47 protein-coding genes, 2 pseudogenes and 1 other annotated feature (1 of these 50 running past the window's edge) are annotated in these 57671 nt (G+C 34.3%); of the genes and pseudogenes, 11 read left to right on the forward strand and 38 right to left on the reverse strand.

Going from position 1 to position 57671, the window contains the following annotated elements; translation table 11 throughout:
- Window positions 1-430, reverse strand: a sequence feature (16S ribosomal RNA rRNA prediction is too short).
- Between the two features lie 353 nt (window positions 431-783).
- Window positions 784-1425, forward strand: coding sequence for a dihydroxyacetone kinase subunit L (locus HMPREF0391_RS00005; RefSeq protein ID WP_002834698.1), 642 nt, complete (start codon window positions 784-786; stop codon window positions 1423-1425).
- A gap of 40 nt (window positions 1426-1465) precedes the next feature.
- Here HMPREF0391_RS00005 and HMPREF0391_RS00010 read toward each other — a convergent pair whose 3' ends face one another.
- On the reverse strand, window positions 1466-2173 hold the full coding sequence (locus tag HMPREF0391_RS00010; RefSeq protein WP_002834699.1) for a pseudouridine synthase: 708 nt from the start codon (window positions 2171-2173) through the stop codon (window positions 1466-1468).
- A 36-nt stretch (window positions 2174-2209) separates the two neighbouring features.
- Here HMPREF0391_RS00010 and HMPREF0391_RS09250 point away from each other — a divergent pair, with 36 nt between their 5' ends.
- On the forward strand, window positions 2210-2482 hold the full coding sequence (locus HMPREF0391_RS09250; RefSeq protein ID WP_080545243.1) for a DUF1294 domain-containing protein: 273 nt from the start codon (window positions 2210-2212) through the stop codon (window positions 2480-2482).
- On the opposite strand, the gene HMPREF0391_RS00015 is transcribed toward HMPREF0391_RS09250, so the two are convergent.
- The 5 genes from HMPREF0391_RS00015 to HMPREF0391_RS00035 are packed head-to-tail and all read right to left on the reverse strand — an operon-like array spanning window position 2454 to window position 6270.
- On the reverse strand, window positions 2454-3779 hold the full coding sequence (locus tag HMPREF0391_RS00015) for an aldehyde dehydrogenase family protein (protein WP_002834701.1): 1326 nt from the start codon (window positions 3777-3779) through the stop codon (window positions 2454-2456). The genes HMPREF0391_RS09250 and HMPREF0391_RS00015 overlap by 29 nt on opposite strands.
- A gap of 59 nt (window positions 3780-3838) precedes the next feature.
- A complete protein-coding gene (locus HMPREF0391_RS00020) occupies window positions 3839-4438 on the reverse strand; it encodes a CpsD/CapB family tyrosine-protein kinase (RefSeq protein ID WP_002834702.1) in 600 nt (199 codons plus the stop codon).
- Entirely contained in the window at window positions 4428-5066 is a 639-nt protein-coding gene (locus HMPREF0391_RS00025) for a YveK family protein (protein WP_035108982.1), read from the reverse strand. Before HMPREF0391_RS00025 ends, HMPREF0391_RS00020 begins: the two co-directional genes overlap by 11 nt.
- A gap of 1 nt (window position 5067) precedes the next feature.
- Window positions 5068-5847, reverse strand: a complete 780-nt coding sequence (locus HMPREF0391_RS00030) for a tyrosine-protein phosphatase (RefSeq protein WP_002834704.1) — start codon at window positions 5845-5847, stop codon at window positions 5068-5070.
- A complete protein-coding gene (locus tag HMPREF0391_RS00035) occupies window positions 5848-6270 on the reverse strand; it encodes an SH3 domain-containing protein (RefSeq protein WP_002834705.1) in 423 nt (140 codons plus the stop codon).
- 180 nt (window positions 6271-6450) lie between these two features.
- On the opposite strand from HMPREF0391_RS00035, the gene HMPREF0391_RS00040 reads away from it, so the two are divergent.
- Window positions 6451-6975: a DNA topology modulation protein gene (locus HMPREF0391_RS00040; protein WP_002834707.1), complete on the forward strand. Its 525-nt coding sequence runs from the start codon at window positions 6451-6453 to the stop codon at window positions 6973-6975.
- A 134-nt stretch (window positions 6976-7109) separates the two neighbouring features.
- Complete coding sequence (locus HMPREF0391_RS00045) at window positions 7110-8279, forward strand: IS256 family transposase (protein WP_196218489.1); 1170 nt, start codon at window positions 7110-7112, stop codon at window positions 8277-8279.
- A gap of 390 nt (window positions 8280-8669) precedes the next feature.
- Here the strand turns inward: HMPREF0391_RS00045 and HMPREF0391_RS09230 are convergent, their stop codons facing one another.
- The 11 genes and pseudogenes from HMPREF0391_RS09230 to HMPREF0391_RS00100 all read right to left on the reverse strand — a co-directional run bounded on the left by HMPREF0391_RS09230 (window position 8670) and on the right by HMPREF0391_RS00100 (window position 38210).
- On the reverse strand, window positions 8670-16790 hold the full coding sequence (locus tag HMPREF0391_RS09230) for a YSIRK signal domain/LPXTG anchor domain surface protein (RefSeq protein WP_002834711.1): 8121 nt from the start codon (window positions 16788-16790) through the stop codon (window positions 8670-8672).
- An 828-nt stretch (window positions 16791-17618) separates the two neighbouring features.
- Window positions 17619-19244: a putative Ig domain-containing protein gene (locus HMPREF0391_RS09635; RefSeq protein WP_002834712.1), complete on the reverse strand. Its 1626-nt coding sequence runs from the start codon at window positions 19242-19244 to the stop codon at window positions 17619-17621.
- 126 nt (window positions 19245-19370) lie between these two features.
- Window positions 19371-20360, reverse strand: a pseudogene (locus HMPREF0391_RS09680) (G5 domain-containing protein); the annotation flags it as partial.
- Window positions 20361-20374: 14 nt separating this feature from the next.
- A complete protein-coding gene (locus HMPREF0391_RS00065; protein WP_035108986.1) occupies window positions 20375-23008 on the reverse strand; it encodes a G5 domain-containing protein in 2634 nt (877 codons plus the stop codon).
- 200 nt (window positions 23009-23208) lie between these two features.
- Entirely contained in the window at window positions 23209-27069 is a 3861-nt protein-coding gene (locus tag HMPREF0391_RS00070) for a hypothetical protein (RefSeq protein ID WP_002834717.1), read from the reverse strand.
- 1686 nt (window positions 27070-28755) lie between these two features.
- On the reverse strand, window positions 28756-30633 hold the full coding sequence (faf, locus tag HMPREF0391_RS00075; protein WP_035108989.1) for an adhesion factor FAF: 1878 nt from the start codon (window positions 30631-30633) through the stop codon (window positions 28756-28758).
- Window positions 30634-31338: 705 nt separating this feature from the next.
- On the reverse strand, window positions 31339-31773 hold the full coding sequence (locus HMPREF0391_RS00080; protein ID WP_002834722.1) for a GNAT family N-acetyltransferase: 435 nt from the start codon (window positions 31771-31773) through the stop codon (window positions 31339-31341).
- Window positions 31774-31795: 22 nt separating this feature from the next.
- Window positions 31796-32494, reverse strand: a complete 699-nt coding sequence (locus HMPREF0391_RS00085) for a YwaF family protein (RefSeq protein ID WP_002834723.1) — start codon at window positions 32492-32494, stop codon at window positions 31796-31798.
- Window positions 32494-33213, reverse strand: coding sequence for a Type 1 glutamine amidotransferase-like domain-containing protein (locus HMPREF0391_RS00090; protein WP_002834724.1), 720 nt, complete (start codon window positions 33211-33213; stop codon window positions 32494-32496). Before HMPREF0391_RS00090 ends, HMPREF0391_RS00085 begins: the two co-directional genes overlap by 1 nt.
- A 940-nt stretch (window positions 33214-34153) precedes the next feature.
- Window positions 34154-37507 carry an ABC transporter permease gene (locus HMPREF0391_RS00095; RefSeq protein WP_002834725.1) on the reverse strand — a complete coding sequence of 1118 codons (3354 nt, stop codon included), beginning with the start codon at window positions 37505-37507 and terminating at the stop codon, window positions 34154-34156.
- A 1-nt stretch (window position 37508) separates the two neighbouring features.
- Window positions 37509-38210, reverse strand: coding sequence for an ABC transporter ATP-binding protein (locus HMPREF0391_RS00100; protein ID WP_002834727.1), 702 nt, complete (start codon window positions 38208-38210; stop codon window positions 37509-37511).
- 111 nt (window positions 38211-38321) lie between these two features.
- On the opposite strand from HMPREF0391_RS00100, the gene HMPREF0391_RS00105 reads away from it, so the two are divergent.
- Window positions 38322-38867, forward strand: coding sequence for a TetR/AcrR family transcriptional regulator (locus HMPREF0391_RS00105; RefSeq protein WP_002834728.1), 546 nt, complete (start codon window positions 38322-38324; stop codon window positions 38865-38867).
- A gap of 41 nt (window positions 38868-38908) precedes the next feature.
- On the opposite strand, the gene HMPREF0391_RS00110 is transcribed toward HMPREF0391_RS00105, so the two are convergent.
- The 10 genes from HMPREF0391_RS00110 to HMPREF0391_RS00155 form a co-directional block, all read right to left on the reverse strand.
- On the reverse strand, window positions 38909-39703 hold the full coding sequence (locus tag HMPREF0391_RS00110; RefSeq protein ID WP_002834729.1) for an IS3 family transposase: 795 nt from the start codon (window positions 39701-39703) through the stop codon (window positions 38909-38911).
- A 43-nt stretch (window positions 39704-39746) separates the two neighbouring features.
- Window positions 39747-40094, reverse strand: a complete 348-nt coding sequence (locus tag HMPREF0391_RS09505; RefSeq protein ID WP_002834730.1) for a helix-turn-helix domain-containing protein — start codon at window positions 40092-40094, stop codon at window positions 39747-39749.
- Between the two features lie 266 nt (window positions 40095-40360).
- Complete coding sequence (locus HMPREF0391_RS00120; protein ID WP_002834731.1) at window positions 40361-40903, reverse strand: flavin reductase family protein; 543 nt, start codon at window positions 40901-40903, stop codon at window positions 40361-40363.
- Entirely contained in the window at window positions 40903-41445 is a 543-nt protein-coding gene (locus HMPREF0391_RS00125; RefSeq protein WP_002834732.1) for a GNAT family N-acetyltransferase, read from the reverse strand. Before HMPREF0391_RS00125 ends, HMPREF0391_RS00120 begins: the two co-directional genes overlap by 1 nt.
- A gap of 23 nt (window positions 41446-41468) precedes the next feature.
- Window positions 41469-41981: a nitroreductase family protein gene (locus HMPREF0391_RS00130; RefSeq protein WP_002834733.1), complete on the reverse strand. Its 513-nt coding sequence runs from the start codon at window positions 41979-41981 to the stop codon at window positions 41469-41471.
- A 114-nt stretch (window positions 41982-42095) separates the two neighbouring features.
- On the reverse strand, window positions 42096-42323 hold the full coding sequence (locus HMPREF0391_RS00135; RefSeq protein WP_002834734.1) for a hypothetical protein: 228 nt from the start codon (window positions 42321-42323) through the stop codon (window positions 42096-42098).
- A gap of 99 nt (window positions 42324-42422) precedes the next feature.
- Window positions 42423-42623 (reverse strand): cold-shock protein, encoded by a 201-nt coding sequence (locus HMPREF0391_RS00140; RefSeq protein WP_035108999.1) that lies wholly within the window; start codon window positions 42621-42623, stop codon window positions 42423-42425.
- A 197-nt stretch (window positions 42624-42820) separates the two neighbouring features.
- Window positions 42821-43300, reverse strand: a complete 480-nt coding sequence (locus tag HMPREF0391_RS00145; RefSeq protein WP_002834738.1) for a pyridoxamine 5'-phosphate oxidase family protein — start codon at window positions 43298-43300, stop codon at window positions 42821-42823.
- A gap of 1 nt (window position 43301) precedes the next feature.
- Window positions 43302-43979 (reverse strand): DNA alkylation repair protein, encoded by a 678-nt coding sequence (locus HMPREF0391_RS00150; protein ID WP_002834739.1) that lies wholly within the window; start codon window positions 43977-43979, stop codon window positions 43302-43304.
- On the reverse strand, window positions 43966-44271 hold the full coding sequence (locus HMPREF0391_RS00155) for a hypothetical protein (RefSeq protein ID WP_002834740.1): 306 nt from the start codon (window positions 44269-44271) through the stop codon (window positions 43966-43968). The genes HMPREF0391_RS00150 and HMPREF0391_RS00155 overlap by 14 nt, the downstream gene beginning before the upstream one ends.
- A gap of 70 nt (window positions 44272-44341) precedes the next feature.
- On the opposite strand from HMPREF0391_RS00155, the gene HMPREF0391_RS00160 reads away from it, so the two are divergent.
- From HMPREF0391_RS00160 to HMPREF0391_RS00175, 4 genes are all read left to right on the forward strand, one after another.
- Window positions 44342-45250, forward strand: coding sequence for a diacylglycerol/lipid kinase family protein (locus HMPREF0391_RS00160; protein ID WP_002834741.1), 909 nt, complete (start codon window positions 44342-44344; stop codon window positions 45248-45250).
- Window positions 45251-45331: 81 nt separating this feature from the next.
- Window positions 45332-45943 carry a DUF6088 family protein gene (locus HMPREF0391_RS00165; RefSeq protein WP_002834742.1) on the forward strand — a complete coding sequence of 204 codons (612 nt, stop codon included), beginning with the start codon at window positions 45332-45334 and terminating at the stop codon, window positions 45941-45943.
- Window positions 45936-46919 carry a nucleotidyl transferase AbiEii/AbiGii toxin family protein gene (locus tag HMPREF0391_RS00170; protein WP_002834743.1) on the forward strand — a complete coding sequence of 328 codons (984 nt, stop codon included), beginning with the start codon at window positions 45936-45938 and terminating at the stop codon, window positions 46917-46919. The genes HMPREF0391_RS00165 and HMPREF0391_RS00170 overlap by 8 nt, the downstream gene beginning before the upstream one ends.
- 23 nt (window positions 46920-46942) lie before the next feature.
- Window positions 46943-47479 carry an isochorismatase family cysteine hydrolase gene (locus HMPREF0391_RS00175; protein ID WP_002834744.1) on the forward strand — a complete coding sequence of 179 codons (537 nt, stop codon included), beginning with the start codon at window positions 46943-46945 and terminating at the stop codon, window positions 47477-47479.
- Between the two features lie 215 nt (window positions 47480-47694).
- Here HMPREF0391_RS00175 and HMPREF0391_RS00180 read toward each other — a convergent pair.
- From HMPREF0391_RS00180 to aac(6'), 5 genes and pseudogenes are all read right to left on the reverse strand, one after another.
- Window positions 47695-47892: pseudogene (locus tag HMPREF0391_RS00180) on the reverse strand (cell wall-binding repeat-containing protein); the annotation flags it as partial.
- Window positions 47893-48123: 231 nt separating this feature from the next.
- Window positions 48124-48702, reverse strand: a complete 579-nt coding sequence (locus HMPREF0391_RS00185; RefSeq protein WP_002834746.1) for a LemA family protein — start codon at window positions 48700-48702, stop codon at window positions 48124-48126.
- Window positions 48703-48711: 9 nt separating this feature from the next.
- Complete coding sequence (locus HMPREF0391_RS00190; protein WP_035109002.1) at window positions 48712-49662, reverse strand: DUF3137 domain-containing protein; 951 nt, start codon at window positions 49660-49662, stop codon at window positions 48712-48714.
- Window positions 49663-49840: 178 nt separating this feature from the next.
- Complete coding sequence (locus HMPREF0391_RS00195; RefSeq protein WP_035109004.1) at window positions 49841-50083, reverse strand: hypothetical protein; 243 nt, start codon at window positions 50081-50083, stop codon at window positions 49841-49843.
- Between the two features lie 11 nt (window positions 50084-50094).
- Entirely contained in the window at window positions 50095-50532 is a 438-nt protein-coding gene (aac(6'), locus tag HMPREF0391_RS00200) for an aminoglycoside 6'-N-acetyltransferase (protein WP_002834752.1), read from the reverse strand.
- Window positions 50533-50790: 258 nt separating this feature from the next.
- Between aac(6') and tnpA the strand changes: the two genes are divergently transcribed.
- Window positions 50791-51246, forward strand: a complete 456-nt coding sequence (gene tnpA / locus HMPREF0391_RS00205) for an IS200/IS605 family transposase (protein ID WP_002834753.1) — start codon at window positions 50791-50793, stop codon at window positions 51244-51246.
- A 148-nt stretch (window positions 51247-51394) separates the two neighbouring features.
- Here tnpA and HMPREF0391_RS00210 read toward each other — a convergent pair whose 3' ends face one another.
- The 6 genes from HMPREF0391_RS00210 to HMPREF0391_RS00235 all read right to left on the reverse strand — a co-directional run bounded on the left by HMPREF0391_RS00210 (window position 51395) and on the right by HMPREF0391_RS00235 (window position 56552).
- Window positions 51395-52054, reverse strand: coding sequence for an ABC transporter ATP-binding protein (locus HMPREF0391_RS00210; protein ID WP_002834754.1), 660 nt, complete (start codon window positions 52052-52054; stop codon window positions 51395-51397).
- Entirely contained in the window at window positions 52055-53242 is a 1188-nt protein-coding gene (locus HMPREF0391_RS00215; RefSeq protein ID WP_002834755.1) for an ABC transporter permease, read from the reverse strand. It lies immediately after the preceding gene.
- Window positions 53232-53633, reverse strand: a complete 402-nt coding sequence (locus HMPREF0391_RS00220) for a DUF4418 family protein (RefSeq protein ID WP_002834756.1) — start codon at window positions 53631-53633, stop codon at window positions 53232-53234. The genes HMPREF0391_RS00215 and HMPREF0391_RS00220 overlap by 11 nt, the downstream gene beginning before the upstream one ends.
- Window positions 53634-53641: 8 nt before the next feature.
- A complete protein-coding gene (locus HMPREF0391_RS00225) occupies window positions 53642-54403 on the reverse strand; it encodes an ABC transporter ATP-binding protein (RefSeq protein ID WP_002834757.1) in 762 nt (253 codons plus the stop codon).
- Window positions 54382-55404, reverse strand: a complete 1023-nt coding sequence (locus HMPREF0391_RS00230) for an ABC transporter permease (protein WP_230454526.1) — start codon at window positions 55402-55404, stop codon at window positions 54382-54384. Before HMPREF0391_RS00230 ends, HMPREF0391_RS00225 begins: the two co-directional genes overlap by 22 nt.
- Window positions 55405-55487: 83 nt before the next feature.
- The gene (locus HMPREF0391_RS00235) at window positions 55488-56552 is read right to left on the reverse strand and encodes an ABC transporter substrate-binding protein (RefSeq protein ID WP_002834759.1); all 1065 of its coding nucleotides are present in this window, start codon (window positions 56550-56552) and stop codon (window positions 55488-55490) included.
- Between the two features lie 347 nt (window positions 56553-56899).
- On the opposite strand from HMPREF0391_RS00235, the gene HMPREF0391_RS00240 reads away from it, so the two are divergent.
- A protein-coding gene (locus tag HMPREF0391_RS00240; protein WP_002834761.1) for a selenium metabolism-associated LysR family transcriptional regulator crosses the window boundary here: on the forward strand, window positions 56900-57671 show its 5' portion. 128 nt of this gene lie beyond the right edge of the window; only the first 772 of its 900 coding nucleotides appear in the window; its start codon is at window positions 56900-56902; its stop codon lies beyond the right edge, outside the window.

Here is a 57671-nt window from a genome sequence, read left to right on the forward strand (position 1 = left end):
CCTTCTTCGTTCACGCGGCGTCGCTGCATCAGGGTTTCCCCCATTGTGCAATATTCCCCACTGCTGCCTCCCGTAGGAGTTTGGACCGTGTCTCAGTTCCAATGTGGCCGTTCATCCTCTCAGACCGGCTACTGATCGTCGCCTTGGTGGGCTGTTATCTCACCAACTAGCTAATCAGACGCGAGCCCATCTATGACCGATAAATCTTTGACCGTTAAAACATGTGTTTCTACGATTTTATGCGGTATTAATCCCGGTTTCCCGAGGCTATCCCACTGTCATAGGCAGGTTGCTCACGCGTTACTCACCCGTTCGCCACTCTCATTAGTAATCTTCCACCGAAGCTTCTGTTTACTAAATCCCGTTCGACTTGCATGTGTTAAGCACGCCGCCAGCGTTCGTCCTGAGCCAGGATCAAACTCTCAATTTAATGTTTGTTTGAAGCTAGCTTTTCAGCTGACTTTTGCTTTTTATATTCTCACCGAATTATTGTTTGGTTTGTACTTCTCTCAAAGTATTTACTTTATTTAATTTATTAAGGTTCTTTGTTAAATTATTTCGTTGCCTCAAGTGACAACTATTAAAGTATACTATACTTTTTTTAGCTTGTCAAGACTTTTTTAAAACTTTTTTAAATTCTTGTAAACTTAATCAAGTTTTTGTTACGTCTCTCTCAGACAACTATTACAGTATACGCTCCTAAATCATACTTGTCAAGTGTTTTTTGAAATTTTTTAAAATTTTCTGTAATCATGTATAATATTAAGTAAGAAAGGGGTGCTTATGGGATTTACAAATTACGATATTTACAAAGTTTTCGAGATGTATCAGGAATGTTTGATGATTAATTGCTCCTTATTAAATAAATTGGATGAGAATTTGAGTAACAGAGATCACGGTAGCAATCTCAATAATGGTTTCAGCGAACTTTTCATACAATTTCCCGATTTTAAAGATGAAGATATTTCCACTCAGTTCAAAAATCTATCATTTCTATTTACATACAAAGTAAAAGGTTCCACTGCACCTATCTACTCATATGTTTTTGATAAGATTTCTGTATACACAAAAGATAAGGATAACTTAGACCATGAAATGTTCGGAGAGATTTTGAAAATCACGACCGAATCTGTGAAACTTGTTGGAAACTGTAAGTTAAATGACAAGACAATTCTAGATTGCATTCACGCTGCAACAGAAAGCTTTGAAAAAAACAAAAATGAAAATACAATTAAATTAATGAAAAAAATAAGTGTAGATTGCAAGATGGCTTGCGAACAAACTTCAGAAATGACAGCCAAGAAAGGCAAAGCACGTCACAACGCGATTTACTCCATTGGAGTGATAGACCCTGGTGCTTATTCGTTGTTTTTGTTTTTCGACACATTATACAAATATGTCCTCAAAAAAAGACGCACAAAATAAAATCTCAATTCAACTTTTAAGTTAAATTGAGATTTTTTCTTTATTCTTCTTCCAATCCAAGGATTTTAAGTTCTTCATCAGTAAGTTCTCTGAAATCTCCTTCTTCCAAGTCCTCTGGCAACTTAAAGCTTCCTATTTGAACTCTTTGAAGTTCAACAACTTCATTGCCAACTTTTTCGAACATTCTTTTAACTTGGTGGTATTTACCTTCCTTTATAGTAAGGTAGCAATTATAATCGTCGATAATTTCCATCGTAGCAGGTTTCGTTATGATATCTTCTGGCATCAACTTTATACCTTTTTCGAATGTGTCGTTGTATTTCTCATCAACCTTATATCTCAAAGTAACCTTGTACTTCTTGGACACGTCTTTCTTTGGAGATATCAAATTGTGTGCAAATTTTCCATCATTCGTGATAATCAAAAGCCCTGTCGTATCCAAATCTAACCTTCCTACAGGATTCAAATCAAACACACAAAGTTCTCCCATATCGTCAATCACTGTCCTGTGCATAGGGTCTTTCGAATGACTTGTCACACCTTTTCTCTTGTTCATCACGAAATACAAATACTTTCTGTACTCAATAACCTCGTCGTAGATTTTCACCACGTCTTTGTTTTCATCTATATGCTCAGAAGACTTCTTCACAGTCACATCATTCACCGTGATAATCCCCTTTTTCACCATTTGTTTTATTTCTTTTCTCGTTGCAATCTTCATCTCGCTAAGCATTCTATCTAATCTCATATCTCTCCTTATGGTACAATAATTTTGGGTGATGTAATGTTTAGTATATATTTTTTAACAATAAATTTAATAACTTTCCTAGCCTTCCTTATAGATAAAAGGAAAGCCATTCACAACAAATACCGAATTTCTGAAAATGTTCTGATACTCTTGTGCATACTCGCAGGCTTCATCGGAGCAATGAGCTCCATGATAATCTTCAAACACAAACTATACAAGAAGAAATTCACAATCTCAATCCCATTGATTTCATTGGTTTATCTTGTAGTATTCGTCTTAATTAGCCAAGGAATTTTTTCATTAAATTAAGCTTTTTGTTCGTAAATGGTTTGAATCTAAATGGATTGTCGACTTTTCTGGAAACATAGATTGATTGTTTGTGTGAAAAAGTGTCAAATCCCCATTTGCCATGATAATAACCAAGTCCACTATTGCCAAATCCACCAAAAGGCGCCTTGTTGCTGGAAATGTGCATCATACAATCGTTGATGCATCCTCCACCAAAGCCCACAGAATTCGTAATATAATCGCACAATTTCTTGTCCTTAGTGAATACATAAAACGCCAACGGATTGTCCATTCTTCTGATGTGCATCAACATCGCATCGATATCAGTGTACGAAATCACCGGCAACAACGGTCCAAATATCTCATCTTTCATTATCTCATCATTGAAAGTCGCATCAGTGAACACGCACGGCTCAATAATCATCTCATCATCGTGGTATTTCCCACCGATTCTGTCCGTTCTATCCCTCATAATTTTCCTGAACTCATCATATTTAGCCTTAGTTTTTATCCTAGACATCTCTGAAATATCAGAATAATTTTCGTCGATTTCCTTCAGTATATAATGCAGCAGCCTATCCTTGATGCTTTCATCAACCACCAAATAATCCACAGCCACACACGTTTGTCCGGAGTTTGTGAACTTCGCCCAGCAAATCTTCTTCGCCGTATCTTTCAAATCGACATCTTTGTCCACGATACAAGGACTTTTTCCTCCTAGCTCCAAGACACATGGCTTCAAATTCTCAGCCGCTTTCTTATACACAGCCTGTCCTCTGTTTTTGCTACCAGTGAAGAAATAAAAATCAAACTTTTCTTCCAACACCTCATCATAACTTTTGTCATTTTCAAGATGAACGACATCCTCCACAGGCTTCAAAACTTCTTTCATAAGTTCCCTAATTTTTGGATTCTTCCTGCTCATCATCAAATACACGCTATTTCCAGCGGCAATCGCATCAATCACAGGAATCATACTCAAATTAAACGGATAATTCCACGGACTAATAATCAAACATACACCGAACGCTCTGTTTCTGATTTCCGTTTTGTTCGGAAAAGTCAACAAATCAAAAGAAGTATTCTTGACTTGCGCAAGTTTTACAGTGTTATTGATGAAGAAATTCAACTCCTGCATCACAGTTGCATACTCTGTCATAAAAGCTTCGTATTCGCTTTTTCCGATATCTTCCTTCAAAGCCGAGATTATCTCTTCTCTATGATTTTTCACAGAATCTCGTAGTTTTCTCAGATACAGTACCCTAATAGAAGGCTTCAACAACACCGTTTGAGACCTTTCGCGTAATTTTTCAATCATAATTTCCCTTTCTATAAAAAATAAGCCAACTGATTTGCCTAAAATCAGTCAGCCTATAATTACTTTTCATTAATACGTACAAGTCCTATCAAATTGCCGTTGACATTTCTAATTGAATCGATAGATTTTTCGATGTCGCTCTTCTTAGTTTCTCCAACCTTGTACACCAACAAAGTCGCATCGCAAATCGCTGATAACGCAACAGCATCGGAATAAGCTTCGATTGGTGGAGTGTCGATAATCACATAATCGTAGTTATCTTCCAAAATACGAATAAAATTCTTCATAGAATCGCTTGAAATAAGTTCGTTCGCATTTGGAGGAATAGCTCCAGCGTGGATAATATCCAAATCCCATATCGATTCATCGTGACTTATAGCAAGATTGTAGTCCATCTTGTTCACAACAACATTTGTAACGCCGATTTCAGTGTCGATATCGTAGAAATTTCTCAAACTTGGTCTTCTCAAATCCATATCCACAATAACAACCTTGTGATTGGACAAAGCGAAGCTTTTCGCCAAGTTAGCAGCCACAGAAGTCTTACCTTCTCCGAAATATCCCGAAGTAACCACGATAGATTTTATATTTGCTCCTGCGAACTTCACATTAGTTCTAAGATATTTGTATTGTTCATTAAACAAAGTCTTATCCTTCATCTATCATCGCACCCCTTTCATCAACATAAGGAATATCCCCAATAATACTTACTCCCAAATCTTCAACATTAGTGCCCACTCTCATGACATCATCGTGAGATTCCCTCACCATAAAAGCTATCAATGCAATAAAAAATCCCACAGCATATGCCAACAAAGTGTCCTTAACCAAATTTGGAGACACAGCTTGTAGTGGCGCAGAAGAGTATTCCAACACCTTCACACTGTATTCGTCTGCATCACTCTTCACAGTGATATCTGCCAATTCATCTGCAATATCTCTTGCACGTTGAATCACAGTATCCTCAACATTTATACTAACAATCTTTGAGTTTTCATCTGAAATACTGATTTTCTTAGACAAATCCTCAACATTTGATCTCAACTTCAAGTTTTGCTTCACTTCAGTCAACACCATTCTAGACTTAACCAAAGACTTCACAGTTTCTATTTGAGTAGTAGAAGTGTTGCCACTTTTCGCGCTCACTACAACCTTTGAATCCACGCTGTACACAGGTCTCACCCACATAACATCGTAGCAAATCATAGCAATCCCGAACAAAAGCGCCACCATAACAATAGGCACAAATCTATTTCTCAAAGTCCTTACAAATAAGTTATCTCTCATCTTATCTCCTCTTACCAAAAATCTTCGACAAAACCCCGCCGCTCTTCTTCTCTAACACAGGAATCCTGTCTATTCTCTCATCTTCCACGATAAGTTGTGGATTAAGTCTCATAATCAAATCAAAATAATCCGCATCTATAATCTTATGAAGAGATTTAATCCCATCTCTAATATATTCTGCCTCATATGCATTTTCAGATTCCGTAGCCACAACATCCACCATTTGTCTGTCCAACAACTCCTTAGCAGTCTTGAACAACCTGCTAGACTTTGGCTTAACCACAGAGCTCATATCCAATTGCACCAAACAGTCCCTTTCCTTCAAAGAAATCAAATAATCTGGATTTTCTTGGACATATTTGCACCTTTCCGGATGAACGATAATCGGAACAAAACCTTTGATTTGGATATCGTAGATAAACTTATTCAAATCCTTGTATTCAGTTGTACTTGGAAGTTCAAGCAAAATATATCTGGAATAATTAATCGAACTAATCAAATTATTGTGAAAATATTCCATCATCTTAGGATCGCAGCTCATCAAATTGCCCGACAACACCTGAAAATCAATCTTTTGGTAATCAAGCTCATCATTAATCCTGTCGATAAGAAGTTGCTTTTCATCAGCAGTCAGAACCCTACCATTCGTAGAAATCTCCGACGCACTCACAACCTTCTTGTAACCAAGTCTTGCATATTCAATTGCAGTCGCAATAGCCTGATCCATATTGCTCGAACCATTCTTCATGTCCGCCATTATCTTGCTATTAATATCAATCATTTACTCACCCAAAAATTCCTTAGAAACAAAACCTACTTGACCATTAAAATCAACCTTAACCCAAGTAGCACCATCGTCATCCTTAGTTTCTTCGATAACCTTAAGCTCATCATCCTTCTTTAACTTAGTAACAATAGAAGAATTAGTACTAGCTTCACTTCTCATATTCAAAACATCAGTCGTAACCTTCATAGTCTTCTTTTCAGTAGATTCTTCTGGTTTGTTAGAATCAGTATTTTCTGAAGCAGGCTTTTCTGTAGTTTCTTCTGGTTTTGAATCCTCAGGCTTAGCTTGTTCTGTAGATTCATTTTCCACAGACTCTGTCGTTTCCGTATTTCTCATCGACTCGTAGTGTTCTGGTTTTCTCAAACAACCCGTCGTCAACACCAAAACCAAAATCGCAATAGGTATCAATCTCTTCATCTTATCATCTCCTAATTAACAATTATTATTTTAACATATATTAAGACTTTTATACACATAAAAATCCGCAAAAAATCACTACATACATTATACCATCAAATGCAAAAATAGTAACGTGACAACGCCTCCATAATTATATATAATAATAGAAGATGATCATATTAAAATAAGGAGAAAAACGTGAAAATTTCAGTAATCGGATATTCAGCCTCTGGCAAATCAACATTGGCACAAGACATATCACAAACATACGATATTCCATTGCTTCACCTCGATCAAGTAAATCTCACAGAAAATTGGAAAGAAAGAGACCTTGACGAAGCCATTAACATAGTAGAAAATTTTATGAAACAAGACGATTGGGTAATAGATGGAAACTATAGCAAATTAAAGAAAACAGAAAGACTTGCACTCTCGGACATCATAGTATTCCTCAACTTCAACAGATTCAATTGCCTAGCTAGAGCCATCAAACGCTACATCAAATACCGTGGCAAAACCAGAGAAAGCATGGCTGACAATTGTCCCGAAAAATTAGACTTTGAATTCATCAAGTGGATACTCATAGATGGACGCAGCAAAGAAAAACGCGATAACTACGCCAACATGAAAAAACACTACTCACACAAATGGATTCAAATCAACAACCAAGAAGAACTCACAAAATTTAAAAAATACCTTCAACGAAGCAACGCGAGCCTGTAACATGGCTCTTTTTTTGTTGAGATTTGAGACTGTGAAATAGTTTGTGTATAGAATCCTCCTGATATAATAGTAATCAGGAGGATTTTAAAATGCCAAGAAAAAGACCAGAAACTAGACTCAACAAAATATCCAAGATGTTAATTGAAGAATATCAACCAGAAACAGTACAAGATTTACAAGAAGCTTTGAAAGATCTTCTAGGAGACACAATGGAACAAATGTTAAAAGCAGAGTTAGATGAACATCTAGATTATGAATATGGTGAAAAACCACTGTCATTAAACACAAGAAATGGATCAAGTAAAAAAACAGTTAAATCATCATACGGAAACATAGACCTAAACATCCCACGAGACAGAGAAGGATCCTTTGAGCCACAAGCATTGAAAAAATATCAAAAAGACATATCAAACATAGAAAACCAAATAATATCTATGTATGCAAAAGGAATGACAACAAGAGACATATCAACACACATAAAAGAAATCTATGGATTTGGAATATCAGAATCCATGGTAAGCAAAATAACAAATAAAATACTACCAACTATTGAAGAATGGCAAAATAGACCATTAGAAAAAGTATATCCATTTGTATTTTTAGATGCAATACACTATCATGTAAGAGAAAATAACATAGTAGTAAAAAAAGCAGTATATATAGCACTAGGATACAATACAGAAGGATACAAAGAAATACTTGGAATGTGGGTAGGAGAAAATGAATCAAGTAAATACTGGCTATTGGTATTAAATCAATTAAAAGAACGAGGATTAGAAGATATATTAATAGTCTCAACAGATAATTTATCAGGATTTAGCCAAGCAATAGAAAGTGTATATCCAAAAACAGAAATTCAAAAATGCATAATTCATCAAATAAGAAATTCAACAAAATTCGTATCATATAGAGATATAAAAGAGCTAATGAAAGACTTAAAAACAGTATACAAAGCATCAACAGAAGAACTAGCACTAAGTAATCTAGATATATTTGAAGAAAAATGGGGCAAAAAATACCCAATGTGTGTAAATTCATGGAGAAATAACTGGGCTGAATTATCAACATATTTCAAATATCCAGAAGGAATAAGAAAACTAATATATACAACAAATAGCATAGAAAACTTTAATAGACAACTTAGAAAAGTAACAAAAAACAAAACAATATTTCCAAGTGACTACGCCCTACAAAAAAGCTTGTATCTAGCGATGGTAGATGCTTCAAGTAAATGGACGAGTAGAATAAGAGGATGGGATCAAATATTGTCACAACTATCAATATTTTTTGAAGGCAGAATCTAAATTTTGCCATAAAGATAATAAAAAATTTGAATCATTCAATCAAGAGTAAAGGTATAGCCCTGGTCTGACGACCAGCTCTTGACAGAAATCTTCAAATTTTTAAGAAATACAATTAGGCAAAAAGGGAGATTTTTAGAAAAATCTTGACCTTTTAGTTTAATTGTGCCAAAATTAGGTTACAAATATCTGAACTTTCAGATTTTAGTAATAAAAGTATATTTTTTAAAAATCAAAAAAATATCAGCTCACAACCTATCAGGAGGAGCTGATACACAAAACTTTTCACATACCCTGAGATTTTTCGAAAACAAATATTTTTGCACGTAAAAATACCCGATCATACGATCGGGTATTTTCATCTCAATAAACTACAAAATTAAAATCTATAATTTATTCTTCATCTTCTTTTTTCTTCCTTGAAACATACAATCCACCCAAAGTAGATAGTGCTGCAGCAGCCATCATCATAGCTTCTGATTCAATACCTGCTTTTGGTAATTTCTTAGCTGGGTTGTCAGTCTTTGATGGATTATCTGACTTAGAAGGTCTTCTGTTAGGTGAATCAGCGATTTCTACAACCAAATCACTACCCTTGATAGTTTCCTTAGATCCATCTGGATAAGTGATATTAGCTGATCCATCATTACCAACTTCAACTTTAGTTCCTTGTGGGAATTTATCCTTATTAGCTTTTTCAATAGCTTCTTTAACTTTTGATTTTTCATCATTAGTTAAGTTAGAAGGATCTTTTACATCAATCTTTCCTGGAACTGCTGGGTCAACCTTGTCAGCGATTGTTCCATCTGATGGTTTGTTTCCATCTGATGGTTTATTTCCGTCTGATGGTTTATTTCCATCTGATGGTTTATTTCCGTCTGAAGGTTTGTTTCCATCTGATGGTTTATTTCCATCTGATGGTTTGTTTCCATCTGATGGTTTGTTTCCATCTGATGGTTTATTTCCGTCTGATGGTTTATTTCCGTCTGATGGTGTTGATGGGTTTGTTGTTCCACCGTTGTTGTCGCCAGGTTTTTGATCATCGCCAGGTTTTGATGGGTTTGTTGGATCTGTTGTTCCGCCAGTGTTGTCACTTTCTTTTCCGTTCAAAGCTTCTTCTGCAGCTTTTAATGCATCTTTTGCTTTGTTAACTTCTTCTTGTGTTGCATTTTTGTTGTCTAGTACTTTTTGTGCATCTTCTAATGCTTTGTCGTATGCACCCTTTTTGTCTTTGTCTGCATTCTTGTACTTGTCAGTAGCTTGAGTTGCATCTTTTTTGCCTAGTTCTGCTTTAAGTGCAGCTTTGTCTACTGCTGCGCTTATGTCTAATGCTTCTTCTGCATCTTTTAATGCTTTCTTAGCTGCATTTACTTCTTCTTGAGTAGCGTCTTTGTTTTCAAGTACTTTCTTAGCATCTGCTAACGCTTTGTCGTATGCATCCTTTTTGTCTTTGTCTGCATTCTTGTACTTGTCAGAGCCTGTTATTGCATCGTCTTTGTTTTTGTCTACTTCTGCTTTAAGTGCAGCTTTGTCTACTGCTGCGCTTATGTCTAATGCGTCTTCTGCAGCTTTTAATGCATCTTTAGCTTTGTTGACAGCGTCTTGAGTTGCATCTTTGTTGTCTAGTACTTTTTGTGCTTCTTCTAATGCTTTGTCGTATGCATCCTTCTTGTCTTGGGCTGCATTCTTGTACTTGTCAGAGCCTGTTATTGCATCGTCTTTGTTTTTGTCTACTTCTGCTTTAAGTGCAGCTTTGTCTACTTCTGCGCTTATGTCTAATGCGTCTTCTGCATCTTTTAATGCTTTCTTAGCTTTATCAACTTCATCTTGAGTTGCTTTTGGATCTTCAAGTACTTTCTTAGCATCTTCTAATGCTTTGTCGTATGCATCCTTTTTGTCTTGGTCTGCATTCTTGTACTTGTCTGATGCTTTTGTATCATCTTTCTTAGCTACTTCTTCTTGAAGTGCTTTCTTGTCAACTGCTTGAGCTTCTTTACCGTTTAGTGCATCTTCTGCAGCTTTTAATGCTTCTTTAGCTTTGTTGATATCATCTTGACTTGCATTTGGATCTGCTAGTACTTTCTTAGCATCTTCTAATGCTTTGTCGTATGCTGCCTTTTTATCTGGGTCTGCATTCTTGTACTTGTCAGATTCTTTTGTAGCATTTTCTTTATCTGCTTCTGTTTGAAGTGCTTTCTTATCTACTGCACTTGCTTTGCCGTTTAATGCTTCTTCTGCAGCTTTTAATGCTTCTTTAGCTTTGTTGATATCATCTTGACTTGCATTTGGATCTGCTAGTACTTTCTTAGCATCTTCTAATGCTTTGTCGTATGCTGCCTTTTTATCTGGGTCTGCATTCTTGTACTTGTCAGATTCTTTTGTAGCATTTTCTTTATCTGCTTCTGTTTGAAGTGCTTTCTTATCTACTGCACTTGCTTTGCCGTTTAATGCTTCTTCTGCAGCTTTTAATGCTTCTTTAGCTTTGTTGATATCATCTTGACTTGCATTTGGATCTGCTAGTACTTTCTTAGCATCTTCTAATGCTTTGTCGTATGCTGCCTTTTTATCTGGGTCTGCATTCTTGTACTTGTCAGATTCTTTTGTAGCATTTTCTTTATCTGCTTCTGTTTGAAGTGCTTTCTTATCTACTGCACTTGCTTTGCCGTTTAATGCTTCTTCTGCAGCTTTTAATGCTTCTTTAGCTTTGTTGATATCATCTTGACTTGCATTTGGATCTGCTAGTACTTTCTTAGCATCTTCTAATGCTTTGTCGTATGCTGCCTTTTTATCTGGGTCTGCATTCTTGTACTTGTCAGATTCTTTTGTAGCATTTTCTTTATCTGCTTCTGTTTGAAGTGCTTTCTTATCTACTGCACTTGCTTTGCCGTTTAATGCTTCTTCTGCAGCTTTTAATGCTTCTTTAGCTTTGTTGATATCATCTTGACTTGCATTTGGATCTGCTAGTACTTTCTTAGCATCTTCTAATGCTTTGTCGTATGCTGCCTTTTTATCTGGGTCTGCATTCTTGTACTTGTCAGATTCTTTTGTAGCATTTTCTTTATCTGCTTCTGTTTGAAGTGCTTTCTTATCTACTGCACTTGCTTTGCCGTTTAATGCTTCTTCTGCAGCTTTTAATGCTTCTTTAGCTTTGTTGATATCATCTTGACTTGCATTTGGATCTGCTAGTACTTTCTTAGCATCTTCTAATGCTTTGTCGTATGCTGCCTTTTTATCTGGGTCTGCATTCTTGTACTTGTCAGATTCTTTTGTAGCATTTTCTTTATCTGCTTCTGTTTGAAGTGCTTTCTTATCTACTGCACTTGCTTTGCCGTTTAATGCTTCTTCTGCAGCTTTTAATGCTTCTTTAGCTTTGTTGATATCATCTTGACTTGCATTTGGATCTGCTAGTACTTTCTTAGCATCTTCTAATGCTTTGTCGTATGCTGCCTTTTTATCTGGGTCTGCATTCTTGTACTTGTCAGATTCTTTTGTAGCATTTTCTTTATCTGCTTCTGTTTGAAGTGCTTTCTTATCTACTTCTGGAGTTTTTGCTTTAACTGTCTTATCTGGAGTTATTTTACCAATTTCTTTGCCATCTTTATCTGTTACAGTTACTGTACCGTCATCACCTACAGTTACTTTCGCATCTGCTGGTAAATCTTTGTTTGCATCTCTAACTGCTTGTTCTACAGCTTTCTTGTCATCATCTGATAATTTAGATGGATCTTTAACTTCAACTGGAGTTGCTGGAGCTACTACTGCTGGTGTTGCTTCGTCAGCTTTCTTAACTGTCTTATCTGGAGTTAATTTACCAATTTCTTTGCCATCTTTATCTGTTACAGTTACTGTACCGTCATCACCTACAGTTACTTTCGCATCTGCTGGTAAATCTTTGTTTGCATCTCTAACTGCTTGTTCTACAGCTTTCTTGTCATCATCTGATAATTTAGATGGATCTTTAACTTCAACTGGAGTTGCTGGAGCTACTACTGCTGGTGTTGCTTCGTCAGCTTTCTTAACTGTCTTATCTGGAGTTAATTTACCAATTTCTTTGCCATCTTTATCTGTTACAGTTACTGTACCGTCATCACCTACAGTTACTTTCGCATCTGCTGGTAAATCTTTGTTTGCATCTCTAACTGCTTGTTCTACAGCTTTCTTGTCATCATCTGATAATTTAGATGGATCTTTAACTTCAACTGGAGCTGCTGGAGCTACTACTGCTGGTGTTGCTTCGTCAGCTTTCTTAACTGTCTTATCTGGAGTTAATTTACCAATTTCTTTGCCATCTTTATCTGTTACAGTTACTGTACCGTCATCACCTACAGTTACTTTCGCATCTGCTGGTAAATCTTTGTTTGCTTCTTTAACTGCTTTTTCTACAGCGGCTTTTTCTTCGTCTGTTAATTTAGATGGATCTTTAACTTCTGTTACTGTTGGATTGTTTAATGTTATATCTTGTGCTGCAGCTACTTTTACTTTAGCATTTACATTATCTGTTGAACCATCTGTATAAGTTACTACTACTGGAATATCTACATCTTGTCCTGCTTTATCTGCTGCTGGTGTATATGTGATTTCTCCTGTGTCTGGATTAATTGTTGCACCTGCTGGAGCACCTTCACCTAGTGCAAATTTTGCACCTTCTGGTTTTGTTGTTTCTTTACCGTCTTTATCTGTAAAATTTGGAGCTGTTATTGTTGTTTGTTTTCCAGCTTCTGTATCAGCTTCTGTGTAGGCAGGTTGTACTTTTTCTGCAGTTTTTTGTGTTTCAGCATCTTTCCAAACAGCGTAAACAGTTGATCCTTCTTTCAATGTTGCTACATCAACATCTGCTTCTTTAGCATCAGCTGTCTTTGCCCAACCTACAAATTCTTTTCCTTCTTGAGTTGGTGTTGGAGCCTGTACTCCATCTGTTATATCATCTGTCTTTGTAGTTGAATTATCACCAAACTTACCGCCATTTGCATCAAATGTTACAAGTTTTTCATCTGACCAGATTGCATATACGACTTGGTGAGTAGTTATTGGAGTTTCAGAAGTAAATTTTTTATCAGCTGCTAATTTGTTGAAGGCAGCTGATTTAACAGTTGTTGCTCCAAGTTCAGTTTTACCTGCTTCAGTTACCCAACCTAAGAATGTTTTTCCTTCTGCTGTTGGATTTTCGGCAAAGGCGTCTCCAGTACCATCTGCTACATTGGCACCAGTAAATCCATTAGCTACATATCCTTCATCGTCAAGATATTTTATGTTATCTGGGGCAATTCTTATTGATTTTTTGCTTGCATCTTCAAATTGTCCTTCTGTTGTGTCGAATAAGACTCTTGTTCTTACTCTTGATACAACTAATTCAGTTGGTAGAGATGATCCGTCTGATGCGTTGAAATAAAGTTTCTTATCTTTTAGTAACTTTAGACTGTGAGTATTATCTTCTCCTGCAGCATCTCTTGGCGCTATAGCTCCAGCTCCGATTGTTCCTAGGGTATTTAGGTCTATCTCGTATCTGTATACCCTATAACCTTCACCTTTTAGGTCTACATTAGAACTATTATCAGTAGTAAGATTTCCATCATCATCATATTCATCAGCTAAGGCTTGTGCCTTTCCTAGCAGTGCTTCATTCTTTATAAGCTCAGTACGCATCCTTATTAATCCACCATCATACTTAGTATAACCTTGGATTTTGCTTGTATCTGTCATAAAGTTAGCATTATCTGTTGGCATTACATGAGGATCCTTATAGAAGTCATCAGTTCCTTCAGCATAGTCATTTGTAAATATAACTTGGTATGGTTTATAAAGTGACTTATTTATTGATAGGATAGATAATTTATCAGATGAGTCTGTCCAAGTTAGGTCCTTATATTGGTCAATCTTGGCTAGATTTGAGTACCTAATTGATGAAGTTTCACCTGCTTGGAGTTCTCCTTTTGAATTATAAGATTCTACAATTATATCTGTACCTGGTGCTACTTTTGTTAAATCTATTTGGAAATCGCCCTCAACTTTAGTTACCGCTCTATTAGGCAATCCCTTTATCATGTTTTGATCAGTTTCTTCCCATTTTACTATGTTCTTGCCTACTATTTTAAATTCAAAGGAAGCTTCCTCAGTCTTTCCTTTAGGAGTATATCTAACCTTATAATAGCCTCTGTCTACTTTGTAGTCTTTATAAATATGAGTTGTTAAAATTTGTTTATCATAGTCTAAATCTAAAGTAGCTGCGCCTTGATCTCTTTCGGTACCATTACTTATTTCCATGAAGTTTACTGGATCTTTATGGTCAGCTGTGTAAGGCATATAAACTTTAAGAGTATCGCCATCCTTTATAGTGGCTCCTTCTCTTAATGTAAACTTAAATATTCCATTTTTGGATATTGTCTCTATTTTTTCTATAGCATTATTATTACCAAGTGCTTTATAAGTGTAGTATCCTTGTTGCTTCCTGATTATGGCTTGGTCAGAATCTCCAATCTTAATCATGATTTGGCCACCCTCTGGCATAGTGGTTGTATTTACTAAGAAGGACTCACCTTTATGAGCTACATAACCATCTTCATATTTCTTTTCATAAACAGTCCAGCCTTCGTTATTAGGGTTGGTCCAACCAGACATCATTGAATAATCCAGTTTTCTAGTTTGATTTTCATCGAATGTTTGGGCAAGTTTGGTCTTATCCACTACATAGTCAATTGCAGAGATATAGAAACCTTGCAGCATTGTGTATTGGTCATGTTTTTCGACTTTTACTTTGTTAAGCCCATCTTTTTGGTAGGCATTTGGAGCTATAACTATATAAGCTTTCTTTCCGTCTTTTGTGTAGTTTATATCACTCTTCCTAATACCAAATCTGTGAGCGTAAGGTGAAACTTCTCTTGCATTTGTTAGAAGGTTAACATAAGCAACATTACCAGCCTTATCTTCCTTTAAGAAATTAACAAGGTTTTTGTCAAATACTTGAGTAAATCCTATTGGTTGTCCACCTACTGTTGGAGATGCATTTGTACCACTTCTAACTCCATAATATTGAGTTCTAATTATACCAAGCTGAGACTCATCGGAGTATTCTTTAGGGTTGGCAATAAATTCTGAGAAAAATGTTTCTTGACTTGTCGCTTTTTGACCATCTTCTTGTTTACCACCCTTTAGGAAGGTGTTGTTGATGTTATCTTCTAGGGCTACTGATGTTGTCTTGGTATAGGTTGAGTAGTCCATAGAAGTTTTCTTAGGAGCGTAGGCATATATCCTCTTGCCGTTTTTATCAGTTAACCTCATTTGGACAGTATAGTTTTTCTTTACTAGGTCTGCTACTGTCATCTTGTCTTTTAAGACAAGGTTGATAGGAAGGTTTAGCCTAGCATCTGTTGGGTCGTGTCTTGCTACTCCAAGATCAAATTCTCTCTCTTTTCCATCATTAACTGGCGTTAAGTCAAATGTTCCTTTTTCTGATCCAAATGTATTTGCACCTACTACATAGGACTTATCATAGTCTATATATTGATCAAGTTCACCAAAGTTAAACCTTGCTCTATACCACACTAATGTACCTGCAGCTGATCTTTCTTTATAAACAAGTCTTATAACTGTATTTCCCTCAGCATCTTCAAAGACTCCATCATAGTCAATATCACTCATTCTAATTGGATTAGCAGCACCGATCCTAACTAGTCTTTGGTCTTTGCCTACAGCCCATCTGCTCTTATCTTGGACATCTTTGTCCCAGTTTTCTTTAGCCTTATCTTCTACAAATTCTCCCTCTTTGCTATCACTCGCTGATGGGGCTGCTGCGCCTTGGGGATCTTTCTTATCAGCACCTTCTGTACTAACTCCAAATTCACTATTTTCAAGGTCTTCTTGTGTTCCGAATACTTTTACTTCTACTTCTACTTCTTTTGTAGATTTATCTGCAAAAGTGATTTTTACAGTAGCTTTATTATCTCCAGTTTCATTTGTATTTGCTTGAGTTATTTCTTCAACTGTTGCATCTTCTGGAAGGTTTTTAAAAGCTTTTCTGTAGTCTTCTACACTTTGACCTTTTACAACTTTGATTGGTTGTAATTCAAGTGTAAAGCTTTCAGCTTGTGATTTTCCTTCTGTTGTTTTTTCTTCAGTTGTTGTTTCAGATGATTCTTCAGCAGTAGCTTTTGCTGTTGTGTCTTGTGCGTTTGTTTTAGTTGCTTTTGAAGAATCACCTTGTACATGTGAAGCTGGTTGTTCAGTTCCTTTTGGTTCAACAGCTTCTGTTGTTTCAACAACTTCTTTTTTTGGTTGTTCTGATTCTTCAACGTTTTCAGTTTTTGCAACTTCTGGTGATTCAACAGCTTCTACAACTTGTCGTTGGTCAACATTTTCATTTTCAGCTGCAACAACGTTAGGGCTGAAGAACATCATGTAACCTAAAAGACATGAAACTACACCTACGGTTAGCTTTCTAAGACCGTATTTTGGTCTTTCATTAGAGCATTTCGCTCTTTTTTCGGTAATGATTTTTTCAAAAATTCTTTTGTTATTCATTACGTTTTCCTTTCTTTGTTTTTTTGATACTCTTGATAATTAGCCTCTTAAACTAAAAACATAATTTATCATGCTTGTTAAAAAGCTAATCTTAGATTGACTTAAGAATTAAAACTTAGTATTCCATTTATTAATAGGATTTTTTTGATTTCAATCAAATCATCTTTTAATAAAATTATGAATAAGACTAAAATAATAATTCTATCTATTCATATTCTACCACAATACAAGAATATTACAACAAAGTTACAATATATTATGAAAGAAACATCTTCGACTTTTAAATGGTATGTTTTAGCCATTTGTACTTTCAAATATGATGTTTAATATTTTATTCATTATCTTTATCGAAAAAAATCTTCAGTATTTTATACTATAATGTTTATCATCATACCTTTTTAGTAATGTATCAATGATTTGAAAAAAACTGATTTTCTGTTCTAGTTTCAATATCTGAGACCTGTTAAATTTTGATTTATTACTACTAAAAAATTATACTCAAGTAAATATTTTTTTATTTATTACAGTTTTTATACATAAATATTTTTAAAGTCAATGAACAAGTATATTTTTTCTGTAAAGATTAGCATTTTAATTAGCTAAGAGAATATTTTTCAAAAATATATTCTAGATTTTATAGTCATATCTGATTGCCCAATCATTACCGAGTAAAAGTCTTATAGTAATATCAATTAATAACCTAAGCCAAAATTTTTTAAAAAATAGTAACGTTTCAGGATATTAAAATTAAATTTTTGCGCACAAAAATACCCGACCTTTTACGATCGGGTATTTTATTTCAACAAACTACAGAATCAAATCTATAATTTATTCTTCATCTTCTTTTTTCTTCTTTGAAACATACAATCCACCCAAAGTAGATAAAGCTGCAGCAGCCATAATCATAGCTTCTGATTCAATACCTGCTTTTGGTAATTTCTTAGATGGTTTGTCTTGTTTAGAAGGTCTAGTTGGTGCATCAGAAATCTTTTCAACCAAATCACTACCCTTGATAGTATCTTTTGATCCATCTGGATATGTGATAGTAGCTGATCCGTCGTTTCCGATTTCAACCTTAGTTCCTTGTGGGAATTTATCCTTATTAGCCTTTTCAATAGCTTCCTTAACCTTTGATTTTTCTTCATCAGTTAAGTTTGAAGGATCTTTTACCTTAGTCTTTCCAGGAATTGCTGGATCTACCTTGTCAGCGATAGTCTTGTCTGATGGTTTATTGTCATCACCAGGTTTGTTATCATCGCCAGGTTTGTTATCGTCGCCAGGTTTTTGATCATCACCAGGTTTGTTATCGTCACCAGGTTTTTGATCGTCGCCAGGTTTGTTTCCATCGCCAGGTTTGTTATCGTCGCCAGGTTTGTTTCCATCGCCAGGTTTTTGATCATCACCAGGTTTTTGATCGTCACCAGGTTTTTGATCGTCGCCAGGTTTTGTTGGGTCAGTTGGATCTGTAGGATCTGTTGTTCCACCTGGAGTTGTTCCTGGGTTATCTCCTGTAGATTTTTCATTAACTAACTTGTCAGCTGGGATAGTATCCTTTGATCCATCTGGGTATGTGATTGTTGCATTACCCTTATCATCAACTTCTACCTTAGTTCCTTCTGGGAAGTTATCCTTGTTGGCTTCTTCGATCTTATTCTTAACTTCTTCTTTTTCTTTATCAGTTAGATTATCTTTGTCGCCTACATCAGTCTTACCTGGAACTGTTGGTTCAATGATATCAGAGATTGGAAGTTCTGGTTTGTCAGAGATTTCTGGTTCACCGTGTTTGTATTGGAATACAAGGTCTTCAGCTGGGATAGTATCTTTTGATCCATCTGGGTATGTGATTGTTGCATTACCCTTATCATCTACAGATACATCTGTTCCTTCTGGGAACTTATCCTTATTAGCTTCTTCGATCTTATTCTTAACTTCTTCTTTTTCTCTGTCAGTTAATTTTTCAGGATCTTTTACGCCTGTTTTTTCAGGAATAGTTGGATCTATGCTTTCAGCTGTTGTACTTGGTTTTGAATCCTTATCTTTTGGATCTGTACCTTTTTCTTCTTCAGTCTTGTCATCTACACCATCATTGTCATCATCTGTGTCAGTAACATCTGGAGTTCCGTCTCCGTCTGTATCTCTCAAGATTTTAACTGTGATTTCTTTTGTAGATTCATTTCCTGCTTCATCAACTGCTTTGATTGTTGCTGTGATAGTTTTTTCTTCCTTATCGCCCCAATCTTCTGCTTTTGGTACAGTACCTTCGATTTGCTTAGTTTCTGGGTTGTATTTCAATCCTTCTGGTAAGCCTTCTACAGTAACTTTAGCATTAACATCGTCAACATCTACCATTACTGGTGGTATAGGTTGTCCTTCTACAGCTGTAATGTTTCCTGCATCAATTGTTGGTGCTGTTGTGTCTTCTGAAACAACTTTTTCCCAAACTGCTGTGAACATTACACTCTTTTCTTCGCCTAAGATACCTTTGCTGAATGGTTTACTTAAGTCAAATTCTTTGTCTGTTCCTAACTTAACCCATTTTACAAATTTGTATCCTTCTCTTGTTGGTTCTTTTACTCCACTTACTACTTCACCGTCTTTTACAGTTACTTTTTGAGTTGTTGGAGTTCCGCCATTACCATTGAAGATTGCTTGGTATTCTTCTGCTGGAGTTGTTTTTGTTGTAGTAGTTGGATTACTTAATTCGCCTGTTTCTGGGTCAACTTTGTATGTTGTTGTAGTTGTTGTAGTTGAACCGTCATCATTTTTCTTTGTTTCTACTTTCTTGTTACCTACTTTTGTTAATCCATCTACTGCTTGTTTTGTAACATTTTCTGTTACTTTATCTTTTTCGCCTGGTTGGGATACTGTTGTTATTTCTTTTTCTCCATCTACAGCAGCTTTTTCAACAACCTTTTCTCCGTATGCTAAGCTATCGTCTGCAACGTATTTTACTTTTGCTTTGATAGTTTCTTTTGTTACTTTGGTTGTTTTAGCAATGTCTTCGATTGTGCCAATAGGTCTTGTTGTTTTTGTAGTTGGATTACTTAATTCGCCTGTTTCTGGGTCAACTTTGTATGTTGTTGTAGTTGTTGTAGTTGAACCGTCATCATTTTTCTTTGTTTCTACTTTCTTGTTACCTACTTTTGTTAATCCATCTACTGCTTGTTTTGTAACATTTTCTGTTACTTTATCTTTTTCGCCTGGTTGGGATACTGTTGTTATTTCTTTTTCTCCATCTACAGCAGCTTTTTCAACAACCTTTTCTCCGTATGCTAAGCTATCATCTGCAACGTATTTTACTTTTGCTTTGATAGTTTCTTTTGTTACTTTGGTTGTTTTAGCAATGTCTTCGATTGTGCCAATAGGTCTTGTTGTTTTTGTAGTTGGATTACTTAATTCGCCTGTTTCTGGGTCAACTTTGTATGTTGTTGTAGTTGTTGTAGTTGAACCGTCATCATTTTTCTTTGTTTCTACTTTCTTGTTACCTACTTTTGTTAATCCATCTACTGCTTGTTTTGTAACATTTTCTGTTACTTTATCTTTTTCGCCTGGTTGGGATACTGTTGTTATTTCTTTTTCTCCATCTACAGCAGCTTTTCAACAACCTTTTCTCCGTATGCTAAGCTATCGTCTGCAACGTATTTTACTTTTGCTTTGATAGTTTCTTTTGTTACTTTGGTTGTTTTAGCAATGTCTTCGATTGTGCCAATAGGTCTTGTTGTTTTTGTAGTTGGATTACTTAATTCGCCTGTTTCTGGGTCAACTTTGTATGTTGTTGTAGTTGTTGTAGTTGAACCGTCATCATTTTTCTTTGTTTCTACTTTCTTGTTACCTACTTTTGTTAATCCATCTACTGCTTGTTTTGTAACATTTTCTGTTACTTTATCTTTTTCGCCTGGTTGGGATACTGTTGTTATTTCTTTTTCTCCATCTACAGCAGCTTTTTCAACAACCTTTTCTCCGTATGCTAAGCTATCATCTGCAACGTATTTTACTTTTGCTTTGATAGTTTCTTTTGTTACTTTGGTTGTTTTAGCAATGTCTTCGATTGTGCCAATAGGTCTTGTTGTTTTTGTAGTTGGATTACTTAATTCGCCTGTTTCTGGGTCAACTTTGTATGTTGTTGTAGTTGTTGTAGTTGAACCGTCATCATTTTTCTTTGTTTCTACTTTCTTGTTACCTACTTTTGTTAATCCATCTACTGCTTGTTTTGTAACATTTTCTGTTACTTTATCTTTTTCGCCTGGTTGGGATACTGTTGTTATTTCTTTTTCTCCATCTACAGCAGCTTTTTCAACAACCTTTTCTCCGTATGCTAAGCTATCATCTGCAACGTATTTTACTTTTGCTTTGATAGTTTCTTTTGTTACTTTGGTTGTTTTAGCAATGTCTTCGATTGTGCCAATAGGTCTTGTTGTTTTTGTAGTTGGATTACTTAATTCGCCTGTTTCTGGGTCAACTTTGTATGTTGTTGTAGTTGTTGTAGTTGAACCGTCATCATTTTTCTTTGTTTCTACTTTCTTGTTACCTACTTTTGTTAATCCATCTACTGCTTGTTTTGTAACATTTTCTGTTACTTTATCTTTTTCGCCTGGTTGGGATACTGTTGTTATTTCTTTTTCTCCATCTACAGCAGCTTTTTCAACAACCTTTTCTCCGTATGCTAAGCTATCATCTGCAACGTATTTTACTTTTGCTTTGATAGTTTCTTTTGTTTTCTTTTCGTAGATAGCTGAGTACTTTGTATCAGAATCATATATCTTTTTAAGATCTGCATTCCATCCTTTGAAAGTCCAATTATCTTTGCCTGTTACTTGTGGAGCCGAAAGGTTATTGCCAATATCCACCCCCGCTATTACATTGTAATTTGTACTTCCACTTATTGTACCATGCTCACCTGATTCGAAAGTTACTTTTACATAGTCAGTATCACCAGTTTGTTCTTCTTCTGTTACAAGTGGTTTTTCTGTGAAGTTTATCTCTGTAGGTTTTAGCCCATCCGGGTCTGGTGTTATTTTACCTGGCTTATATACTTTGTTGCCATCTTTATCTACTAAAAATCCTTTTTCTTGGTTTGTAACTTCTACTTTTATGCCTTTGTTGTAATCATCTATGTTCCTACTGTTAGGTCTACGAGCAACCATAGTCTCAGTGTTATCAGTTGGAATCTCAACTTCTCTAGATTTTCCATTACCGCTAGTCATTTTTATTTTTCCGTCAGTAGCAGTTGAATCTGGATTAGTTGCTGAACCATTCTTATCTACAGTTTTTACTATGACATCATTATTTCTATATTGGCTTAGTGTTAGAGTAAATGTAGTTTCATTAGACTCACCATTGTAACTTGCATTTGATTCATTTTGGATGAATTTACCAGCTATACTTGTACCAGAAAATTTTATTGAAACATCACCATTTTTTACATCATCCATTGATACTGGATTTTCAAAGGTTATAGTGCCATCTTCTGCATTAAAGATGGCTTCTTGAACTGATCCATCTTTCTTATTTATTAATGTTACTTTTGTATCTGGTGTATCTCCAAATATTCCAGCAAAGTTAAAGTCTGATCCACCTATACCATTTTTTACTATTACTGTTTTTACAGTAGTTTCGTTAAAGTTTGGTTGGGCTGCAAATAGATTAATATTTTTTGGGTTGCTTTTACTATCTTCAGGCGATACATCTAAATCTTCCCCTGCTTTAGTATCATTAGCATCATTTTCTATAGTCTTTTCTGTAACATTTACAGGTATACTTACATCCTTACTAGATCCATCTGCAAATAGTATGCTTCCAGATGCATAGCTTACTCCAACTACCGATGTATCAGCTGGGTTACTTATGCTTAATCTTGCTCCTGCTGGTAGATTTGTAATAGCTTTTTGATAGTCATCTACTGAATCTCCTTCTTGAACTGTTATTTCAGTTATTGATGGTGTAAAGCTATCAGATTCCTTGCTTGCTACCTCTTCTAAAGTTTCAGGCTCTAAGTCACCAGTCTTATCTTCAACAACTTCATTGGATTCTTGAACTTCATTAGACTCTTGGCCGGATTTTTCTTCTAAATTTTTGTCAGTTTCGCTTGCATTTACTTCATTAGTATCTGTAGTTTCAATAGACTTATCAGCAACAGCTTCTGTTTTAGCTATAGATGAAGATACTTCTTCTGCTGCCTTTGAATCTGTTGGTGATACCAATAAAGTAAAACCTAACATAAAAGATACTAATCCTATAGATAATTTTCTACTTGCATATTTCGGTTTTCTAGTTGATCCTTTTTCTTTTTTAAATTGATCAAGTTTTCTAACTTTGATTTTCTATCCATTATTTCTCCTTTTGTAATAATTGCGATAAATAAACTACCGCCTTGTTTTGTCAAAAGAGAGCTTTTCAGCCCTCCTTTAACTTGCCAACATTAATCAACTTCTAAAGTTAATTTAGCTGTCTTACCACCCTTACTAGCTGTTATTATAACAGTTTGTCCTCGTTCAAACTCAAATGTAGAACCATCATTTAGGGTGTCTATTTCAGCATCACCATAAGCTAAATTAGTATTGATTTCAAATGCCTTTGAATCATCACTATTTAATACTTCTATTTTTATATCAGCACCTTCTTCTGAGCTAACATATATAAAGTCATCTCCTTCATAAGGTACATCAGCGTTTAATTGTAGAGGCTCTGCTTTCTTTTCTACTGATTTTTTAACAGTAGTCTTATTTCCAAATTTATCTATGGCTATTACAGAGTATGTTTTATCTTCACCATTTTGTTGGTAGATATGTTTATTTAAATCAGCAGATTTTAGACTTGCATTTTTATCATAGTAACCGCTATCCTTGTTTTCAGATTCATAAACTCTAAGGATACCAGAATCATCACTTGCTTTTGCAGATATTTTTACTTGGTAGCCATATGCATCTTGTTCAATTGTCATATTCTTATTTGCTTCTCCAAAGCTTGGTGCAACCTTATCTATTTTTATTGGCTTTGTTGAATATGATGGTGCTTTTCCTACTTCTGTTGCTTCAATATAATAATCTTCTTTTGGATCAAATTTATCACTTGGCAAATCTGTTATATCAAGTACTAGTCTACCATCTTTTGTTGTTGTTTGACTGGTCCCCTTAACTTCTGTATAGCTTCCATCGTCGTTTTTCTTAACAAGTTTATAGCTTGCATTTTTTGGAAGATTTTTTCCTTCTTCTGGTGCTATTTCTATATATTGCTTGTCGTCATCTTGATCATAAGTTTGCTTTGGATTTGTTACTTGTGATCTAAGTGGTCCATAGAAAGCATAAACAGTCATTTCTGATAAAATTGGTGAGTTTTCTGTAAACTTATAAGCATTTGTAGTGTCTTTAGCTTGTTCTTCTGTTGTTAATTCTTGTAATTTGTTATATCCATCAACCGTATCAACCTTCTTTGTTGTCCAGCCATAGAATTCTTTGTTATCCATCTTAGGATTTTCTGTCTTTAGATCTTTTTGTGATTCTTTTCCAGGGAATTCTCTTAACCAAAGTTGTGATTTTGTGATGTCTATGCCCTTACTTGTGTAAAATTTCTCAACATATACTTTGAAAGAAGCTATATCTTGTTGTGCTTCACTTATTGCTGCATTTCTAATTGCATTTGGAGCTCCGGCACCTGTTGGTAGCGCTTGTGCTTCTGTAAGTCTTTTTTTCAGTTCCTCATTGTATTTATCAAACATAGACTTATAAGTTTCTGTTCCCAATGGTTGATCAGTATGCGATGCCATTACTTGCTTACCACTGCCATCATCAACCATTCTTCTATTGTCTCCCTCAAAGGCATTAGCTTTGTAATTTTTGTTTAATTCTGTAGTCGGGAAGTTTGTTTCCTTATCTACATTGTATCTATAATTTTCATTTAATGGTGCAATTTTTGTAATTGGTTTCTTGGCATTGTCATCATTTGCATCTTCTCCCAGGTAACCACCATTTAAGTCAAAATTAACTTTCGCCTGTACTTGCTCAATAATTGGTGGTAATTTTTCAACAGCATTGATCGAAAAATCTTCTGTAGTAAATCCAATAGGGGCATCCTTAATCATTTTGTACTTATTATTAGTAATACCTGTTGTTGCTCCCAATGGATCTTTTGGATTAATAGCATCTTTTGTAGAGAATTCATAACCAAACTCAATTTTTTTGTTTACGATTACTGCTTGTGATCTCTTTTGGTCAATTATTACTTCTTCATTATCTCCTGAACCTGCCGTTTTAAAAGTATCTTCTTGATCAGTTAGATATGCTTGTTTTAACAGTGTGTCATTTTCCCCAACACCTGTTGCTCTAACAATGGCATTACCTACTTTTGTATGACCATGAATAATATTATCTTCTGTGAATATTTCAGGGATTGAAGCTTCATTTTGCGTTTTCGCAACATGAGGTGATTTTAAGTTTCCAGCAAAACGTGCATATTGCATATCTCCAGTTTTTTCAGCATCTTTTGCTATGGTAAAGAAATCGCCACTATTACCCTTTGCTTGCTCTTCCTTATTCTTATAAAATCTAACTTCTTTTATTGGCTTCTTTAATCCTTCCATGTAGATTTTAATTGGAGTGCCTTCTTTTAGTGTCATATCATAAGGAATTCTCCACCAATAAGATGTTTTGTCTTTCCAATATAGAGAAGTTCCCCCTAAGGCATTAGATTCCGCATTGAAGACTACAGTGTGAGGTCTTTTCCCTACTTCCATAGTTAGTTTTCTATCTCCAATTTTAGCACCGCCACTAAATTCATCAGTTCCAACATCTAGAATCAGTTCATCACCTTGTTTTAGTTTTCTATCCTTATCAACTTTTCCAGTGAAAGTATCCTTCGGTGTCTTTGTTTGCATAGTAAAGGTTGTGTAGAAAGTCATATCCAAAAGGTCAGAGTCGTTAACGATTTTGTCAAACTTATCCGGTTGCACATAGAATCTAACAACTGTAGCCACACCCTTTAAACTATTTGCAGCTGCTCCATTGATTAATAAATCCAGTGCTTTTCCATTTTGTTGAGTTTTTATATTGCTTTCATAATCTGTCTTTTTATAGTCAGAGCCTAATACTTGAATATATTTTAGTCCATCCTTACCATCATTTATTTGCCTTCTTAAAACTGGTATTTTTCTATCAGTTATAGGATTCTCATAAGTTGCCCCTTTTCCATAAGGGTCCTCATCAGCATTTAAAAGAAATACATCGGCTATTTTGTCATTAGAATCTTCAGCAACTTCTGTTCCATCCGCTTTTTTATAGGAACTGCCTGCTAAGATATTGAAGAACTTATCTTCCATTACAGTTCTAAGACCTATATATGGATTGTAATTATAAGCTGTTAAAAGGAAGTCTCCTTTATTATGTCTTATTGTAAGGTCTACGTATCCCCTATTTTTGTCGTATGAAATATATGAGTCTTGAGCAAAAATCCATGGTGAACCATTGTCTTGTTGAGATTGTGGAATAAGCCCTGTTCTGTAGTCTTTTTTAGGTATTACAGTAGAAGGTGTATAAGTTGAATATCCATTCCTGTGTTTGGTTGGATTCATACGAACTCTCTCATACTTCTTGTCTGTTATTCTCATTTGAATAATTGGTTCTTTTTCCCTTGTAAGTTCTTGGATACTTTTAGGAAGATTTTCTTTTTCTAGTGTAGCTTGGTCCTTAAGAACAAAATGCATAGGGGCTTCTATCACATTAGTTTTAAATCCTGCTTTATCAATATCAAAACTAACTACATTTTCAGAGCCAACGTTTTCTCTGGATTCTCTTGTAAAAGTCATTATGCCATTTTTAAAATGTAATGGACTGGCTGGTCCTCTGTTAGTAGATGGATCTTTCCAAGCTCCTGTTTGATTATTATCCCAGTCAATCATTTGATATAAAGTCTTATCAAATTTTAAAAGCATTTTGTTCCATGCTCCTCCAGGGCTTGAATTAGTCTTGTACAATAGTTTGATTACTTCTCGGTCTTTTGAATTTGGGTCTGTATAATTATAAGATCCACCATACTCTATAGTAGGATTTTTAATAAAGTCACCCGTAGATGGTTCTATTAGCCTATTATGAGCTGCTAGTGGCCAATATTCACTATTTGCCTCTTCATAGCTAACTTCCCAATCAGGTGTATCAACAGCTCTAACCGATGTGTTATCTTTGGTTGGTGCTAATTTAGTTTCTTCAGCAAATACATTAATAGGGGCTGAACCCACTAACATAGCCGCTAAGAGGACTGTTGCGGTCGCTCTTTTCAAATTAAATTTCATGTTTTCTCCTTTTTTCAATCAAATTTTACTTTTACATAATTTAAAGTTTTCCTTGTGTATGTTTTTTGCATACATTTAATCGCATCTCATCTATATTTGTATTCTAATTACAAGTATTTGTTTATAATGTTTTGTACACTTCTATGAACTTTAAGATTTATGATTATACCAAATACTGTAACTAGATGTTTTATAATCAATCCTCCTTTCTGAATATCTTTATCCAAGACAAATACCATTATCCATCTATTTATGTTTAGTAGCTTATATTTTAAAGTAAATACAATTGATTTTAATCTAACTGCTTTTTGTCAGATGAATAAAGATATTTATCCTAATAATCATAAATGTGTAATAATTAGAATAATATCCGGAACATATAGCTAACACTATTACGAATAACGAAATATCTAACACTATGAATAATATTTTAGACAAAGTTACCCTTAAATTTTAATTGCATTGACTATAAAATCAAATATTTTAATATATAAAATGTTGGATTTTACGGCTTAAAAAACTCAGAGTTATATACTGTAAGCTAATCCATAAGATGAAATATTATTACAATTATATTCTATCATATTTAAAATATAATTCAACAAATGATGTTGAGATTTTATTCAAATAATGTTTTTTATTATTAAATTCTAAATTTCAGCATTTAATTGGGCATATATCATTTAATCGTAAAAAGTTTTGAGTTTTATATCGGTTATTTTTATCGAATTTTATTCTTGTTTTTTAATATCTTTCATAAAGATAAACTAAATTGGATTTGATGGAATTTATAAATTATGTTAGAGACAATTTTACATAAATATTTATATAAGTGACTGTTTAACATATATTATAGCTACGGATTATATTAAAATCATTAAAGGATTATGTGATGTTTATCAAATACCAGACGTTTATAGTAGTGTCTTTTATTAATTAAAAACATTAGAAAAATATGAAAATTTACGGAAGGAAGAACATTTTCAACATATCAGAAATACACAGAAATTTTGTGATACTGGAATTTCAATAGTATTATACGTCAATCGAATAGGGACTAAAAACTAGCCCCTTTCACACCACCCGTACGTGCCGTTCGGCATACGGCGGTTCAATATTCTCTTGTATCATATTGTTTATTTCTGATGAAACTATTTAACTTTATTCTTTTTGTATCCGAACCTAGGGGAGTGAATACGTCACTCCTTGTATTCCATCAAGTCATAGTGCATCCTTTTCAAATATTACAATAAATATTGTTCCTCCCTTCGCTCCATTTCCATTACAGAAACTTCCTAACTACTATGGATTCTGCTGACTTCTCATAGTTCGTTGTTACTACTGTGTCGTCCATGAGACCTCACGGGATAAGCCCTAATACTCTCATCGTTTACTTGCAGAATTTACGCTTTGGGTTTACGGTTACCTTTTGGGTCTTTGCTATCTTTAGCTAGCTTGGCCACCTGTTACGCCTTATATTCTGTTCCTGTCCGTCAAGCCACGATTTCGCTATTGCTTCTTCTCTCCTGGATGTCGCCATCTAAAACTTGCAAGTCGCTATTAGATTCGTTGGTAACTACGCTCTGTAGGGATTTTCACCCCAGCATTAGAACATGCCCGTCATACTAAAAAAAGAGAGGACATATGTCCTCTCTAAATCTTTTTAGTATAATCTATTTGCGTAAATTATTTACGTTTTTTAAGTGAAAGATAAGCTCCACCCATAGTAGCCATTGCTGCTGCTGCTATTGTAGCTGCTTCAGCTGCTGCACCTGCTTTTGGTAATTCTGCTTTTTCTTTCTTAGATGGTTTAGCTGGTTTTTTGTTGTTTTTCTTATCTTCTTTTTCAGGTTTTTTAGTGTTGTCTTTTTCGTCTTTGTTGTCTTTTTCTTTTTTGTCAACAACAATAGTTCCACCATCGATAACTTTTTCATCTTTGTTTTCTTTTTCTTCTTTTTTGTCTTCTTTTCCACCCTTGATAGTTACATATTCAGGAATTTCAACTTCAGCTTCTTTTTTAGCTTCGTCTTTTTTAGCTTCTTCAACGTTATTTTCAGCTTTTACTTCAGCTTCTGGTCTGAATAAACCTTTAACTTCAGAAACCATTTTTCCTTTTTGAACTACTTTGTATCCTGTTGGAATGTGAGTTACAGCAATCTTGTATGTTCCTTCAGCAATACCTTTAACAACGATGTCTCCTTTTTCATCAGAAGTTCCGTTGTAAACTTTTGTACTATCTTCGATGTTTGTGAATTGTAAAGTTAATCCTTGTACACCTTTACCAGTTGTATCTTTAACTGCGAATTTGTAAGTGTAAACTGATTTAACTTCTTTGATTTCATCTTTAGTTTTATCGTATTCTTCTTTAAGTTTGTTTAATTCTGTTTGTAATTTTGCAATAGCTGCTGCTTGTTCGCTCTTGCTTAATTCAGCAAAGTTTTCGATTTCTTTGATCATGTCAGCATCTAATTTGCCAGCTAAAGAATTAATTCCTTGATTTTGATCTTTTAAGATAATGTTAATTCTAACATATTTTTCTTTTAATTGTTTTTCAATTGATTTTAATTCTTCAGTAACTTTGTATGCTCTTTGGTTAGCTTTTGCATAAGCTTTTGAAGCTGCATCGTAAGATTTTTCAGCTGCTAAATAGTTTCTGAATGCTACTTCAGCGTTTGCTCTTGCATTATCGAAATCCTTGATAGCTTTTAATTTAGCTCTTTCGATAAGAGTTAATTCAGCTGCTGCATCTCCATAGTTATCGTTTAATCTATATTTTTTGTTTAATTCTTGAAGTTTAGCTTGGAATAAAGTATCAGCTTGTTTTATAGCATTTTCTAAAGTTTTACCAGCTGCAGCATGAGCTTCAACTTTTTCGTCATGAGCTTTAGCTTTTTCATTTTCTGCTTGAGCAAGTCTAGCTTGAGCATCTCTTACAGCTTTTTTAGCTTGAGCGATTTGTGCATTTGTTCCTTCTGGTACATTTTCTTCATCATCTTCAACTGTTGCTAATGCTTTTTTAGCAGCGTTTAATTCAATTTGTGCTCTGTCAACATTTGTTTGAGCTACTTCAAATTTTCTGTTACTGTTTGCAATAGTATCATCAAATTTTCTTTTAGCTTCTTTTTTAGCTGCATCACGAGCTGCTTCTGCTTCTTTTACTAATCTTTCATATTCGCCAACTTTAGCGTCGTAAGCGTCAATAGCTTTTCTCTTAGCTAATCTAGCTTTTTCTTGAGCGTCTTTTGCATTTTCCCAAGCTTTAGCTGCTGCTTCATAAGCTTTTTTAGCTGCTGCTTCTTCTTTTTGTAATTTTTCAATTAAACCTTCAGAAGTTTGTCCAGCTTCCCATTCTTGAGTAACGATAGCAGCTCTTCTAGCTGAAAGTTCAGCGATTTGTTTTGCTAATTGATCCATTCTAGCAGCTGCTTGTTGTTTAGTTAAGTTTAATTCTTCAGTGTAAGTGTTTTCTGCAGAATTCTTTTCAGCGAATGTTCCAGCTGGAACTGCTGTTACAACTAAAGCACCAGCTAATGCTGCTGTCAATAACTTTTTGTTTAATTTCATTGGTATATTCCTCCTAAAATTTTTAACCTTCATAAACTTAAACTTATATCATTTATGACTGTTTTTCTGTAATTATATTTTAAATCAAATAATTTAATAAATCAAGCTTTTTAATAAAAGTTCAATGTTGTTTTGTCTAAAAGATAACTCAGTAAACTTTCACTTAATGATAACGTATGTCTATGTAATTACTATTATACAATAATGAATTAAAATTTCAACCTTTTTTCCAGAAAATTTTGTGTTTTTACATATTTTTAATGGAATTTTGATTATTTTTTGATATTAAATGAAAATATCCTTGTTTTTTATTGGTAGATTTTGGTTAAATTAAGTTATTGTTTGCCATTAGTTCTGAATATTTTTTTAATTATTCCAAATTCTTTTCTTTATATATAATTAGTATGTGTAGACGCTGGAATGTGTGTTATTTCTGAAAATATTTATCTGTCAATTTTATTATTGTAATTTTATTAGCAGTGGTACTTATAGCACAATATAATTTGATTTATAATTCGTTTGATCACTGTTAGATTCTTCTCATTTACGCTGTTACGCTAAAGTGTTTGATACTTTGATGTTCACTATCGGTACTGTTAGTATAAATGAGATTAGTTTTTGTAACTTTTTTGTAATTTTTATAAAAATCTTTCTTTTTCCAAAGAAAAACACCAAGATTTTTTCTTGGTGAGCTTTGGTTCCAATTTATTTTACGATGTATTTCATTCGTATGTGTGGGATTCCATCTTCTTCGAATGGTTCTGAGGTTTGAACGAATCCTAATTTTTCGTAAAATTTTTGGGCGTAGGTTTGTGCTTCTATAATTATGGAATCTGCGTGAAGTTTTTCTGTTGCAAATTTTATTGCTTCTTTCATTATTTGTGTTCCGTATCCTTTGCGTCTTTCGGTTGCTATTACTCGCCCGATGTGGAATGTGTTTTCTTGTTTGTACAATCTACAGTAAGCCAAGATAATTGAGTTGTCGTTTTGCAGATATATGTGGTAACTTATCAGATCGATGTCATCTATTTCGTGATAAGGGCATTGTTGTTCTACTACGAATACGTCGACTCGTAGTTTGTAGATGTGGAAGAGTTCTTGTGTTGTAAGTTTGTCAAACGGTTTGATGATTGTGTTCATGGTTTCTCCTAAAGGATAGCGATTATTGTTGTGTCGTTAGTTGTGGTTCTATTTGTGTGTTTTGTACGATTTTGATGTGTGTTATTTCTGCAATTGTGATCAAGAATGTGATGATTAATGTCATTATTAGGAATGTGACATGTGGTGTGAATCGTACTGGTATTGTTTGCGGAAATTGTACAAGGTATCCGTAATTTGTATGCAATATTAGGTTGACTGTCATGATTGCTATGTTCATGATGCTGGTTATCATGAGTGAGTGTTTTAGTTTGAGGGTGGATTTTCGTGTGGCTAATATGCTAACGCCACAAAATCCTAGCAGCAAATGGTTGGCGATGTATGTGAGATTGGTTACATGTGGCCACATATATTTGGATGGATCTGGGAATGTAAATGCGATTATGGCTCCGATTAGTCCCATCCATGCAAAGTAGCGCATTAGTTTGTCGTTTTGTATTTGGTATGCTACCACCATCATGATGGCTGATATTCTACAGTGAAACAGTGGCAATCCTTCTTTGATGAGAAGTGTGTGGTTTCCTGCGTACCATGAAAATAATATTATTTGTCCAAAGAATCCCAAAAACAATGCTGGTTTGAGTAGTTTGGTTTTGTGTTTGAGTTTGTATGCCAAAAAAATTACTAGGACTAATGATAGTCTTAGTAATGTTATGTTGATATTGGTGTAGGCATCTTCGTTGTATCTGAAAAATTCTGTCATTAATTTACTCCTCGTAGATTTACGACTTCACCTGTATTGCAGACTTTTCTTACTCTGCCATCTTTGATGACGTAGCAATTGCCGTAAATTTTGTTTTCTGTTGGTATGATGAATGCTCCATCTTCTATGGCGTAGAATTTTCTTCCGTAGCTGTCAGGCAGTGTGACATCTTCCATGATTCGTTGGTTGTCGACTCGTTGATTTTTTACATCTGCGTAGTGTGGAAGCACGGATATGTCTACAATTCCAAGTCCTTTGAGAAATCTACGGTAGTGCGTGGATTTGACTTCGCCAAAGTTTTCGGGCTGAGCGTAGACTTCTGATGCTGAATTCATGCTTCCTGCGCTGATTCCAATCACAAGTCCGTCGTAGTTTTTGATGTATTTTTCAAGATGAATGTGGTGGAAGAATTTGTTCTGTGTCGGAACGTGACCTCCAGCAAGTATTATGAGGTTCGCTCGTGATATGAGTTGTTGTAATCTTCTTTTTTTTAAAGGATACAAAGTTGTCCAGTGTTTGACTGTGAATCCACTTTTTCTGAAGGCTCTCTTGTAGTGCGAGCTTATCGTGTGTGTTAGAAATGGTGCTTGTGGATCTGAAGGAATGTACAGACAATTGATGTCTCCTACGTATTCGTGGATTTTGTCGACAAATCCATTTTGACTGTTAAGTTGTCTTTTGTCAGGGGACATTATGTCACTTGTAAGTATCACGTTCATTGCGTTCTCCTAGATTTCGTGCAAATATATTTCGATTGGTATTGTTATTTTATTTTACCACAATATGCGTGTTTTGGGAGATGTTGGGGCGGAAATCGGAGATGTTTTAGATTGAAAAAATAGATATGAAAATTTTGCTGAATAAGTTAGCATTGAAACAAACCAAAAACATCGTAAATAAGCGAATCATTCGGAAAAAATTGGAATAAATTCTAGCGAAATGAAACGTTAAAAAATCGCACTGTCTGAGCGTTAGCGAGTTTGCGATTTTAGTTTCATAAGCGATGAATTTATCAATTTTTGTAGACAGATGAGCGTTTTACGAGTTTTTGTGTTCCCTTCCTTATTATAGAATTGAAAAAAGTAGATTATACAAAAAGATCGCAGTGAAATAAACAAAAAAGATCGTAGCTAAATGAGTCATCTGGAGAAAATTGTGCAAAATTCAATCGAAAAAATCCGCCAGAAATTTGACCGCGTAAGCGAAGCGTGCTTCAAATTTCAGGATTTTGAGATTTGAATTTTCCAATTTTTGGAAGCCAGACGAATGTGCTACGACTTTTCTTGTTTCCATGTCCCTGTCTGATGTATACGTCCTGTGAAACCCCCTCGCCTTTTTATAGAATTGAAAAAAGTAGATTTCGAATTTTTGTTGAGTAAGTTAGCATTGAAACAAACCAGAAACATCGTAAATAAGCGAATCATTCGGAAAAAATTGGAATAAATTCTAGTGAAATGAAACGTTTAAAAATCGCACTGTCTGAGCGTCAGCGAGTTTGCGATTTTAGTTTCATAAGCGATGAATTTATCAATTTTTGAAGACAGATGAGCGTTTTACGAGTTTTTGAGTTTATGCGTCCCTGTTCGATGTGAGCGTTGAGCGAAAGAGTAAATAAAAAAGTAGAAAACCGAGCAAACATGGTTTTCTACTTTCTATACCTTAATCTACAGATTTTAATGCTTCAAGCATATCTACTTTTTTCAATTTGTGGTTGACTATTACTCCCAACGCGTAAAGTATTCCTATTACCAAAAGTATCGGTAGGATATATACCCACACTTCGATGTTTGGGTTGAAATATATTTCCGCTGGTGCAACTTTGTCGAGGATTACTTTGTGGAGGATTTTCCCTCCAAATATTCCTGCGATTATTCCAATAATCGACAGGCATATTGTTTCACGATAGATGTACATGGTTACTTCGTTGTTGAAGAATCCCAATACTTTTATCGTGGATAATTCTCTGATTCTTTCTGCTACGTTGATGTTGGTTAGGTTGTAGAGGATTACAATCGCAAGTAACAGCGACATTATCGTCAACACTGTCATTACTTTCGTGAGCGAGTTGGTCATGGTTTCAACTTGTATGATGACGTTGGTGTTTTGTGACACGGCTTTGATTCCATTTGACGCCATGAACTTTGCTGTGACTTTTTCAACATTCGTTTTTGATTTGTCCTTGAGAGCGATAAAGTAGCTGTTGTCGTCTACTTTTTCGCCAACTGATTTTCTGTAGTAGTCGTCACTCATGAAAATAAAATGTCCTGCGTACATTTTGGTGATTTGTGCTATTTTGAATTTTCTGTCTTGGTTTGCGACTTTTAGCGTAATCGTGTCACCTGTTTTCGCTTTTATCAAATCGGCAAGTTTCTGCGATACGACGATGCCATCATCTGTTATTTTGAGCGCATCTTCGGAGTTTTTGTGTTCCAAATTGATATATGGCGAAAATGTGTCCGTGTGTGTGACAAGCATCGTGATTGTTTGTTCGTCGTCAATTCCTTTGATGTTTTTGGTTATATTTTCAAAATGAACTGGAATGTAGCCTGTAATGTCGTCTGATTTTAATAATCGGTCGATTTTCTGTTGTTCTTTTTCTGTGACGAAATCTTTCTTAGCAACTACTGCATCGTATTGGATGATTTGTCCGTATTGTTTGGTCTGGATTCCTTTGATTGACGATGAGATTCCTAGTCCTGCAAATAATAGTGCGACAGACCCTGCAACTCCGAATATCGTCATGAACATTCTTTGCTTGTATCTGAAGATATTTCTGGCTGTGACTTTTTGCGTGAATGTCATTCTGCTCCACAATGGTGTGATTCTTTCCATAAAAATCTTGGAGCCTTTTGTCGGTGGTTTTGGAAGCAAGAGCTGTGCTGATGTTTCTCTTAGTTCTTTGACCGAGATGTAAACCGCTGGGAGTACGCTGCAAATTATTGTGAAAAGCACCGATAAACCAAGTATTTTGAATGAAAAATAGTACTTGACTGGTGGTATGGTCATGTTTGCCAAAAGCGACGTGCATAAAATGTACGGAAGCGCATACGTTCCAAGTAGTGTTCCCAAAATCGTGCCCAATCCTCCTGAGATTAGTCCGTACAACACGAATTTCTTGATGACATCAGTATCATTGTAGCCCAATGCCTTCAGAATTCCTGCATTGTTTCGTTCTTCTTGGACAAATCGCGTCATCGTTGTGACTGTTACAAGAGCTGCGACAAGATACAAGACTACAGGGAATAGGTTACTTACTTTCGTGATCCCCGATGATGTCGTTTCGACCATTTTTATTCCGTCGCCACCTGGCATTGTCCTTCTTGTATAAGTTGAATATTCTGGAAGCGACAATCCGTCGATTTCGATTTGAGCGTCGTGAATTTTGGATTCTGCGTCTTGGATTTTGTCGTCGGCTTTTTTCTTTTCTGTTTCAAATTCTTTTTTCTTGTCGTCAAGTTCTTTTTGTGACGATGAGATTTTGTCAAATCCTTCTTGAATTTGTTTTTTTGATGAGTTCAGTTGTGCAATTCCGTTTTGGTATTTTGTTTTGGATGCGTTGAGCTGATTGCGTCCAGAGTTGTATTTTGCAACAGAATTTTGGTAGAGTTTCTTCTTTTCGGATAGTTTTCTTTGTGATGAGTCAAATTCATCAATTTTTTTCTTTCCAGATTTATATTGTTGAATTCCCTGATTGTACTTCGCCAACCCTTGGTTATACTGAGCTTCGGATTGTTGTATCATTTTAGATTGTTCTGCGATTGAACTTTCAGCTTGTTGGATTTCTGGAACAATTTCAGGATTTATTCCCTGTTTTTTGAGTTCTGCTTTCTTTTGTTCAAGGTTTTGTTTTGCTTGTTGTAGCTTTGCTTTTCCTTGTTGGATTTGGGCGTTAGATGAATCAAGCTTTGCTTTTGTCGCATCAAGAGTTGTTTTTGATTGTGATAGCTTCTTTTTATTTGCTTCGACTTCTTTTTTCTTAGAATCCAATTGTTTTTGTCCGTTTTCAAGCTGAATTTTCGCATCGTCCAATTGTTTCTTGGTTGCTTGAAGACGGCTTTCTGCTGATTCGATTTGGTATTTTGAATTCTTGATTACAGACTCCTTGTGTGCGATTTGTTTTTGTGCCGATACTAGCTTTGCTTTTTCGTCGTCGATTTTCTTTTGTCCGTCGGATAATTTCTTCTCTGCATCAGTTATTTCTTTTTTTGCATCTTCGATTTTCTTCTTGGATTTCGCGATTTTGTCATTCGCCTTTGATTTAATTTCTTCGAGTCGTTGTTTACCGTTATCTTTCAGAATTTCATCGAGTTGTTTCTGATGTTTGTCGACTTTTCTGGTGTATTCAGAGTCTGTATAATTAAGCCCACGCACATCTTTGTAACGCGCACGTGCAATGGTGTAGACGTCTGTGTCGAAGTTGTCTGGTGTTACTACTGCGTATCCTTCCAAATTTCCAGATCCCGCAGAAGAATTTCCCAGAGCTGTCTTGGAGACAATTTCTGTAGAATTGACGAATCCCGTCACTGTGAATTCTTCTTTTTTCAAAATCTTACTGTCTTCGTCTTTTTCTTTGAATTTTATTTTATCTCCGATTTTGTATTTAGTTTTGTATTGATCGGTAAGTGCTATGTCTCCGATTTTTTGCGGAAACTTGCCGCTCACAAGTTCAAACTTAGATATATTTTTAGTATTGGAAAATATTCTGAACGATGTAGGAGTGTCACCTATCGTCGCATCGGAGAAATATCCGTACTCAACGTCTGCGATATTTTTGATTTGGTCGATCTCCTTCGCATCATTTTCCGTGATTCCGTAATCGCTGATGACATTGACATCGGACAAATTATAATCTTCGTAGTATTTGTTCGCCGATTTGTCGATGTCGGGGCCTGTGACTTTGAGTGCGACAAGTGTCATGGATCCGAGCATCATCAACAACATTATCGACAAAAATCGTCCCTTAGATTCTATAAACGATTTGAAAATCGTCTTGTTCAATGTTTTCTTCTTCATTTTAGTATTCCAACGTTTCTATGTTTTGTGGGTTCGCATTCAATACGACATCGCGAATTTTCGCGTCGTGCATATGAATAACCCTGTCTGCAATCGGAGCCAACGCTTGGTTGTGCGTAACGATAACGACAGTCGCCCCTTCTTTTCTAACCATATCTTGCAAGATTTTCAAAACTTGCTTGCCTGTGTGATAATCGAGCGCACCTGTTGGTTCGTCGCACAATAATAGCTTAGGATTTTTCGCAACTGCACGTGCGATTGCAACACGTTGTTGCTCTCCGCCTGACAATTGTGCTGGGAAATTGTCGATTCTTTCTCCAAGGCCAACTGATTTCAAAACTTCTGTTGCATCGAGCGCATCTTTTACGATTTCAGATGCCAGTTCGACGTTTTCTTTGGCGGTTAGATTTGGAACTAGATTATAGAATTGAAACACAAATCCTACATCATTTCTTCTGTAATTCGTCAGCTCCTTTTCGTTGAATGCGCTGATGTCCTTGCCATCTATGAGCACATTCCCCTCGTCGTTGGTGTCCATTCCACCGAGAATATTTAAAACGGTGGATTTGCCCGCGCCTGATGAACCTAGAATGATCGCCAATTCTCCTTTTTCTATTTCAAACGATATGTCGTTGTTTGCAATTATTTCGGATTGTCCTGATTTGTAGCGTTTGTAGCTGTTTTTCATTTCAATATATGCCATATTTCACCTCTTATATGAACAATGTGTTGATTTATCTTATAAATTATTTTATATTAAAAGTAGAATTGTAACAAAACAATGTTGAACAGTTTGTTCATTTAAGGAGATTTTATGATTAGAGAAACGGATACAAGGGACAAATTAAAAAAATCGTTGACGATTTTGTTGAACGAGAAAAGTTTGAACGATATTTCGGTGAGCGAATTGACGAAAGAAGCTCGCATAAATCGCGGGACATTTTATTTGCACTACGACGATAAAATGGATTTGGTGGATAATTTGGTGGAGGAAATCTTCGAAGAGTTGAAGGAGATTTTGACGTCGGAAAAGATTGGAAGAAAATATTCGTACGATATCATCAAAAAAGTTATTGATTATGTGAAGGATGATTTCAATTTTATTTACGCTTTGACGATGAATAGCTACAACTATATCAACGATATGTTGAGGAAGTTTTTGTTGGCGTTGATTGATACGCTTCCGGAGTTGAAGTATTCGATTGACAATCACCCGTTTTTGCCGAAGGATTATTCGACAGAGGTGTTCTTGTCGTTGAATTCTGGAATTATTTTGCATTGGATTAGAAAAGGCGGCGTGGAAAGCACTGATGAATTGGCGAATTATTTCTATCAAGCAAGCAATTTAAAAACGACTTAGCCAATGTGATGTGTACCCATAAAACTGGACACAATATTTAATTAATTAGTTGTAGTGGATGCTAACCTATATTTTGTAGGTGGCATCCATTTTGTTTTTGATTGAATTCTTTCGTTATTGTAATAATAGATGTATTCTTCTATTGCTTTAGAAAATTCTTCATAGGAGCTATAGCTCTTTTCACAGCCATAATAAACTTCATTTTTTAATCTTCCAAAGAATGTTTCCATAATAGAATTATCGTAACAATTCCCTTTTCTTGACATTGATTGTCTTATACCATGTTTTTTTAGTTCATTAACATAATATTTATGTTGGTATTGCCAACCTTGATCTGAGTGTAGTATCAAGTTATTTAATTTTGGAAATTTGCTAAATGCTTTTCTTAACATATTCGATATTTGTTTTAAATTAGGACTTAGAGATAAGTCATATGAGATAATCTCATTGCTATACATATCAAGTATTGGAGATATGTAGCATTTACCCCAAGAAAATTTAAATTCAGATACATCCGTGGTCCATTTTTGTAAAGGTCTGTCTGCTTTGAACTCTCTATTGATGATATTATCTGCAACTTTACCTATCTTTCCCTTATATGAGTGATATTTCTCTTTAGACCTTTTCCCAAATAGTTTTAGCTCATGCATGATCTTTTGAACTTTTTTATGATTTATTACATACCCTTGATTTATTAACTCCATATACACTCTTCTTACACCATATCTTCCTTTGTGCAAGTTAAATATTTCGGTTATTTTATCTGCGATAGGGCGATTCTTAACTTTTATCTTATCCACTTTATTCAGTTCAAAGTAGTATGTTGATTTTGGCAAATCAATCGCTATTAAAAGATAGTTTAGTCTGTATCCTTTTTCTTTAAGTTCTTGACAATCGCTGCTTTTTCGCCTTGAGTTGCGCAGCGTAACGTTCTTCTCTCAAGGCGATCTCTTTTTTTATTATTTCGTTTTCTGCTTTTATATATTCATTTTCCGCTCTAAGTCTTATGAGCTCTTCTCTTTCAGATTCATTAAGTTTCCTTGGCTTATGGATATTTTTCTTTTTCATGCTTGTATTTTTAGATTTACAACCTCTCTTTCTATTTACAAGACCATTATATCCATAATTTTTATACTTGTTAACCCATGAATAAAGTTGTCCACGATTAATTCCGATTTCAATTGCTACAGAACCTATTGTGTTTCCAGCTAATACTTTGCTGACCACTTCTAGCTTTTCATCAGTTGTCCACTCGATATTATTTCCATGTTTTAAAATTTCTGGACCATGCTTTTCTTCTAACTTAAACCATTCTTTAATTGTGTCATGAAATCTCTTTTCTTTAACTCCTTCAGGTGTATTAGGTCATTTACCTTCTCTATACAACTGCACACATTCTCTTTTAAATTCATAACTATATTTCATAAAAATACCCTCCTTACTGGATGTCCAGTAAAGAGGGTACATATCAATGTGACTGAGTCGTTTTGCGATTAATCTTCAATTATATAACTGTCGACGATTTCTCCGAAATATGTGATGTGAAAATCCTTGTTGGAGCCAGGATTGGAACTGTCGACATCTTGCGGATAATTTCTGTTCAAAATATCGTCTGGAAGTAATGACAAATCCTGTTCTTGACGATAAATTAGTTTGCATTCAATAGTTAAAGGAAGTTCTTTGATTCCATTTACAGAAATTGTTTCTGGCTCAACGAGTGTGAGGTTCGCTTCTTCTACTTTGTCGACATCTCTTCCACTTTGGCTGCCACAAACTTTCATGATTTTTTTGTCGTAGGAGCCGATTGGGACGCTGATTGTGAATTCTGGATTTTCGTCCAACAATTCTCTGGTAAATCTTCCTTCTCTAACGTAGCAAACAAACACAGGCTTGTTCCAATTGTAGCCTATTGTTCCCCACGCAATCGCCATGCTGTTGAATTTGCCGTTTGCTTTCGTGTTCAAAAATATTCCTTTCGGAAGTTCTTTTACGATGTCTGATGCGTAGTCCATTACGTCGATTTTTCTTTTGTTCATTAGTTTTCCTTTCGTTTGGTTAATTGGTTATTAAAATTTTCTTCAATTAGCTCATACATTACAGAGGAGCGAATGTTCCCCAATTGATCTGTCCACGAATTTTCTTTAATTTCTGTATTGACGAATCCTAGTTTTTCATAAACATGATGCGCCCTTTTATTCTCAGCAGTTGTTGACAATACTATTTTCTCAAATTCTTTTGAAAACAACTCACTGATTAATAAACTTAAAATAATTTTTCCCAGACCTCTATTTTGATATTCTTCTTCACAAATTTTAATTCCAATCTCCACCGATTTATGATCAAGTTTCTTGTAATTCATTTCTCCAATTGGAATTTTATTATATTCAATTATCAACAGAGCATTATTTATCATGTCGTGATTTTTAATATTTTGTATAACTCTGTTATCGGTAGTGTTTAGTCCAAGAGGAAATCCTGCATGTTCCATTACCCTGCCATCATTCCACCATTTTAATAAATTAGGCACATCTTCCAAAGAGGCGTTTCTAACTAATATTTCGTTATATTTTAACTTCATTAAATCTCCAGATTAAGTATTGTTTAAATAAATGTTACCGTTTCTGACAATTCTTTTCTTTTGTCGTGAAGTGGATTGATTTCAGAATCTTCTGCAGGATAGCCGATGTCTAGCATCATTAGTACTTCTTCTTTTGCAGGAAGGCGGAACTTCTTGTGTGTGATGTCTGGATCCAAGAAATTAATCCAACAACTTTCCAATCCTTGGTTTTTCGCTGCTAACATCAAATGAGTAGCGACGATGGATGCATCTTCTATTCCAGAATTTCTTCTATCGCCAGGATAAGTAAACACGTTTGTCTTATCAAAAGTTACAAGCAAAACTGTACTTGCGCCGTATCTACAAGGTGTCACTTCGTCGACTTTTTTCAAGTTTTTTTCTGATTGTATTACATAAATGTGATGTTCTTGCAAGTTTTTCGCTGTCGGCGCTAACCTCCCAGCTTCCAATATCTTGTCTAGTTTTTCCTTTTCTACCTTTTTGTCGCTATATTTTTTGCAAGAATATCGATTTTTGATCACTTCTTCAAAATCCATATTATTCCTCCCGTAATTTTAAAAATCTAATACTAATATATCACATTTACGAGATTTTGTAATATTTTGACAAACAAAAAACCAGTACACATTTTCACGCGTACTGGTTTGATTTTATCCTAATTTTTGTTGGACAAAGTTATTGATTATTTCTGTAAATTTTTGTTTTACATCTTCAGGGATTTGACCTTCTGATTCTTCAACTTTTTTGTAAAGATCTGGATATTGTTGTTTGATTTTGTCGACAACTCCTGATAGTACATTTCCTTGTAAAAATCCCGGTAATTTGTTCTTCAATTCATCTGGAATTAATTCCATAATTTTTTGTTCTGTGTTTGCCATTGTTAATCCTTTCTTTTTATTAATATTTTGGGCAATTTATTTATACCCACATTTGAACAAATTAAAAAGGTCCAACCAAAATGATTGAACCTTGTTGTATTATAACTTAACTACGTTAACTGCTCTGTCGCCTTTTTCAGAAGCTTCAACATCGTAGGAAACTTTTTGTCCTTCTTCCAATGTTCTGAATCCTTCTTGTTGGATTGCACTTTGGTGAACAAAAATGTCCTTGTTGTCTTCTCCTGTTATAAATCCAAATCCTTTAGTAGAATTAAACCATTTAACTGTTCCGTTACTCATAATATCCTCCTCGTTATTCCGCAGAATAACCGTACCACTGTACATTTTTATTTTTGTGATAACTAATTAATTTAAGAGAATAAAATATTTTACAAAACTTTGATTCACTACCTTAATTACTTACTACATTTTCAGTATACAGCTGATAAGTTATACTGTCAAGCATTTTTGAATAATAATTTTTGTAATTTATAAGTTTATTTTTTCATAGTTTTGTGTTTCGCAGTCATTGATGTGACCGTTAATTTGAAAACCCTAGTTCTTGGGATTGCCTTGGGGTTGAATTCAAAATGTTCTACGTGATATTTGTCCGTCATCACGGTCAATGCTCTGAATTTTTCTTCAGAATCAGTAACGTATTCTACGATTCCTTTTCCCATGACGCTTGAGTAATTCATCGTGCAGTATCCCTTTTCTCTGTCGGAATACAAATCGTGGTCTGTGTCCATCTCAAAAGAAGCCTTGTTGTTCTTGTCGATGAGTTGGTATTTGTAGCCTTCCAGTGCGCCATGAAAATACAAAACCAATTGATTATCCACCACTTCATATCCAAAATTCAGTGGCAAAATATACGGATAGCCTTCGTCATCAACAAGCCCTAGCCTTACTACATCACACTGATCTATTATCTTCAATTGTTCATCAAAACTTGTGATTTCACGATCTTTTCTTCGCATTTTATCTCCTTTTCTTTAATGATTTTAGATATTGTTTTTGTTCAGGTGTTATTCTGAAACTTTCCCTTGATTTTTGTATAGTTTTGTTGTGCGTCCAATCTTCTAGCAAATTATCTTCCAAAACGAATATAACATCGTCCCACTGTTTTGCCAACGCCGTCGCGAAAAACCACGCAATCATCATGTTGACATAGTATTCTTCGCTTTTGATTTGAGCCGCAATGTTCAAATACTCAACCTTGAATTCATCATCCAAGAAATATTTCATCAACAAACAAATCGCGACCCTCACGGTGTATGTGTGGGAAGATTGTGCCCATAATTTTATTTTTTCGATTAATTTGTCGGTGTTTTTCGTGAAAATTTTTGGCGAAATACAGTCACAAACCGCCCAATTATCTACAAATGGAAGAAATTTTTCCAAGTGATTGATACAATCATCGTAACTTTTCATATTAGAAATCAAAATAGAATGAAGCATATTTTCTTCGTAGTAAGTGTGTGGCAAATCTTCCATGAAAATTTGCGAATGTTTTTCGTCTATTTTTTTCGCTAATTTTCTCAAATCAGGCATTCTAACTCCAATAATTGTGGATTGGTCGATTGTAGGGATTAGTTTCGCTTGAAAATCACGGTATTTCAAATCTTGTAGGGACTGAAGTTCATTAATTATTTCCATTTTTATTTCCAATCAAAGTATAAATCTTGTATCCAACGCTTACCGTCATCAATATTCCAAACACAAAAAGTTTTACTGCAACAGATGAGTTTCCTTGTTTGAAATATCCGTAACCTGCCCAGTACAGCAAGACTGTGACGATAGTAGCAATTATCCAAAAAATCACCACTAATATTTTGTAAATTTTGTTGAGCGTCGGATTGTCTTTTCTATTTCTAAAAATTCTTTCGAATAATGCGATAAGTCCTACAACTATCAGCACGTAAATTATATTATAAACAAATTTATTCATGACATCATCCTTTGTGTAAAATTCTATGTACAGCAATTTATGTTTATATTATAATATGAATGGTGATTAAATGAAATACGTATTCTTGTTGAGCAGCAAGGCTGGAGCAGGCTCTTTTTCGGAATTAGAGCACTCAATTGTGAAGTGCTACTCAAGCAATAATTTGAAATATACAATAATAAAGACAGAACACAAAAACCACGCATCTGAAATCGTTCGAAAATACTGCGATTGTTCAGATGTTTTGTTGTATGTGTGTTCAGGTGATGGAACGTTAAACGAAGTCATAAATGAAATGAAGAAAACAAACGCAAAGTTCAGCGTTGGACTCATTCCGTCTGGAACGGCGAATGATTTCTCCAAGAATTTTGATTATTCAAATTTCAAAATCGAAAACACAATCAATCCTGTTATTGACGACATTGATTTGATTAAAGTCAACGACAGATATTGCGTGAATGTGCTTAGCTTCGGATTTGATACTGTGATTTTGAATTCTGCGTATAATTTATTGAAGAAAAATCCAAAATTAAAAGCAAATGCATATCCTATCGCAGTGTTGCAGAATTTATTTAAAATTCCAAAATACAAGTTGGAATCCAGGACAAGTAACGGAGAAAATGGAGAAGTTAACTTGAATGGATATTATCTGCTTGGCGCGATTTGCAACGGTGGATTTTACGGCGGAGGATTCAACCCTTCTCCTTATGCTAAACTTACTGATGGCGTGTTGGAATTGTGCTTAGCAGAAACAATGCCTTTGTACAAAATAATCCCGTTGATTTTCAAATACAAAAAAGGCGCTCATCTGTCACATCCTATGATACATTTTCAAAAATTGACTAAAGGATGTATCAAATTCGAAAAAGAATTGATGGTCAATGCCGATGGAGAAATCTTCACGACAGATTTCTTGGATTTTGAAGTGCTGCCAAAAGCATTGCGATTTGCTAGAGTTTGTGGTTATAGAAAGATTTAGAAGCTTGCACGAAAAATAAGATATTGTTTTTTTATTTTTGTCACGGATATGATACAATATCCGTGACAAAGGAGTGTTGTAATGAGTTCATATACAGAAAAAATATCAGATAAAATAAATGATTTTGATTCACATAAAGTATTTTTTGCAAATGACTTTTTAGATGTTGCATCTAATGCCACGGTTAGACAAATATTAAAAAGATTAGCAGATGAAGATAAAATTAAGCGTGTCATTGATGGCTTTTATTACAATCCAAAATATAGTGAATTAATTGGAGAGTACGAAGCAGTATCAATTCACGAGTTAGCACTTGCCATAGCAAGAAAATACAATTGGAATATTGCACCATATAATAGTACAGCCTTAAACTTATTAGGACTTTCAACACAAGTACCAACTCACTATAAATATATATCTAGTGGAAGATATAAGGAATATAAAATTGGAGATAGCATTTTAGAATTTAAAAAAGTAAATCCAGGAGAAATTGCCAATATGTCCCTAAAGTCTGCAACAGTTATTCAGGCAATTAAGTCTTTGGGTAAAGAAAATATAACTAACGAAGTTATACAAAAGATAAGAGAAAGCTTAACTGAAAAAGAAAGAACAGACTTAATGAATGAATCAAAATCAGTACCTGCATGGATATATGAAGTAATAAGGGAAATTTGTGAGGGCAAAAATGAATAAGTTTTATATGGAAAACAAAGAAGACTTAAGAATTTTAATAGTCAATACTGCAAGAAAGAAAAATATATCTGAAGCAGTCATTGAAAAAGACTATTGGGTTACTTTTATCTTAGACTATCTATTTAATGAAAACAAATGGAAAGAATGTTTTACTTTTAAAGGTGGAACATCACTTTCAAAGTGTTTTGGACTTATAGAAAGATTTTCTGAAGATATAGATCTTATCTTAGATTGGCGAGTATTAGGATATGAAGAAAAAGAACCATGGTTAGAAAGGTCAAATACCAAGCAAGATAAATTCAACAAGGCAGTTAATGAAAAGACGGAAATATTTTTAAGAGATGAATTTTTAAAAGTTTTAGAAGAAGATTTAAATGACATGGACTTTGAATTTTGGGTTGATAGTCTTGATCCACAAACAATTCTATGTAAATATCCTAAAATCTTTGAATCTAATTATTTAACACAAAATATAAGACTTGAAATAGGAAGTCTTGCGGCATGGACACCTGCAATTGAAGTGGGAATCTTGCCGATAATTAGCGAAGCCTATCCAAATGTATTTAAAGAAAAAACTAATATAAGAACAGTCTCAGCAGAGAGAACATTTTGGGAAAAGGCAACTATACTTCATCATGAAGCGAATAGACCAGAATCTTCTCCTATGCCCCATAGATATGCAAGACACTTTTATGACCTATATAAAATAGCAAATTCAGATTTTAAAAACAAAGCCTTAGAAGATAAAAAATTACTAAAGAAAGTGACTGAATTTAAAATGAAATTTTATCCTAGGAAGTGGGCAAGGTATGAAGATGCATTAAATGGTAGATTGAAGTTAGTTCCAAGAGAGTTTCGATTTTCTGAAATAGAAAAAGATTATAAGGCTATGGCAGAAATGATTTATGGAGAATATCCAAAATTTGAAGAGATTATAAAAGTTCTTCAAGAACTAGAAAAAGAAATTAATAAGTAACAAGTATAATTAAGGAGATTATAATGAATGCATTAATAGTATTGGATGTACAAAATGGGATATTGAAGAAAAAAGATTTTACTGATACTCTAAATAATATTAAAATTCTAATTGATGATTTCAAAAAGAATAATGATGTTATAATCTTATTCAAGCATCTTTCGAATGATTTCGACAGCCCCTATTTTAAAGGCTCCGATGACGCGGAAATCTGCGAAGAACTTCTAGGATTGGGAGATTATGTGATTGAAAAGACGTCATGTAATCCGTTTTATAAAACCAATCTTGCCCAAGTTTTAAAAGAAAATGAAGTGTCTAAAGTTTATATTTGTGGTTTCAATACAGAGTATTGTTGTTTATTTTCAAGCATCATATGTTCCGACAGAGGCTATGAAACTATTTTTATTGAAGATGCTTCGGGAACATTTGGAGATGAAAAAATTTATGAAATGCCCAGATTAGATATTAATGATTTTATCGGTTCAATACTTAATTGGTCCGGAGAAGTTCAGGTTTTATATACTGAAGAGTATTTGAATGGATTTGATAATGAGAGATAGTGAATTAAAAATAATGTCAATAAAATCATTTTGCAATCGATGGATTTAAGGTAATCTTTATGATATCCAAACTATGAAGAGATTATAAAAGTTCTTCAAGAACTAGAAAAAGAAATTAATAAGTAAATAGAATTTTGTAAAATTTGATTTAACTTATATCTAAAAATTTAAAAATCAGAGCTTTTTAATCAGCTCTGATCTTTGTGTGTTATTTGCTATTTACTAGCTTTTTCCAATTCCAATACTACTGAATTTGGAATAGATTTTTCCCCACCTACTATGATAAAGTAGTCGATTGTTTTCTTAACGTAGTCTCTTAATTCTTTTGAAGCTCCGTTCTTGCTAACTAATAAGATTGGTGTTTTGTGGATCGCTGCTACTTGAGATGTTACCAATGCATCGGCAAATAATTCGCCTCTTGCTACGAAGGCTTGTCTTCAAATACTTTTCTCCGTTTTTTATTGACTTTCGCAAATTTATAATTGCAAAAATCTTTTGTTATCTATATTGTATTCCTTATATATATTTTTTTTGCAATGTTTTCCCTCACATCTTTTTTTCTATTCTTTTTACAGTTTTCAACAAAAAACTTCCAAGATTATTACAATCCCAGAAGTTATCCCCTATATTTTTACTTATTCTAATTATTTAACGTCGTAGTCGAATTCATTTATCGATCTTTTGCTGTCTATGTTTTGTTCTTTAAGAAATTCCATTTCTTTCAATCCTTTAGATTTTGCGACAACTGATTTAGGAAACGACACGATTTCTTGATTTATTATGCTGATATTGTTATTGACGATTCTTTTCGCAGCTGCTAATTGTTCATTTTCGTCGCTGATTTCATCTTGTAAATTGATGAATTCTTGTGATGATTTAAGGTCCGGGTAGCTTTCAGCAAGTGCAAATATTTTGCTGATTTCTTTGTCTTGGTTTTGTATTGTGGCGTTGAATTCTTTGATATTTGCATTTTGTCGAAGTTGAATTACATCTGAAAAAGTTGAGGCTTCATGTTTTGCGTATGATTTGGCTACTTTTATCATTTCACAAATTGTGTCGTATCTTTTAGCTAGTGCAATGTCCACGTTTTTCTTGGATTCGTCTATTACGACTTTGTATCGGTTAAATCTATTCGATGTTTTTACCCACCAAATTAATACTATTAAAATGATTAATGCAATTATTCCAATTGCTGCGAATTCCGAATTTAAAAATCTGTCCATAATTTCTCCTTATAATTTTTCACCTATTATATCTATTAGAGAGTAAAATCCAGATAATTTTTCTCTAACTTTTTCGTATTCTGTTGAAAGCGACAATTCATCAACTTGTTTTTTCGTTTGTGGTAAAGCAAATAAAAATGCATTTGATTCAAATGATACGGAGATGTATTGTTCATTCATGTATAAGCACACTCTCATTTTTTCTTTCCAATCGTTCAATAACTCTATAATTTTAGGATCTAAAATTAGTCTTGTGTAGAAATCATCTGTTGAATATATTGCGTATGAGTTGTTAAATTCAATGGATTCCGTCTCAATTTCTTTTTCTATTTTGGTTTTCTTTCCGTAGCTTCCATGATTTCTAAACCCAAGTACTTTACCTTTTTTTACGGGAACTACTCTTATGTGTCCATTTATTTTAGTGTCAAATTTCGCCATCAAAACCTGTCCACAAAAATCAATAGTTTGTCGTGTGTGTCCTTCACTATCTTCAGTTTCTGTGTATGCTTGCATATTAGAAAACTCTGTTTTGTAATCATCACCAAATACTATGTGGCAGTTTCCAAAATAATACTGAGAATCAGGAACCAACCTTTGCATCACTTTCACATCAACTTTCTTAGAATAATCAATTGTTGTATCCGGCAAGATTTCATTCAACACTGGTAATAGGAAATTATCAGTGTAGGATGTTGCAAGTTCAGTTCTTCGTTGTTTTGAATATTTGTTCCAAAAATATACTAAAGCCGCCATGACAAGAATTGAATAAATTCCTAGCATCGCTCTTAATGCAATAAATCCAACCATAGCACCTATAACTAAAAATGGATTAATGATGTTGTCCTTCATTCCATTTTTTACTGAATGTAGTTTTGATTGCATTTGTGGAGAATTTTCTATTTGTTCAATTCGCTTTACTATTTCGGGATTGGTGAATTTATCCCTGTATTTTTTCCTCACTGCTTTTCCTTTCACTCACTATTTTTGTACATGCTTTCATTTATATTTATACCCGATTATTCGCGAAAAATAAGCTATTTATACCAATTCTTGATATTTTTACAAATATTTTACAAAGATTTATTGTGCATATAACATAAAAAAGACACCTTCTTACTGGTGCCATACTCGTATAAATTTATTTTTTTGTTATGCTCATTCCTATAACCATACCCAAAAGCATACCGATTGATATCGAAGTCGCAATGTCGAATTTATCGGAGATAGTTCCTAAACCCGCGCCTAGCATCATTCCCAATGCCATCCCAAATGACATATAATTATCGGACGAATCTTCTGATTGTGCTTTCGATTTTTTTATGACGATTAGTACTAATATCACCGTTATAATCAAAGGTAAAAGTATTTTAAATATTTCCATGTCTTCTCCTTTTACAAATCTTTCTTGAAACAAATAATTCTGTTTGCCTCGATAAATCCAATTGCAAGGTGAAACTTCAAGCTTTGAGTATTATCCAATAGACAATCACTTGCAAATTCAGAGCATCCCATCTTTTTTGCCCAATCTTCGCATGATTTTACGAGATTTCTTGCAATATTTTGTTTTCTATAATTTTCTTCTACAAATATTCCTTCCAAATATCCGACAGGTGAGCTTTCCGTACCTTCCACATAATCGTGACGAAGTTCTACATTCGCAAACCCAACAGGGATTTCTTTCACGAATGCAATGAAGCAAGTTCCTTCATCTGATTGTAGAATTTCTGTGAATTCTTCTTCTAATTCATCCACATTTTCATTATCCCATATTTTTGCCGCCATTTGTGCCAAAACATGTGAATCTTTTTGTGTCGCTTCTAATATTTTCATTATTTATCCTCATTTTCTCTCAATTAGATTTTATTGCACACATATTCCCGTGTCAATGATAGCACAAAAAAAACTGACCTTCTAAGTCGTGTGACTTTTGAAGATCAGTTATATTTGATGACTTTAGTCAGTTGAGTTCGCTTGCGAACGAAACAATAAACTACCCGCTATGCGGGTAGGCGTTCTTAGGTTATACCAAAAAAATCACCAAGTATTATAATAGAGTTGTTCAGACCTAAAATAATAAGAGGTGATTTTATGGCAAATAAAACTAATTCATTGTCTCACACAAAATGGATGTGCAAGTATCACATAGTCTTCACTCCAAAGTATAGACGAAAAGTGATATTTTATCAATATAGAGAAAGTCTCATAGAAATATTCAAATTACTTTGTAAATACAAAGGAGTAGAAATAATAGAAGGGCATATGATGCCAGATCATGTACACATGTTAGTAAGCATTCCACCCAAAATATCAGTATCAAGTTTTATGGGATATTTAAAAGGGAAAAGTGCTCTAATGATGTTTGACAGACATGCGAATTTAAAATACAAATTTGGCAATCGTCATTTTTGGGCAGAAGGATATTATGTGAGCACAGTGGGATTGAATGAAAAGACAATAGCAAAATATATAAGAGAACAAGAGCAACATGATATAGCACTTGATAAATTGAGTGTAAAAGAATATACAGATCCGTTTATGAAATAGAAATTAAAAATCCCTTTCAGGGATAGGCTAAAGTGGCAAAAACAGTTAGGTTTGAACAGAGTGAAAACCAGCGCCTTGAGACGCTGGTTGGTATCACTCGGGCTTATAGCCCTTGAACAAACCACCCGTTTTACGGGTGGTCATGATTTTATTCAGATAATTTTTTCCCCGATAATTTGTACACTTTTTTGGCTCTATTTTTGAGTCTCGAATCGTGAGTTACGCAAATTATGGTCATTTTTTTATTTAATTCGTCCAGTAAATCCAAGAATTTGTCGACGTATTCTTCATCCAAGTTCGCTGTTGGTTCATCCAAGACTAATAGCTCTGGTTCATTGATTAACGCTCTTAGAATCATTAGTTTTTTGATTTCTCCACCGGACAAATTCTTCGCGCTATTTAGGTTGAGCAGTTCTTCCATGTCGTATTTTTTGATGAATGTCTCATAATCAAAATTATCCACACCTGAGATGTCTGCTTTCATTTCCAAGTTTTCCTTGACTGTTAACGCTGGAAATACTATCAAATCTTGAGGCACGAATGATATTTTCTTGGAGCGAAGATCAGATATTTCTTTGTCTGTAAAATCTTTTACTTCTTTGGAGAATAGCTTAACGCTTCCTTCATCGTAATTCAAAAATCCCAAGATTACATTTAATAGCGTACTTTTTCCTGCACCGCTGGCTCCAACTATAGCGATGTAGTCATTTTCATCAACTGTTAGGTTCAAATCTTTTAGCACTTCGTTTTTTCTGTCTTTATTGATGAGGTAGCTTTTTGTTAAATTTTCAATTTTTAATATTTCCATTTAATTACCTCTCAATTTTAGTGCTAATTCTTCTTTGGATATTTTGATTACATTAAATATTTGCGTTATCAATGCTATTACGATTACAACTGCTAATGTAATTAAGGATATCAGCAAAATTTCTTTTGCATTTACGCTCATAAACGCCAAATCCAAAGATTTTTCTATTTGTCCGGAGAATAACTTTACTGTGAGTATGGATAATCCAATTCCTATTACTGCCCCAATAAATGATAGTACTACTGAGTATTTTAGGATAATGGATTTTAGTTTACTCTTTGTTATACCAAGTATTCTAAGTGTTGCCATTTGCTTTTCTTTGTCTTTGAAATCAACTGTAAATATCGAAATTAATACGATTATTGCCATTATCAATGTAAATGTTAGTAGTATTTTCAAATATTTCATAAGAGAGAACATTTCTTTGGATAGATTGTCTACGAAGTTTTTGTTCATGACAACCATAGTGTGTGTACCTCTAAGTGATTTCATAAGGTTAACTGTTAATTGTTCACTATCTGCATTATCTTGTTTTTTTATTAAAATTGAAGATATTTCAGAATTTGGAACGTATTTTTGTGGATGAACTTTAATAGAATCTTGTAACATTTTCTTGGCTGTATCAAAATTCATGAAGATTGCATTATCAAACCCAAGACCAGTTTTCATTAGTTTTGATTTTACTTTGTATTTTTTGCCAAAAAAAGTCAATGTGTCGGCTTCAACAACGCTCACGTTATTTCCGATAATAATTTCGTTGTCCTTCAAGTCTTTTACATCTTTTTTCATCCAAGGTTTTATTGTAAAGTCCTTTTCAAAATCAATTCCGATCGCTTGAACCGGGAATGAACAACAGGATTCTTGAAGTGTCGCAATGTATAGTTGCGGTGCTGCTTGTTTTACTCCTTCGATCTTTTGTACTTTATCAAGTACATCATTTTGCATGTAAAATTCCGAAGGTTTACCCGATACGAATAACGCTTCTTGTTCTTTGCCGCTTTTTTCTGGAACAATCATCATGTCTGCGCCCAATCTTTGTTTCATATTGTCGATTGAATTGTTAAGTCCTATTGAAAAATACATGCTTACAAACAAAAGTGCAGACACTATCGCCATTACCAAAACAATGATAAATGTTCTAACAGGATTGGATGATATCCAGTTTTTAAGGTAAAGTTTATCTTTCATCTATACTCTTTTTCAATACCACAAGATAAGCTATTGAAATTATTACAAGGATTATTGAGCAGATTGATACTGCTGGAATTGTCTTCATTTGACAAGCGGCACCTGCGTGTTTGCAACCACCTATTACAAATTTCGCTAACAATAGTGAATCAATCGCTAAGATTGGAACTGCGATATTAATTCCCCATTCGATTTTTTCGTCTTTAATGATGTATGCGATGACTAATAAAATCACGATACTTACTGCCACTACAAATACCGCATTTGACATGTGGAAGCATTTCATCGGCATTTTGCCTGGCATTACTTCGCATGGTTTTGCAATAACTTTTGGTATTAATGCTAAAATAACTGCTGCTACCAATTGTAAAATTTTCAAAATTTTCTTCATATTTTCTCCTAAATATTTAATGTTTCTAAGATTTCATTTCTGTAATCTGTGAACTCTTTGCTAGTTCTGTTTCTTGGATAATCCAAATTGATTTCCAATATTTTCTTTATTCTACCTGGTCTTGGTTCCATTATAACAACTTTGTTGGATAAGTAAATAGCTTCATCAACATCGTGTGTTACCATTATCATTATGTGTTTGTTTTCTTGCCACAATTTAATGAGTTCGTCTTGCATATTCATTCTAGTAAATGCGTCCAAAGCTCCCAATGGTTCGTCCAACAAAAACACGTTTGGTTTGTTAATCATTGTTCTGATAAGTGATACTCTTTGCGCCATACCACCTGATAATTGGTGAGGATATGAGTTCTTAAATTCCATTAGTCCAACTTTTTCAAGAAGTCTGTCAACTTCCTTTTCGTTGTTTTGTTTTTTCAAATTAGCTGAGAATCCTACATTTTCGCCAACAGTTAGCCAAGGAAATAATGTCGGTTTTTGGAATACCATTCCTCTGTCGCTGTCGGTTCCTTCAACTTTTTTGCCACCTAAAGTAATGGAGCCTGTAGTTGGAACGATAAGTCCTGCAATTAATCTTAAAAGAGTGGATTTACCGCAGCCTGATGGTCCTACGATGCACACGAATTCTCCATCTTCGATTGTCATATTGATATCAGTAAGGGCATGAGTTAATCCGTCTGAATCAGTTCTCAAAAAGCTTTTAGATACATTTTCAAAAATCAAATTATTCATTATTCCATCCCTTCTTGCCATTTAAGGACTCTCTTCTTAATTAACGATAAAACAAAATTAACTGCGATAAATGTAAGACATATTATGATAATTGCCCCATACATACTAGCGTATTCTGCCCATGATTTCTTCCATGTGATATACCAACCAAGTCCCGATTCCACGCCAAGCATTTCTGCTATTAAAAGAGCAGTACATGCAGAGCTCATTCCGATTGTAAGTCCGCCGAAAATATTTGGCATTGCAGATGGAATGGCGATTTTAGTAATCAATTGATTGCCAGTTGCTCCAAGTGTTTTTGCAGCTTCGTAGTTTGATTTGTCTACGTTCAAAATTCCTGTAATTGTGGAGATTGTAACTGCATACCACACACCCAATGCGATGATGAATACTGATCCGTAGAACAAACTAGTAGCCAAAACCATAACCAATGGCAACCAAGTTGTTGTAGGAATTGGTCCTAAAAGTTTCATGAATGGAGATATCCAATAATTTACTTTCTTAGAATATCCGCACAAAATTCCTGTGATTAGCCCTAGTATTGCACCGATAAAATATCCTGAGAAAAGTAGTTTCAATGAACTTTTAACAGATTTTATAAGTAATGCCTTATCTGCAATTATCGAATTCAAAATCTTATCTATCCAAGGAAAATATGGTAGTGTTAGTATTCCTGTTTTCAATGTCAAAAAATCATACAATGTCAACAAGAAGAATACAAAAGCATAAAAAGGTGCTTTGTAGACTAATTTTGCTCTGATACTTTTTTTGAAAAATGATGCTATGAAAAATACTCCGTAAAGTGCAACCAATGCCCAGATAAACACTACATAAGTATTTGTTTGTGTTGCATCAGGCTTTAGGTTTGGATATAACACATATTCAAAAACACAAATAACTCCCATAATTATTGGGAGAATCAATTTGACAACGTCTAATATTTTCTGAGCCTTTGTTTTAGGTCTGGATTCTAACTCAATAAGCCTCTCTCTAGTTAGCTCATCTAGCTTTTCGTTTTCCATCATTACCCCTTTCTTTATTGAAGATAAATTTTGCGGACTAATTTAATAATCCGCAAAAACCTTAATCTATTTGTTCACTTCTATTATTTGTTTACTACTGATTCATCTACATCCATAGGATTCCAGAATTTCTTCATCAAATCGTCTGTTGATTTTTCGTTAGAAATAAGTCCAAACTTTTTGTAATCGTCAATTGTACTTCTGATAGCAGTTTCGGTATCTTTTTGGGAAATTTTGAAATCATAAGTATTCATCATTCTCAAAGCTTGATCGAAGTCTCCACTTGCCCAGTGATTGTCGAACAAAATTTTTGTTGCTTCTTCTTTGTTGTCTTCAACCCAATGTTTAGTTCTCATAATTGCTGTAACAACTTTTTTTGCTGTTTGTGGGTTATCTCTGATGAAGTCAGCGTTAAGAACGTGTACGCAGCATGGTTCTTTTTGGAAATCTGGGTCAGTTGTAAGTGATCTTATTGATTTGATTTTGCCTTCGTTGACAAATTTTTCTGCGAATTGATCACTTAGAAGTGTTGCTTGGATTTCTCCTTTTTCTAATGCTTGGATAACTGCAGATGTTTCAACTGGTTTGAATTTGATTTGTTTTGCATCTACTTTGTCGTGTTCCAAAAATCTTAGAGCTATGTTGTGGTCAGAGTTACCAATTCCATCTGGAACTGCAATAGTCTTTCCTAACAAATCACTAGTTTTGTTGATTTTGTTGTCGTTAAGTACATATAATGATTTACATCCTGTTTGTGCACCAGCTACTAATTGAACATTAATTCCGTTAATTGATGGAACTAAAATTGTTGCCAAGTGGTCAGAGAAAACTTGAACTTTGTTAGTTCCAACTGCATCAAGTCCTGATTGAACGTTGATAACTTTAACTTTCAAACCTTCTTTTTCAAATTCTTTGTTCACAGCAGCGATACCAGGTGTTCCTGTACATAAACCACCGTTGTAACCAATTAAAATTTCCTTACCATACATTGGTTCATCTTCAATCTTGCCAGTTGTTTTTGGTTGTTCAGTGCTGGCTTTTTCTTCTGTTTTCTTGTTTTCTGTTTTATTTTCACCGTTTTTTACACATCCTGTGAATAATGCTGTTAAACAAATAGCTAACAAGAATATTTTAAATCCTTTTTTCATGTAATCCTCCTACATTTTAATTTTTCATAAATTATATATGATTTATCATACCTAAATAATTTTATCATAGAATAAGTATTTAGATTAATTGAAATTTTCTATAAATAACGTGGTTTTTACGTGTTTTTGCAAATTTTTATCATTTATAATTTAAATCAAAGCATTTAAAAGTTGATTTATTAACATTTAGTAGTTTTATTTCATTTATAGGATTTTTCTATAAATAAATCCTCAATTGTTAAATTTATTTACAATTGGGTATATTACTATAAAGTATTTGCGTATTTTGTAAAATAAAAGGTATATGATAAAATATATATATTAAATACCACGAAGAGAGAGATATTATGGATTTAAAACAATTAGAAACGTTCATAACAGTTGTGGAATGGGATAGTTTTTCTGAAGCTGCTAAAAGACTTTATCTGACACAGCCCACGATAAGCACTCATATCAAACAAATTGAAAATGAACTTAATGCAGAATTATTAAAAAGAACAACTAAAAAGTTAGAGCTTACTCCTGAAGGAAGAGAATTCTACAACTACGCTAAGGCTATTTCAAGGATTATGGAAAGCATGCAGGATTCTTTTTCAAAAAAAAGTCTAACTACTTTTAACATCGGTGCAAGTTCTGTTCCTGCAACTTATATTCTGCCTTCTCTTTTAACAAAATATCACAAATCTCACATCAAAACTTTGGTGAATATAATTCAATCAGATAGTTTAACTACGATTGACGGAGTTATAAATGGTTCAATCAATATTGGAATTGTAGGCATGACTACAATGGATAAAGAACTTACCTTTGAAAAAGTTCTAAGCGATAAGCTAGTAGTAGTCACACCATATAACGATTATTATAATGCATTGAAGAAAAACAATGTCAAGATAAGTTCTATTTTAAAGGAACCAATAATTTTTCGTGAACAAGGTTCTGGAACATTAAAAGAATCTATGAAAATGATAGACGCTTTAGGAATCAGCAAGAATTCACTGAATTTGATTGGAACAGCAAATAGCACTGAAACGTTAAAGCAATGCATCAGAAATGGTATGGGAATATCGATTATGAGCAAACTTTCAGTAGAAGAAGAAGTTGCAAATAATCAATTGATTT

This window comes from Finegoldia magna ATCC 53516, assembly GCF_000159695.1.
Classification (GTDB): Bacteria; Bacillota; Clostridia; order Tissierellales; family Peptoniphilaceae; genus Finegoldia; species Finegoldia magna_F.

Bases quoted from the DNA above. Each gene is read 5' to 3' on its own strand.
- HMPREF0391_RS00005 (WP_002834698.1), top strand. From the start codon at position 784: ATGGGATTTACAAATTACGATATTTACAAAGTTTTCGAGATGTATCAG.
- HMPREF0391_RS00010 (WP_002834699.1), bottom strand. From the start codon at position 2,173: ATGAGATTAGATAGAATGCTTAGCGAGATGAAGATTGCAACGAGAAAA.
- HMPREF0391_RS09250 (WP_080545243.1), top strand. From the start codon at position 2,210: ATGTTTAGTATATATTTTTTAACAATAAATTTAATAACTTTCCTAGCC.
- HMPREF0391_RS00015 (WP_002834701.1), bottom strand. From the start codon at position 3,779: ATGATTGAAAAATTACGCGAAAGGTCTCAAACGGTGTTGTTGAAGCCT.
- HMPREF0391_RS00020 (WP_002834702.1), bottom strand. From the start codon at position 4,438: ATGAAGGATAAGACTTTGTTTAATGAACAATACAAATATCTTAGAACT.
- HMPREF0391_RS00025 (WP_035108982.1), bottom strand. From the start codon at position 5,066: ATGAGAGATAACTTATTTGTAAGGACTTTGAGAAATAGATTTGTGCCT.
- HMPREF0391_RS00030 (WP_002834704.1), bottom strand. From the start codon at position 5,847: ATGATTGATATTAATAGCAAGATAATGGCGGACATGAAGAATGGTTCG.
- HMPREF0391_RS00035 (WP_002834705.1), bottom strand. From the start codon at position 6,270: ATGAAGAGATTGATACCTATTGCGATTTTGGTTTTGGTGTTGACGACG.
- HMPREF0391_RS00045 (WP_196218489.1), top strand. From the start codon at position 7,110: ATGTTAATTGAAGAATATCAACCAGAAACAGTACAAGATTTACAAGAA.
- HMPREF0391_RS09230 (WP_002834711.1), bottom strand. From the start codon at position 16,790: ATGAATAACAAAAGAATTTTTGAAAAAATCATTACCGAAAAAAGAGCG.
- HMPREF0391_RS09635 (WP_002834712.1), bottom strand. From the start codon at position 19,244: ATGTTCACAGCAGTTTGGGAAAAAGTTGTTTCAGAAGACACAACAGCA.
- HMPREF0391_RS00065 (WP_035108986.1), bottom strand. From the start codon at position 23,008: ATGTTAGGTTTTACTTTATTGGTATCACCAACAGATTCAAAGGCAGCA.
- HMPREF0391_RS00070 (WP_002834717.1), bottom strand. From the start codon at position 27,069: ATGAAATTTAATTTGAAAAGAGCGACCGCAACAGTCCTCTTAGCGGCT.
- faf (WP_035108989.1), bottom strand. From the start codon at position 30,633: ATGAAATTAAACAAAAAGTTATTGACAGCAGCATTAGCTGGTGCTTTA.
- HMPREF0391_RS00080 (WP_002834722.1), bottom strand. From the start codon at position 31,773: ATGAACACAATCATCAAACCGTTTGACAAACTTACAACACAAGAACTC.
- HMPREF0391_RS00085 (WP_002834723.1), bottom strand. From the start codon at position 32,494: ATGACAGAATTTTTCAGATACAACGAAGATGCCTACACCAATATCAAC.
- HMPREF0391_RS00090 (WP_002834724.1), bottom strand. From the start codon at position 33,213: ATGAACGTGATACTTACAAGTGACATAATGTCCCCTGACAAAAGACAA.
- HMPREF0391_RS00095 (WP_002834725.1), bottom strand. From the start codon at position 37,507: ATGAAGAAGAAAACATTGAACAAGACGATTTTCAAATCGTTTATAGAA.
- HMPREF0391_RS00100 (WP_002834727.1), bottom strand. From the start codon at position 38,210: ATGGCATATATTGAAATGAAAAACAGCTACAAACGCTACAAATCAGGA.
- HMPREF0391_RS00105 (WP_002834728.1), top strand. From the start codon at position 38,322: ATGATTAGAGAAACGGATACAAGGGACAAATTAAAAAAATCGTTGACG.
- HMPREF0391_RS00120 (WP_002834731.1), bottom strand. From the start codon at position 40,903: ATGAACAAAAGAAAAATCGACGTAATGGACTACGCATCAGACATCGTA.
- HMPREF0391_RS00125 (WP_002834732.1), bottom strand. From the start codon at position 41,445: ATGAAGTTAAAATATAACGAAATATTAGTTAGAAACGCCTCTTTGGAA.
- HMPREF0391_RS00130 (WP_002834733.1), bottom strand. From the start codon at position 41,981: ATGGATTTTGAAGAAGTGATCAAAAATCGATATTCTTGCAAAAAATAT.
- HMPREF0391_RS00135 (WP_002834734.1), bottom strand. From the start codon at position 42,323: ATGGCAAACACAGAACAAAAAATTATGGAATTAATTCCAGATGAATTG.
- HMPREF0391_RS00140 (WP_035108999.1), bottom strand. From the start codon at position 42,623: ATGAGTAACGGAACAGTTAAATGGTTTAATTCTACTAAAGGATTTGGA.
- HMPREF0391_RS00145 (WP_002834738.1), bottom strand. From the start codon at position 43,300: ATGCGAAGAAAAGATCGTGAAATCACAAGTTTTGATGAACAATTGAAG.
- HMPREF0391_RS00150 (WP_002834739.1), bottom strand. From the start codon at position 43,979: ATGGAAATAATTAATGAACTTCAGTCCCTACAAGATTTGAAATACCGT.
- HMPREF0391_RS00155 (WP_002834740.1), bottom strand. From the start codon at position 44,271: ATGAATAAATTTGTTTATAATATAATTTACGTGCTGATAGTTGTAGGA.
- HMPREF0391_RS00160 (WP_002834741.1), top strand. From the start codon at position 44,342: ATGAAATACGTATTCTTGTTGAGCAGCAAGGCTGGAGCAGGCTCTTTT.
- HMPREF0391_RS00165 (WP_002834742.1), top strand. From the start codon at position 45,332: ATGAGTTCATATACAGAAAAAATATCAGATAAAATAAATGATTTTGAT.
- HMPREF0391_RS00170 (WP_002834743.1), top strand. From the start codon at position 45,936: ATGAATAAGTTTTATATGGAAAACAAAGAAGACTTAAGAATTTTAATA.
- HMPREF0391_RS00175 (WP_002834744.1), top strand. From the start codon at position 46,943: ATGAATGCATTAATAGTATTGGATGTACAAAATGGGATATTGAAGAAA.
- HMPREF0391_RS00185 (WP_002834746.1), bottom strand. From the start codon at position 48,702: ATGGACAGATTTTTAAATTCGGAATTCGCAGCAATTGGAATAATTGCA.
- HMPREF0391_RS00195 (WP_035109004.1), bottom strand. From the start codon at position 50,083: ATGGAAATATTTAAAATACTTTTACCTTTGATTATAACGGTGATATTA.
- tnpA (WP_002834753.1), top strand. From the start codon at position 50,791: ATGGCAAATAAAACTAATTCATTGTCTCACACAAAATGGATGTGCAAG.
- HMPREF0391_RS00210 (WP_002834754.1), bottom strand. From the start codon at position 52,054: ATGGAAATATTAAAAATTGAAAATTTAACAAAAAGCTACCTCATCAAT.
- HMPREF0391_RS00215 (WP_002834755.1), bottom strand. From the start codon at position 53,242: ATGAAAGATAAACTTTACCTTAAAAACTGGATATCATCCAATCCTGTT.
- HMPREF0391_RS00220 (WP_002834756.1), bottom strand. From the start codon at position 53,633: ATGAAGAAAATTTTGAAAATTTTACAATTGGTAGCAGCAGTTATTTTA.
- HMPREF0391_RS00225 (WP_002834757.1), bottom strand. From the start codon at position 54,403: ATGGCAAGAAGGGATGGAATAATGAATAATTTGATTTTTGAAAATGTA.
- HMPREF0391_RS00230 (WP_230454526.1), bottom strand. From the start codon at position 55,404: ATGGAAAACGAAAAGCTAGATGAGCTAACTAGAGAGAGGCTTATTGAG.
- HMPREF0391_RS00235 (WP_002834759.1), bottom strand. From the start codon at position 56,552: ATGAAAAAAGGATTTAAAATATTCTTGTTAGCTATTTGTTTAACAGCA.